54 protein-coding genes (2 of these 54 running past the window's edge) are annotated in these 55,720 nt (G+C 67.7%); 27 read left to right on the top strand and 27 right to left on the bottom strand.

Features of this window, described 5'->3' with window-relative positions; all coding sequences use genetic code 11:
- The 6 genes from AAFN88_RS00775 to AAFN88_RS00750 form a co-directional block, all read left to right on the top strand.
- Positions 1-233 carry the 3' portion of a MaoC family dehydratase gene (locus tag AAFN88_RS00775; RefSeq protein ID WP_347521606.1) on the top strand. 202 nt of this gene lie to the left of the window's left edge, so 233 of the gene's 435 nt are visible here — the last part of the coding sequence; its start codon lies off the left edge, out of view; its stop codon occupies positions 231-233.
- A 31-nt stretch (positions 234-264) separates the two neighbouring features.
- Complete coding sequence (locus tag AAFN88_RS00770) at positions 265-1,392, top strand: zinc-dependent alcohol dehydrogenase family protein (protein WP_347517592.1); 1,128 nt, start codon at positions 265-267, stop codon at positions 1,390-1,392.
- 111 nt (positions 1,393-1,503) lie between these two features.
- Positions 1,504-2,145: a sigma-70 family RNA polymerase sigma factor gene (locus AAFN88_RS00765; RefSeq protein ID WP_347517591.1), complete on the top strand. Its 642-nt coding sequence runs from the start codon at positions 1,504-1,506 to the stop codon at positions 2,143-2,145.
- Entirely contained in the window at positions 2,132-2,914 is a 783-nt protein-coding gene (locus AAFN88_RS00760; RefSeq protein ID WP_347517590.1) for a zf-HC2 domain-containing protein, read from the top strand. Before AAFN88_RS00765 ends, AAFN88_RS00760 begins: the two co-directional genes overlap by 14 nt.
- Positions 2,915-2,977: 63 nt before the next feature.
- Positions 2,978-3,943 carry a metallophosphoesterase gene (locus tag AAFN88_RS00755; RefSeq protein WP_347517589.1) on the top strand — a complete coding sequence of 322 codons (966 nt, stop codon included), beginning with the start codon at positions 2,978-2,980 and terminating at the stop codon, positions 3,941-3,943.
- A 31-nt stretch (positions 3,944-3,974) separates the two neighbouring features.
- Positions 3,975-4,322 (top strand): cupredoxin family copper-binding protein, encoded by a 348-nt coding sequence (locus tag AAFN88_RS00750; RefSeq protein ID WP_347517588.1) that lies wholly within the window; start codon positions 3,975-3,977, stop codon positions 4,320-4,322.
- Between the two features lie 63 nt (positions 4,323-4,385).
- On the opposite strand, the gene AAFN88_RS00745 is transcribed toward AAFN88_RS00750, so the two are convergent.
- Both AAFN88_RS00745 and AAFN88_RS00740 read right to left on the bottom strand, forming a co-directional pair.
- Entirely contained in the window at positions 4,386-7,544 is a 3,159-nt protein-coding gene (locus tag AAFN88_RS00745; protein ID WP_347517587.1) for a multidrug efflux RND transporter permease subunit, read from the bottom strand.
- A 15-nt stretch (positions 7,545-7,559) separates the two neighbouring features.
- Positions 7,560-8,753, bottom strand: coding sequence for an efflux RND transporter periplasmic adaptor subunit (locus AAFN88_RS00740; RefSeq protein ID WP_347517586.1), 1,194 nt, complete (start codon positions 8,751-8,753; stop codon positions 7,560-7,562).
- Between the two features lie 237 nt (positions 8,754-8,990).
- Here AAFN88_RS00740 and AAFN88_RS00735 point away from each other — a divergent pair, with 237 nt between their 5' ends.
- Together AAFN88_RS00735 and AAFN88_RS00730 are read left to right on the top strand one after the other, a co-directional pair.
- A complete protein-coding gene (locus AAFN88_RS00735) occupies positions 8,991-11,462 on the top strand; it encodes a heavy metal translocating P-type ATPase (protein WP_347517585.1) in 2,472 nt (823 codons plus the stop codon).
- A gap of 131 nt (positions 11,463-11,593) precedes the next feature.
- Positions 11,594-12,745, top strand: coding sequence for a putative sulfate/molybdate transporter (locus tag AAFN88_RS00730; protein WP_347517584.1), 1,152 nt, complete (start codon positions 11,594-11,596; stop codon positions 12,743-12,745).
- Here the strand turns inward: AAFN88_RS00730 and AAFN88_RS00725 are convergent.
- From AAFN88_RS00725 to AAFN88_RS00685, 9 genes are all read right to left on the bottom strand, one after another.
- Positions 12,742-13,845 (bottom strand): FAD-binding oxidoreductase, encoded by a 1,104-nt coding sequence (locus tag AAFN88_RS00725; RefSeq protein ID WP_347517583.1) that lies wholly within the window; start codon positions 13,843-13,845, stop codon positions 12,742-12,744. The two genes, AAFN88_RS00730 and AAFN88_RS00725, sit on opposite strands and share 4 nt — an antisense overlap.
- Before the next feature lie 5 nt (positions 13,846-13,850).
- Entirely contained in the window at positions 13,851-14,888 is a 1,038-nt protein-coding gene (locus AAFN88_RS00720) for a histone deacetylase family protein (protein WP_347517582.1), read from the bottom strand.
- Complete coding sequence (locus tag AAFN88_RS00715) at positions 14,885-15,385, bottom strand: GNAT family N-acetyltransferase (protein WP_347517581.1); 501 nt, start codon at positions 15,383-15,385, stop codon at positions 14,885-14,887. The genes AAFN88_RS00720 and AAFN88_RS00715 overlap by 4 nt, the downstream gene beginning before the upstream one ends.
- Entirely contained in the window at positions 15,385-16,317 is a 933-nt protein-coding gene (locus AAFN88_RS00710) for a 3-keto-5-aminohexanoate cleavage protein (protein WP_347517580.1), read from the bottom strand. The genes AAFN88_RS00715 and AAFN88_RS00710 overlap by 1 nt, the downstream gene beginning before the upstream one ends.
- A gap of 8 nt (positions 16,318-16,325) precedes the next feature.
- A complete protein-coding gene (locus AAFN88_RS00705) occupies positions 16,326-17,708 on the bottom strand; it encodes an aspartate aminotransferase family protein (protein ID WP_347517579.1) in 1,383 nt (460 codons plus the stop codon).
- A 45-nt stretch (positions 17,709-17,753) separates the two neighbouring features.
- Positions 17,754-18,848 carry an ABC transporter ATP-binding protein gene (locus AAFN88_RS00700; protein ID WP_347517578.1) on the bottom strand — a complete coding sequence of 365 codons (1,095 nt, stop codon included), beginning with the start codon at positions 18,846-18,848 and terminating at the stop codon, positions 17,754-17,756.
- Between the two features lie 71 nt (positions 18,849-18,919).
- Complete coding sequence (locus AAFN88_RS00695; RefSeq protein ID WP_347517577.1) at positions 18,920-20,074, bottom strand: extracellular solute-binding protein; 1,155 nt, start codon at positions 20,072-20,074, stop codon at positions 18,920-18,922.
- A gap of 82 nt (positions 20,075-20,156) precedes the next feature.
- Positions 20,157-20,951 (bottom strand): ABC transporter permease, encoded by a 795-nt coding sequence (locus tag AAFN88_RS00690; protein ID WP_347517576.1) that lies wholly within the window; start codon positions 20,949-20,951, stop codon positions 20,157-20,159.
- A gap of 8 nt (positions 20,952-20,959) precedes the next feature.
- On the bottom strand, positions 20,960-21,835 hold the full coding sequence (locus AAFN88_RS00685; protein ID WP_347517575.1) for an ABC transporter permease: 876 nt from the start codon (positions 21,833-21,835) through the stop codon (positions 20,960-20,962).
- Positions 21,836-21,977: 142 nt separating this feature from the next.
- Between AAFN88_RS00685 and AAFN88_RS00680 the strand changes: the two genes are divergently transcribed.
- Entirely contained in the window at positions 21,978-22,934 is a 957-nt protein-coding gene (locus tag AAFN88_RS00680) for a LysR family transcriptional regulator (protein ID WP_347517574.1), read from the top strand.
- 41 nt (positions 22,935-22,975) lie between these two features.
- On the opposite strand, the gene AAFN88_RS00675 is transcribed toward AAFN88_RS00680, so the two are convergent.
- Genes AAFN88_RS00675 through AAFN88_RS00665 form a run of 3 tightly spaced genes read right to left on the bottom strand, consistent with a single transcriptional unit; the run spans position 22,976 to position 23,978 of the window.
- The gene (locus AAFN88_RS00675; RefSeq protein WP_347517573.1) at positions 22,976-23,200 is read right to left on the bottom strand and encodes a GDCCVxC domain-containing (seleno)protein; all 225 of its coding nucleotides are present in this window, start codon (positions 23,198-23,200) and stop codon (positions 22,976-22,978) included.
- A 24-nt stretch (positions 23,201-23,224) separates the two neighbouring features.
- Positions 23,225-23,554, bottom strand: a complete 330-nt coding sequence (locus AAFN88_RS00670; RefSeq protein WP_347517572.1) for a heavy-metal-associated domain-containing protein — start codon at positions 23,552-23,554, stop codon at positions 23,225-23,227.
- Positions 23,555-23,579: 25 nt separating this feature from the next.
- Positions 23,580-23,978: a mercuric transporter MerT family protein gene (locus AAFN88_RS00665; RefSeq protein WP_347517571.1), complete on the bottom strand. Its 399-nt coding sequence runs from the start codon at positions 23,976-23,978 to the stop codon at positions 23,580-23,582.
- A gap of 75 nt (positions 23,979-24,053) precedes the next feature.
- Between AAFN88_RS00665 and AAFN88_RS00660 the strand changes: the two genes are divergently transcribed.
- The gene (locus AAFN88_RS00660; protein ID WP_347517570.1) at positions 24,054-24,473 is read left to right on the top strand and encodes a helix-turn-helix domain-containing protein; all 420 of its coding nucleotides are present in this window, start codon (positions 24,054-24,056) and stop codon (positions 24,471-24,473) included.
- Positions 24,474-24,524: 51 nt separating this feature from the next.
- Here AAFN88_RS00660 and AAFN88_RS00655 read toward each other — a convergent pair whose 3' ends face one another.
- Entirely contained in the window at positions 24,525-25,472 is a 948-nt protein-coding gene (locus AAFN88_RS00655; protein WP_347517569.1) for a hypothetical protein, read from the bottom strand.
- Between the two features lie 240 nt (positions 25,473-25,712).
- Here AAFN88_RS00655 and AAFN88_RS00650 point away from each other — a divergent pair, with 240 nt between their 5' ends.
- Positions 25,713-28,934: a transglycosylase domain-containing protein gene (locus AAFN88_RS00650; protein ID WP_347517568.1), complete on the top strand. Its 3,222-nt coding sequence runs from the start codon at positions 25,713-25,715 to the stop codon at positions 28,932-28,934.
- A gap of 48 nt (positions 28,935-28,982) precedes the next feature.
- On the opposite strand, the gene AAFN88_RS00645 is transcribed toward AAFN88_RS00650, so the two are convergent.
- Together AAFN88_RS00645 and AAFN88_RS00640 are read right to left on the bottom strand one after the other, a co-directional pair.
- On the bottom strand, positions 28,983-29,216 hold the full coding sequence (locus tag AAFN88_RS00645; RefSeq protein ID WP_347517567.1) for a hypothetical protein: 234 nt from the start codon (positions 29,214-29,216) through the stop codon (positions 28,983-28,985).
- A gap of 86 nt (positions 29,217-29,302) precedes the next feature.
- Positions 29,303-30,868 carry an ATP-binding protein gene (locus AAFN88_RS00640; protein WP_347517566.1) on the bottom strand — a complete coding sequence of 522 codons (1,566 nt, stop codon included), beginning with the start codon at positions 30,866-30,868 and terminating at the stop codon, positions 29,303-29,305.
- 431 nt (positions 30,869-31,299) lie between these two features.
- Between AAFN88_RS00640 and AAFN88_RS00635 the strand changes: the two genes are divergently transcribed.
- On the top strand, positions 31,300-31,548 hold the full coding sequence (locus AAFN88_RS00635) for a hypothetical protein (protein ID WP_347517565.1): 249 nt from the start codon (positions 31,300-31,302) through the stop codon (positions 31,546-31,548).
- 126 nt (positions 31,549-31,674) lie between these two features.
- Positions 31,675-32,058, top strand: coding sequence for a hypothetical protein (locus tag AAFN88_RS00630; protein WP_347517564.1), 384 nt, complete (start codon positions 31,675-31,677; stop codon positions 32,056-32,058).
- Positions 32,059-32,092: 34 nt separating this feature from the next.
- Here AAFN88_RS00630 and AAFN88_RS00625 read toward each other — a convergent pair whose 3' ends face one another.
- Positions 32,093-32,311: a DUF1289 domain-containing protein gene (locus AAFN88_RS00625; protein WP_347517563.1), complete on the bottom strand. Its 219-nt coding sequence runs from the start codon at positions 32,309-32,311 to the stop codon at positions 32,093-32,095.
- Positions 32,312-32,532: 221 nt separating this feature from the next.
- On the opposite strand from AAFN88_RS00625, the gene AAFN88_RS00620 reads away from it, so the two are divergent.
- Positions 32,533-34,221 (top strand): adenylate/guanylate cyclase domain-containing protein, encoded by a 1,689-nt coding sequence (locus AAFN88_RS00620; RefSeq protein WP_347517562.1) that lies wholly within the window; start codon positions 32,533-32,535, stop codon positions 34,219-34,221.
- 90 nt (positions 34,222-34,311) lie between these two features.
- On the opposite strand, the gene AAFN88_RS00615 is transcribed toward AAFN88_RS00620, so the two are convergent.
- Complete coding sequence (locus AAFN88_RS00615; protein ID WP_347517561.1) at positions 34,312-34,809, bottom strand: tetratricopeptide repeat protein; 498 nt, start codon at positions 34,807-34,809, stop codon at positions 34,312-34,314.
- 283 nt (positions 34,810-35,092) lie between these two features.
- Between AAFN88_RS00615 and AAFN88_RS00610 the strand changes: the two genes are divergently transcribed.
- On the top strand, positions 35,093-35,491 hold the full coding sequence (locus AAFN88_RS00610) for a GFA family protein (RefSeq protein ID WP_347517560.1): 399 nt from the start codon (positions 35,093-35,095) through the stop codon (positions 35,489-35,491).
- A 238-nt stretch (positions 35,492-35,729) separates the two neighbouring features.
- Here AAFN88_RS00610 and AAFN88_RS00605 read toward each other — a convergent pair whose 3' ends face one another.
- Positions 35,730-36,347, bottom strand: a complete 618-nt coding sequence (locus AAFN88_RS00605; protein ID WP_347517559.1) for a regulatory protein RecX — start codon at positions 36,345-36,347, stop codon at positions 35,730-35,732.
- Positions 36,348-36,400: 53 nt separating this feature from the next.
- Between AAFN88_RS00605 and AAFN88_RS00600 the strand changes: the two genes are divergently transcribed.
- The 12 genes from AAFN88_RS00600 to AAFN88_RS00545 all read left to right on the top strand — a co-directional run bounded on the left by AAFN88_RS00600 (position 36,401) and on the right by AAFN88_RS00545 (position 48,136).
- Complete coding sequence (locus tag AAFN88_RS00600; RefSeq protein ID WP_347517558.1) at positions 36,401-37,216, top strand: ABC transporter permease; 816 nt, start codon at positions 36,401-36,403, stop codon at positions 37,214-37,216.
- A complete protein-coding gene (locus AAFN88_RS00595; RefSeq protein WP_347517557.1) occupies positions 37,213-38,064 on the top strand; it encodes an ABC transporter permease in 852 nt (283 codons plus the stop codon). Before AAFN88_RS00600 ends, AAFN88_RS00595 begins: the two co-directional genes overlap by 4 nt.
- Before the next feature lie 52 nt (positions 38,065-38,116).
- Positions 38,117-39,031, top strand: coding sequence for a TraB/GumN family protein (locus AAFN88_RS00590; RefSeq protein ID WP_347517556.1), 915 nt, complete (start codon positions 38,117-38,119; stop codon positions 39,029-39,031).
- Between the two features lie 154 nt (positions 39,032-39,185).
- On the top strand, positions 39,186-40,118 hold the full coding sequence (locus AAFN88_RS00585; protein ID WP_347517555.1) for a TraB/GumN family protein: 933 nt from the start codon (positions 39,186-39,188) through the stop codon (positions 40,116-40,118).
- Positions 40,119-40,242: 124 nt separating this feature from the next.
- Positions 40,243-41,211, top strand: coding sequence for a TraB/GumN family protein (locus tag AAFN88_RS00580; protein WP_347517554.1), 969 nt, complete (start codon positions 40,243-40,245; stop codon positions 41,209-41,211).
- 9 nt (positions 41,212-41,220) lie between these two features.
- The gene (locus AAFN88_RS00575; protein ID WP_347517553.1) at positions 41,221-42,180 is read left to right on the top strand and encodes a TraB/GumN family protein; all 960 of its coding nucleotides are present in this window, start codon (positions 41,221-41,223) and stop codon (positions 42,178-42,180) included.
- Between the two features lies 1 nt (position 42,181).
- A complete protein-coding gene (locus AAFN88_RS00570; protein WP_347517552.1) occupies positions 42,182-43,171 on the top strand; it encodes a TraB/GumN family protein in 990 nt (329 codons plus the stop codon).
- Positions 43,172-43,456: 285 nt separating this feature from the next.
- Complete coding sequence (locus tag AAFN88_RS00565) at positions 43,457-44,635, top strand: aspartate aminotransferase family protein (RefSeq protein WP_347517551.1); 1,179 nt, start codon at positions 43,457-43,459, stop codon at positions 44,633-44,635.
- 1 nt (position 44,636) lies between these two features.
- Entirely contained in the window at positions 44,637-45,560 is a 924-nt protein-coding gene (argF, locus tag AAFN88_RS00560; protein ID WP_347517550.1) for an ornithine carbamoyltransferase, read from the top strand.
- Between the two features lie 16 nt (positions 45,561-45,576).
- Entirely contained in the window at positions 45,577-46,500 is a 924-nt protein-coding gene (locus AAFN88_RS00555; RefSeq protein WP_347517549.1) for an Hsp33 family molecular chaperone HslO, read from the top strand.
- A 179-nt stretch (positions 46,501-46,679) separates the two neighbouring features.
- On the top strand, positions 46,680-47,270 hold the full coding sequence (locus AAFN88_RS00550; RefSeq protein WP_347517548.1) for a hypothetical protein: 591 nt from the start codon (positions 46,680-46,682) through the stop codon (positions 47,268-47,270).
- A gap of 23 nt (positions 47,271-47,293) precedes the next feature.
- Positions 47,294-48,136, top strand: a complete 843-nt coding sequence (locus AAFN88_RS00545) for an aspartate/glutamate racemase family protein (protein ID WP_347517547.1) — start codon at positions 47,294-47,296, stop codon at positions 48,134-48,136.
- A gap of 30 nt (positions 48,137-48,166) precedes the next feature.
- On the opposite strand, the gene AAFN88_RS00540 is transcribed toward AAFN88_RS00545, so the two are convergent.
- The 7 genes from AAFN88_RS00540 to AAFN88_RS00510 form a co-directional block, all read right to left on the bottom strand.
- Positions 48,167-49,084 carry an EF-hand domain-containing protein gene (locus AAFN88_RS00540; protein ID WP_347517546.1) on the bottom strand — a complete coding sequence of 306 codons (918 nt, stop codon included), beginning with the start codon at positions 49,082-49,084 and terminating at the stop codon, positions 48,167-48,169.
- A 212-nt stretch (positions 49,085-49,296) separates the two neighbouring features.
- The gene (argE, locus tag AAFN88_RS00535; protein WP_347517545.1) at positions 49,297-50,466 is read right to left on the bottom strand and encodes an acetylornithine deacetylase; all 1,170 of its coding nucleotides are present in this window, start codon (positions 50,464-50,466) and stop codon (positions 49,297-49,299) included.
- Positions 50,467-50,476: 10 nt separating this feature from the next.
- Entirely contained in the window at positions 50,477-51,922 is a 1,446-nt protein-coding gene (locus tag AAFN88_RS00530; protein WP_347517544.1) for a TrkH family potassium uptake protein, read from the bottom strand.
- Positions 51,923-52,001: 79 nt separating this feature from the next.
- Entirely contained in the window at positions 52,002-52,634 is a 633-nt protein-coding gene (folE, locus tag AAFN88_RS00525; protein ID WP_347517543.1) for a GTP cyclohydrolase I FolE, read from the bottom strand.
- Positions 52,635-52,729: 95 nt separating this feature from the next.
- Positions 52,730-53,122 (bottom strand): Co2+/Mg2+ efflux protein ApaG, encoded by a 393-nt coding sequence (apaG, locus tag AAFN88_RS00520; RefSeq protein WP_347517542.1) that lies wholly within the window; start codon positions 53,120-53,122, stop codon positions 52,730-52,732.
- Between the two features lie 176 nt (positions 53,123-53,298).
- Positions 53,299-54,033 carry an ATP-binding cassette domain-containing protein gene (locus AAFN88_RS00515; RefSeq protein ID WP_347517541.1) on the bottom strand — a complete coding sequence of 245 codons (735 nt, stop codon included), beginning with the start codon at positions 54,031-54,033 and terminating at the stop codon, positions 53,299-53,301.
- Between the two features lie 10 nt (positions 54,034-54,043).
- On the bottom strand, positions 54,044-55,720 hold the 3' portion of the coding sequence (locus tag AAFN88_RS00510) for an ABC transporter permease subunit (protein WP_347517540.1). Its footprint extends 21 nt past the window's final position; 1,677 of the gene's 1,698 nt are visible here — the last part of the coding sequence; its start codon lies off the right edge, out of view; it ends in the stop codon at positions 54,044-54,046.

The raw sequence follows: 55,720 nt of genomic DNA, 5'->3' as shown, positions 1-55,720 counted from the left end.
TCTCGGCGGTGATCGGCACGCGCCTGCCCGGGCCCGGCGCCATCTACATCTCGCAGACCCTGCGCTTTCTGGCGCCGGTGAAGATCGGCGACACGGTGGAGGCCATCGTCGAGGTGACGAAACTGAACGCCGAGCGGCAGCGCGCCGAGCTGCGCTGCGACTGCAGGGTGGGCGAAACCGCGGTCCTGGAAGGCGAGGCCGTGGTCAAGGTGCCGCGGCGCGAAGAGGGCTGAAGGATCAATCCCGAGGAAGAGGAAAGCCAAGGTGAAAGTACGCGCAGCGGTATTGGAGAACACGCAGGCAGCGGCGCCCTACGGCGACAGCAAGCCGTTGGTCGTCCAGGAGGTCGATCTGGAAGGGCCGGGCAAGGGCGAAGTGCTGGTGAAGATCGAGGCCGCCGGCATCTGCCACTCCGACCTCTCGGTCATCAACGGCGACCGGCCGCGCCCGACGCCCATGGTGCTGGGGCATGAGGCCGCCGGCGTGGTGGTGGAGATCGGCGCCGACGTCGACGACCTTGAGGCCGGCGACCATGTGATCTTCGTCTTCGTGCCGAGCTGCGGCCACTGCGGGCCCTGCTGCGAGGGGCGCCCGGCGCTCTGCGAGCCCGGCGCGCTGCACAACACCGCCGGCGAGCTGCTGTCCGGCGAGCGCCCTTTCTCGAAGAACGGCCAGCCGATCAACCACCATGTCGGCGTCTCCGCATTCGCCGAGTACACCACCGTCTCGCGCCGCTCGCTGGTGAAGATCGACCGGGCGATCCCGCTCGACATCGCCGCGGTCTTCGGCTGCGCGGTGCTGACCGGGGCCGGCGCGGTGATCAACACCGCCGCCGTGAAGCCGGGCCAGCGCGCCGCCGTGGTCGGCCTGGGCGGAGTCGGCCTGGCCGCGCTGCTGGCGGCCGTCGCCTCGGGCGCCGAGCAGATCGTCGCCGTCGACATGCAGCAGGACAAGCTCGACTTCGCCCTGAAGCTGGGCGCCACCGACGCCTTCCGCGCCGACGACCCCGAGGTGGTGGCCAAGGTGAAGGAGGCGACCTCCGGCGGCGTCGACGTGGCTGCCGAAATGGCCGGTTCGGCCAAGGCGCTGGAACTGGCCTACGCCATCGCCCGGCGCGGCGGCACGGCGGTGACGGCGGGGCTGCCGCATCCCTCGGCGATGCTCTCCATCCCGGCGATCAGCCTGGTGGCCGAGGAGAAGACCCTGCGCGGCAGCTACATCGGCAGCTCCGTGCCCTCGCGCGACCTGCCCCGCCTGCTGGGCCTCTACGGCCGCGGCCGCCTGCCGGTCGACCGCCTGGTCACTCATCACCTGAAGCTCGAGGAGATCAACGAGGGCATGGACCGCCTGGCCAGCGGCGCGGCGATCCGCCAGATCGTCGAATTCGCCTGACCGGGAAGGGTCCGGCTGGGGCCCCGCGGCTTTTCGAGGACTGCCGGCAGCGGGCCGTTAACGCGGTTGTGAAGACTCTCCGCCGGGAAATCACCTACCTCAAGGGAATAGATGCCGACGCACGGCGGTAAGTACCGTCAGAGGAGGTTTTCCCTGCGCCCTAACGATCCCGCCGGCACGCTCGATGACCAGCATCGCTTCGAAGCCCTGGTGCTGCCGCACCTCGATGCGGCCTATAACCTGGCGCGTTGGCTCGCTCGCGACGAGGGCGATGCCGACGATATCGTGCAGGACGCCTATCTGCGCGCCTTCAGATACATCGGAAACCTCAAGGGCGAGGACGCCAAGCCCTGGTTGCTGGGCATCGTCCGAAACAGCTTTCGCAGTCACGCGGCGCGCCGCCGCCGGGACATGGCCCTGCCGTTGCCGGAGGACCGCTACGCCGACGAAGCGGAGCCGCCGCCGCGAGGAGCGCCGCCGGCGGACCCCGGCGACGACCCGGAACTGAAGCTGATCAAGAGCGAACAGGAGATGAAGCTCGGCCATCTCGTCGGCAGCCTGCCGATCGAATTCCGCGAGGTGATCGTGCTGCGGGAATTCGAAGACCTCTCCTACAAGGCCATCGCCGAGATCGTCGGCGTGCCGCTGGGCACCGTGATGTCGCGTCTGGCCCGCGCCCGCAAGCTGCTGCGCGATCGCTGGCTGGCCCAAGTTGAATCCGCCGAAGGGGAGCTTCTGCATGGTCTGCGATAAGGCGCTTCTCGTGGAAGCCTACATCGACGGCGAGGTCGACGCCGCAGCGGCGGTCGATGTCGAGCGTCATCTCGTATCCTGCGCCGCCTGCGCGGCACGGCTGGACGGCGGCAAGGCGCTGCGCGAAGCCCTGCGCCGGGAGGCCCCCTACTACAGGGCGCCGGCGCACTTGCGGCGCTCGCTGGCCGCCCGCTACGGCTTGGGCGCGGCGCCGCCGAAGCCAGCGCCGTTTCGCGCGGCGCCTTTGCGGCCGCCGGGCTTGCTCGCCGGGGCCCTCGGCGGCGCGGCGTCGATGCTGGCGGTTGCCGCTCTGGCTTTCGTGCTGTTGGTCCCCAGCCGCGGCGACCTGCTGGTCGAGGATGTGGCGGCGGCGCATATGCGTTCCCTCATGCCCGGTCATCTCCTCGACGTCGAATCCACAGATCGCCATACCGTGAAACCCTGGTTCGACGGCCGCGTCGACGTGGCGCCGCCGCTCGGCGATTTCCCCGATGCCGGGTTCGAGTTGGCCGGCGGCCGCCTGGACTACGTCGACGGACGCGCCGTGGCGGCGATCGTCTATCGCCGGGACAAGCACGTCATCAACCTCTTCGCCTGGGCCGACGATGACAGCCGCCTGCCCGCGGCCTCGACGCGCAACGGCTACCATTTCCTGTTCTGGCGCGCCGAAGGCCTGATCTTCTGCGCGGTTTCCGACGTGGCCGCCCGCGATCTCCTCGATCTCAAGGCCCTCACGGCGCAGGCCGCAGCGTCACAACAGCGTGAGTGAGGGAATTTGCCGCGGTGCCGGCGGGTATCACTCCCTGAAGCCACCATTCGAGGGAGACCACCGATGACAACCGGCAAGACAGACAAGGAAACTCTTTCATCCCCCAGCCGTCGCGACGCCATGAAGTGCCTCGCCTGGTCGGGCGGCGGCGTGCTCTGGACCCTGGTCGGCGGCGTGCCCGTCGCCTCTGCGTTGTCCGGGCAGGCGCGCGCCGACACCATGAAGGCCGCCGAAAAAGGCACGCTGAGCTTCGTTCAGGTCAGCGACAGTCACATCGGGTTCACGAAGGCGGCGAACCCCGACAGCGCCGGAACCTTCCAGGCTGCCATAGACCTGGTCAACCAGCAGCAGGCCTCTCCCGCTCTGGTTCTGCACACCGGCGACGTCACTCATCTCTCCAAGCCCGAGGAGTTCGATACCGCCGCCGAGCTGATGAAGGGGCTGCGCGTTCCGGAGGTTCATGTCGTGCCCGGCGAGCACGATGTGCTCGACCGTCCGGCCAGCGCCTTCTTCGAGCGCTACGGCTATCACTCCAGCGGCAAGGGCTGGTACAGCTTCGACCACAGCGGCGTGCATTTCATCGGCCTCATCAACGTGCTGAGCTTCTCGGCCGGCAGCCTCGGCGCGCTCGGAAGCGAGCAGTTGAAATGGCTGGAGGACGATCTCAAAGGGCGCTCGGCCAGCCAACCGATCGTCGTCTTCGCCCATATGCCGCTCTGGACCGTCTATCAGGATTGGGGTTGGGGAACCGGCGATGCCGAGCAGGCGATGACCTACCTGCGCCGCTTCGGCTCGGTGACCGTATTGAACGGCCACATCCACCAGATCGTCCAAAAGGTCGAGGGCAACATCCGTTTCCACACCGCGGCCTCGACGGCCTTCCCGCAGCCGCCGGCGGGGCAGGGCAAGGGACCGGGGCCGATGAAGGTGCCTTCGGAGTCGCTGCGTCGGAACCTCGGCCTGACCAGCGTTTCGCTGTCGGTGTCCGACGGCAATCTCGCTCTGACCGACCACCCGCTTCCCGCCTGACGCCGGGGCGATCAGACAAGGATACCGCACTATGCTCACTCTGAAGCGCAGAGCGCTGCTGCTCTCCGCCTTCGGCGGCACGGTTCTGACCGTCCTCGGGCGGTCGCCGCGCGCGGCCGCTCCCGCCGCGATGACCATCGACATCGAATCGTTCGAATTCCTGCCGCAGCAGGCCACTGTGAAAGCGGGAACCATGGTGACCTGGGTCAATCGCGACGACTCGCCGCACACCGTCTATAGCCTGGACGAGTCCTTCCTGTCCGACGTCATGGACACCGACCAGGAGTTCTCCATGGTCTTCGACAAGCCGGGCGAGTATCCCTACCTCTGCTCGGTCCATCCGCATATGAAGGGCACCGTCATCGTCACCGAGGCGTGACGACGAGAGGCGGAGCGGAGCCAGGCCCGCAGGCTCCGCTCAGTCCTCCGCTCAGTCCTCCGCTCAGTCTCCGGCGCCGCCCGCCGGCGGCGCTGCCGCGTTGCGCTGCGGTTGCTTTCCCCTGCGCAGGTTCATTTCGGAGAGCCGCTGCATGACCACGTAGAAGGCCGGCGTGAAGCAGAGCGACATGATGGTTGCGGCCAACATGCCGCCCACCACCGCCGTGCCGATGGCCTGGCGGCTGGCCGCGCCGGCGCCGGCGGCCACCACCAGCGGCATGAAGCCGGCGATGGAAGAGATCGCGGTCATGAGGATCGGGCGGAAGCGCAGCTTGGCCGCCGAGATTGCGGCCTCGGTGATGGACTTCCCAGCCTCGTGCTCGGCCTTGGCGAACTCGACGATCAGGATGGCGTTCTTGCTGGCCAAGCCGATCAGCAGGACGATGCCGATCTGGGTGTAGACGTTGTTGTCGAACTGCCGGGCCAGCAGGGCGGCGATGGTGCCCAGCAGAGCCAGCGGCACCACCAGGATGACGGCCGCCGGCATGGCCCAGCTTTCGTACTGGGCGGCCAGCACCAGGAAGACCAGGACGATCGCCAGGGCGAAGACCAGGATGGATTCCGAACCCACCCGCTTTTCCTGGAAGGAGATGCCGGTCCACTCGAAGCCCATGGAGTTGGGCAGCTTGGTTGCGGCGAGCTGCTCCATGAGGTCGAGCGCCTGGCCGGAGGAGTAGCCCGGCGCCGCCTCGCCGGTAATCGCAGCACTGGGGTAAAGGTTGTAGCGCAGCACCGTCTGCGGGCCGAGGGTCTGGTCGACCCGCACGAGAGTACCCAGCGGCACCATGTCGCCCTCGGCATTGCGCACCTCCAAGCGTCGGATGTCCTCCGGCTCGACGCGGTAGCGGTGGTCGGCCTGCACCTTCACCTGCCAAGTGCGCCCGAACTTGTTGAAGTCGTTCACATAGGACGAACCGAGATAAGTCTGCAGCGCGCCGAAGACCTGGTCGAGGGAAACCTGCAGCGACTTGGCCTTCACGCGGTCGACCTCGGCGAAGAGCTGCGGCACGTTGGCTCGGAAGGTGGAGTTGAGGTTGCTGAGGCCGCTCTGGGCGTTGCCGTCAACCAGGACCTCCTGGGTCATGCGCTGCAGTTCTTGCAGGCCGACGCCGCCCCGATCTTGAAGCTGCATCTGGAAGCCGCCTGCAACGCCAAGGCCGGGGATGGACGGCGGCGGGAAGGCGAAAATAATGGCCTCCTGGATCTGGCGGAAGGCGCCTTGCAGGCGGCCGAGGATGGCTTGCTGGGAGAGGCTGGGATCCTGGCGCTCCTCCCAGGGCGTCATGGTGATGAAGACGGTGGCGGCATTGGCGGCGTTGGTGCCGTCGATGATCGAGTAACCGCCGATGGTGACCCAGTTCTCGACGCCGGGCATGTCCGCGAGGATGCCGTCGATCTTTTGCAGAACCGCGTCGGTGCGCTCGAGGGAAGCGGCGTTGGGCAACTGTACGGCGGTGATTACGTATCCTTGGTCTTCGACGGGCAGGAAAGCGGTCGGCAGCTTGCCGAACTGCCAGCCGGTCAGGGCGAAGAGCCCGAGGAACAGCAGCATGACCAGGGCCGTGACGCGCACCAGCTTGGCGACCAGCGCCGAATAGCCGTTTTCCCCCGTGGTGAAGACCTTGTCGAAACCGCGGAAGAAGGCGTTCTTCTTTTGCTTGGGGGGGCGCAGCAGCAGGGCCGAAAGGGCCGGGCTCATGGTCAGGGCATTGATCGAGCTGAACACCGTGGCCACGGCGATGGTTACCGCGAACTGGCGGTACATCTCGCCGGTGATGCCGGGCAGGAGGGCGGCGGGCACGAAGACGGCCAGCAGCACCAGAGTGGTGGCGACGACCGGGCCGGAAACCTCCTTCATTGCCTGGATCGCCGCCGCCTGTGCCTTCATGCCGCGCTCGATATGGGCGGTCGCCGCCTCCACCACGACAATGGCGTCGTCGACCACGATGCCGATGGCCAGCACCAGCCCGAAGAGTGTCAGCATGTTGAGGGAGAAGCCCAGAACGCCCATGACCGCGAAGGTGCCGATCAGCGATACCGGAATGGTGACGGCCGGAACCAGCGTCGCGCGCCAGTCCTGCAAAAAGAGGAACAGCACCAGGAAGACCAGCCCCGCCGCCTGGAACAGAGTGATGTAGACTTCCTCGATCGACTTCTGGACGAAGATCGTCGTGTCGTAGGGGATCTGATAGGACATGCCTGTCGGGAAACGGCTGCTGATGTTCTCTATGGCGGCGCGGACCTGGGTGGCGACATCCAGGGCGTTGGCGCCGGGCAGTTGGTAGACCGCGACGGCGGCCGAGGGCGCGCCGTTGAGCGCGGCGTTGACGTCGTAGCTCTTGCCGCCCAGTTCCACCCGGGCGATGTCCTTCAGGTAGATGGTGCCGCCGTCTTCGGCATAGCGGATGACGATGTTCTCGAACTGCTCGATGTCCGCCAGGCGGCCCAGCACGTTGACGGTGTACTGGAAAGACTGGCCGCTGGGCACCGGCGGCTGGCCGATCTGCCCGGCCGCTACCTGCACGTTCTGCTCGCGGATCGCAGAGAGCACGTCGCCGGTCGTCAGGCCGCGTGCCTTCAGGCTCGGCGGGTCGAGCCAGATGCGCATGGAATAGTCGCTGGGCGGAAAGATGAAGACCTCGCCGACACCGGGGATGCGGCTCAAGATGTCGCGGATGTTGAGGGTAGCGTAGTTGCTGAGGAAGATCTCGTCGTGCAACGGGTCTTCGGACGTCAGCGCGATGAAGAGAATGATGTTGCTGGACTTCTTCTTGGTGTTGACGCCCTGGCGGGTGACTTCCTCAGGCAGGTTGGCCTCGGCCAGCGCTACCCGGTTCTGCACCAGGATCTGCGCCAGGTCGAGGTCGCTGCCGACCTCGAAGCTGACCGTCAGGTTGTAGGAGCCGTCGTTGGCGCTGGTCGAGGACATGTAGATCATGTTCTCGACGCCGTTGACCTGCTGCTCGATCGGCGCGGCCACGGTTTCCGCCACGACCTCGGCATTGGCGCCGGGATAGGCGGCGGAGACCTGCACGGTGGGCGGGGTGATCTGCGGGAACTGCTCGATCGGCAAGGTTCCCAGGGTGACCACGCCGGCGATGACGATGACGATCGAAATGACCGAGGAGAAGATCGGGCGCTGGATGAAGAACTTTGAGAACATCTCCGCTGCGCCGCCTCAGTTGGCTGCTGCTTTGCTGGCCTGCTGGGCGGTGCGCTTGAGCGCCGAGGCCGAGAAGGCGGTCATCTCCGCTTCTTCCGGGCTTACCTTGGCGCCGCCGCGGGCGCGCTGGATGCCGTTGACCACCACTTTCTCTCCTGCGGCAAGACCGCTTTCGACCACGCGCAGGCCGTCGATCAACTGCCCGGTGACGATGGAGCGCTTCTCGACCACGTTCTCCGCGCCGACCACATAGACATAGCGGCCCGCCTGGTCCAGGCCGATGGCGCGCTCGGTGACCAAGGGCATGTCCTGGCGCTGTGCCACGGGGACACGCAGTCGTACGAAGAGGCCTGGCAAGAGCACCGGTTCCGGGTCCGCTGGGTTGGCGAATCGCGCCCGCAGCTCCAGGGTGCCGGTATCGGGGTCGAGGGACGATTCGGCGAAGTCCAGGTCTCCGATGAAACTGTAGTCTTCCTTGCCGCCGACCGACATCTCGACCCGGAAGTCGTCGCGCGTTCCCGGTGTGCCGCCGCCGGTTCCGCCGCGCATGCGTTCCATGACCGTCAGAAGGTCGCGCTCGTTGATGTTGAAGTAGACGTACATGGGATCGCTATCGGTGATGGTGGCCAGATGCGTCGCTTCCGACTGTCCCACCAGGTTGCCGGCGTCCACCAGGTTGCGGCCGATGCGTCCTTCGATCGGCGCGCGGATATCCGTGTACTCCAGGTTCAATTCGGCCTGGCGCACGGCGGCTTGCTTGACCGCGACATCGGCGGTGGCGCTGCGGGCGGCGGCCTCGGCCTCGTCCAGCTTGGCCTGGGAGACGTTGCCGCGCTTGATCAATTCTTCGGCGCGGGCCAGCGCCTTGTCGGCCTCGACCTTCTGGGCCCGGGCGCTCTGTAGCTGTGCTTTGGCGATTTCCAGGTCGGCGGCGTATTCGCGCTGATCGATGATGAACAGCGGATCGCCGGCCTGGACGAAGGTGCCGGGCGCGAAGGAGATATTCTCCAGGGCCCCCGGAACGCGGGCGCGTATGTCGACGACGGCCGCGGCCTGGCTGGTGCCGGTGAAATAGAGGTAGTCGGTAATCTCCTGGACCGCCGGAGCGGCGACGGTCACCTTGGGCGGCGGCGGCTCGACATAGGTATTGCCGTCTTCGCAGGCGGTGAGCGCGATCAGTGCGGCAAGAGCCAGAGGGAGCCGTGTCATAGCTTAGCGGGTTCCTCACCGGGTGGTGGTGCGCAGTATGTAGCCTGGAACTGTAGGTTAGCTTAGGTTCGCCGCCGCTGGCTACGTGCGAATTAGTGCGAATGGTTAGGGCGGCTTGTTTGTGTCGCCCGTTCCCGCCCCGTAATCGGCGGGGCTTGACCTTCCAGTCACTGGAAGCCCTACCTACAAGCCAGAGGCCGGCGGAGGTGCCGGCGCGGCAGGAAGAGGCAGCCCATTATGTCCACCCCAGCACAGCAGCAAGACAACCGGACGCCGGCGGAGGTCGTGCGCGATCCCGTCTGCGCCATGACCGTGGATCCCGCGGCGGGCAAGCCGGCCTACGAGCACGAGGGGCACCTCTATCATTTCTGCGCCAGCGGCTGCCGCGACAAGTTCGCCGCCGCGCCCGGGGATTACATCAAGGCCGAGGACCTGGTCTGCGGCATGTCGGTGGACCGGGCGAGCGCGCGCCACGTGGCCAAGCACGCGGGCCAGCGCTTCTATTTCTGTTCCGCGCGCTGCCAGGAGAAGTTCGAGAGCGAGCCGGAGACCTATCTGGCCGGCCGCCCGGCGCCGGAGCCCATGCCGGCGGGCACCCAATACACCTGCCCCATGCACCCGGAGATCGTCCAGGACGGCCCGGGGGACTGTCCGCTCTGCGGTATGGCGCTGGAGCCCATGGGCATCCCCACCGGCGAAGAGGGCCCCAATCCGGAACTGGTCGACTTCACCCGGCGCTTCTGGATCGGCGGCGTCCTCACGCTGCCGGTATTGGTTCTCGCCATGGCGCCGCATTTCGGCCTGCCTCTGCGCGAGGCGCTGGGCGAGGGCATCAGTGCCTGGGCCGAGCTGCTCCTCTCGACGCCGGTGGTGCTCTGGGCCGGCCTGCCCTTCTTCCAGCGCGGCTGGAAGTCGATCGTCAACCGCAGCCTCAACATGTTCACCCTCATCGCCATCGGCGTCGGGGCGGCCTATGTCTTCAGTGTTGTCGCGACCCTGGCCCCGGACATCTTCCCCGCGGGCTTCCGTGACGCCCAGGGACACGTCGGCGTCTACTACGAAGCGGCGGCGGTCATCGTGGTGCTGGTGCTGCTGGGCCAGTTGCTGGAGCTGCGCGCCCGCGAGCGCACCGGCGGCGCCATCCGCGCCTTGCTGGACCTGGCGCCCAAGACCGCCCGCGTGATCCGCGCCGACGGGCAGGAGGAGGAAATTCCGCTGGATCAGGTGAAGTCCGGCGATCATCTGCGCGTGCGCCCCGGCGACAAGGTGCCGGTCGACGGCAAGGTGGTCGAGGGTTACTCCGCCATCGACGAGTCCATGCTGACCGGCGAGCCCGTGCCGGTGGAGAAAGCCGTCGGCGATCAGGTGACCGGCGCCACGCTGAACGGCAGCGGGTCCCTGGTCATCGAAGCCGAGCGCGTCGGTGCCGACACGGTGCTGTCGCAGATCGTCGGGATGGTGGCCGAGGCGCAGCGCAGCCGCGCGCCGATCCAGAAGCTGGCCGACCAGGTGGCCGGCGTCTTCGTGCCGGCGGTGGTGGGCGTCGCCCTGCTTGCCTTCATCGCCTGGTCGATCTGGGGACCCTCGCCGGCCATGGCCTACGGCCTGGTGGCGGCGGTCTCGGTGCTGATCATCGCCTGTCCCTGCGCCCTGGGCCTCGCCACGCCCATGTCGATCATGACCGCCACCGGGCGCGGTGCCCAGGCCGGCGTGCTCATCAAGAATGCCGAGTCCCTGGAGCGTTTCGCCAAGGTGGACACCTTGATTGTCGACAAGACCGGGACCTTGACGCTGGGCAAGCCACGGCTGGCGGCGGTGCTGCCGGAGGCGGGAGTCGGCGAGGACGAACTGCTGCGTCTCGCCGCCTCGCTGGAGCGCGGCAGCGAACACCCCCTGGCCGAGGCCATCGTCGCCGGCGCTTCGGAACGCGGTGTCGCCCTGGCCAAGGCCGAGGACTTCAACGCGATCACCGGCAAGGGCGTGACCGGCCGGGTCGAGGGCCGCGGGGTGGCGCTGGGCAACGCCGCACTGCTCGCCGAGCTGGGACTGGAGAGCAGCCACGCCGCCGAAGAGGCCGGCGCACGCCGCGACCAGGGCGAGACCGTGATGTTCGTCGTGGTCGACGGGAAGGTCGCCGGCCTGGTCAGCGTTGCCGATCCGGTGAAGGAAACCACGCCGGAAGCGTTGAAGGCGTTGCACCAAGAGGGCCTGCGCATCGTCATGGTGACCGGCGATAACGAGCGCACCGCGAAAGCCGTCGCCGGGCGCCTCGGCATCGACGAGATCCGCGCCGACGTGCTGCCGGAGGACAAGGCGCGCATCGTCAAGGAGCTGCAGGCCGAGGGCGCCAAGGTCGCCATGGCCGGCGACGGCGTGAACGACGCCCCGGCCCTCGCACAAGCAGATGTCGGCATCGCCATGGGCACCGGCGCCGACGTCGCCATCGAAAGCGCCGGCTTCACCCTGGTGAAAGGCGATCTCAACGGCATCGTGCGGGCCCGCCGACTCGCCGAGGCGACCATGGGCAACATCAAGCAGAACCTCTTCTTCGCCTTTTTCTACAACGCCGCCGGTGTACCGATCGCAGCCGGGATTCTGTACCCCGTCTTCGGCATTTTGCTGTCGCCCATCATTGCCGCGGCGGCCATGAGCCTCTCCTCGGTCTCCGTGGTGACCAACGCACTGAGGTTGCGCCGGGTCAGACTATAGCGCGCCTTTAGGACCCCGGTCACAGGCTCGGCGGTCCGCAGAAAAGGCCAGTTTTCGCGGCAGCTTCCATGCTACCGTCTCCCACTGAGCTGCCCCGGGACCGGCGGCTCGATAAAGGAGAAACTGGGACCTTGCGCGGCTTCCGCCTCAACGCCCGTGAAGCGGGCGGCGCCTTCGGCGACCTCGGCACCTTCCTGCCGCACGTGATTTCCGTGCTGACGGTGGGCGGGCTGGCCTCCGGCGGCGTGCTCTTCGGTTTCGGCCTCTTCTACCTCTTCACCGGCGTTTTCTACCGCCTGCCGGTTCCGGTACAGCCGATGAAGGCGGTCTCGGCGGTCATCGTGACCTCCGGCCTGCCGCCCGGTGCCGTCGCCGCCACCGGCATGATCCTGGGCGCGGTGCTGCTGGTGCTGGGCCTGAGCGGCGCCATCGAGCGCCTGTCCCGCGCCATCCCGCCCTCGGTCATCGCCGGCCTGCGCTTCGGCCTCGGTGTCAGCTTCGCCCTCATCGGCCTGGACCTGATGCTGGAGGTGCCCTGGCTCGGCTTCGGCATGCTGGCGCTGCTGGGCGCGTTGACGTTCCTGCGCGGCTGTCCGGCGACCCTGATCGGTCTCGCCGTGGCGCTGCTGGCCGGCCAGGCGGCGGGGCTGGCGCCGCCGCTGGGTGAACTGGCCGGCGGGCTGGCGCCGCGCTTCGCCCTGCCGGAGGTAATGCTGCCCGGCTTCGCCGAGATGGGCGAGGCCCTGCACAAGGCGGTGCTGCCGCAGATCGCGCTGACCGTCACCAACGCCGTCATCATCACCGCCGCGCTCGCCCGCGCGCTCTATCCGGAAGACAAGGGCGCGGTCACGGAACGGCGGCTCTGCCTCACTTCCGGCGCCGCCAACCTGTTGCTGGCGCCTTTCGGCGCCCTGCCCATGTGCCATGGCGCCGGCGGGGTGCAGGCACATCACCGCTTCGGCGCGCGCAGCGGCACCGCGCCCCTGCTGATCGGCGCTGTCTTATTCGTGCTGGCGCTGTTCTTCGCCGAAGCCGCCGTCGGCCTCCTGGCCATGATCCCGCTGGCCGCCGTGGGCGCCTTTCTGGTCCTGGCCGGTGCGGAACTGGCGATCTCAAAACGTCTCTTCGACGCCCGGCCGGATTGCTGGCCGGCGATCGGCCTGACCGCGCTGGCGACGCTGGCCGCCGATGCCGCAGTGGGCTTGGCCGTGGGCTGCACGATTGAGTTCGGGCGTTCCCTGGCGCGCGACGTTTTGCGTCGCGGCGGCTCCCGCCAGGATTAGCTTCGGAAGCGAGCCGGACTGAAGAGGGCGGGATCGATCCCGGCCGGCGCCGCCTGATCCAGCAGCAGGCCGGCGGCGAGCCGGGCCGCACCGGGGGCGGTCTGGATGCCGTAGCCGCCTTGTCCGGCGAGCCAGAAGAAGCCCTCCGCCGTGGGGTCGAAGCCGATCACCAGGGTGCGGTCGGGCGCGAAGGTCCTGAGACCCGCCCAGGTCCGCTCGACCCGCGTCACCTCGTAGTCGACGGCCCGGGCGAAGCGGTCCAGGCCCTCGGCCAGGTCCATGTCGTCAGGCCAGGCGTCGTGCGGATCGACCGGCGTTTCGTCGGCCGGCGAAACCATCAGTTTTCCGGCTTCCGGCTTGAAGTAGTAGGTTTCCGCCGCGTTGCCGGCCAGCGGCCAGCCCTCGACCGCGTGGCCCGGCGGGGCCGGCAGGATGGCGGCCGAGCGGCGCAGCGGCTGCAGGCCCAGCGGGCCGACGCCGGCCATGGCGGCGGTCAAGTCGGCCCAGGCCCCGGCGGCGTTCACCACCACCGGCGCCTCGAAGACGCCGGCGCGGGTCTCGGCGCGCCATACGGCGCCATCACGGGCCAGCGCCGTGACCCCGGCGTTGCAGACCAGACTGCCGCCTGATGATTTCAGGTGACGCAGGTAGAGCTGGTGCAGGCGGTCCACATCGATGTCCAGAGCGTCGGCCTCAAAGGCGGCACGCTCGATGGCAGCGCGGCGCAGGATCGGCACCATTGCGCAGGCATCTTCGGGAGAGATCTCCGTGACGCCGTCGTTTTCCGCCAGCAATGCGTCGAGGCGGGCGCTCTCCTCCGCGCCGGCCAGCGTCAGGATGCCGCGCGGCGAGAGCACGCCGGCCCCCTCCGGGTCGAGGGGATGCGCCTCCAGCAGCGGGCGGCTCGCCTGGTTCAACTGCCGCACGGCGGCATTGCCGTAGCTCTGAATGAAGATCGCTGCCGAGCGCCCGGTGCTGTGGTAGCCGGGATGGGGCTCGCTCTCCAGCACCACTACTTTGGCGCCGCGGGTCATCTCCGCTGCCGCCGAGGCACCGGCCATGCCGGCGCCGATGACAATCACGTCTGCCGTCTGCGTCATAAATCTCAGCTTGTTTTGTGATCGGCTTCGAAGGCGCCAAGGAAGGCGGCGAGGTTATCACCCAGGCCGTCGCAGAGATAGCCACCCTCCTGCACGATGACGCTTGGCAGCCCGAGCGCGGCGAGACGCGCGCCGATCCTGCCGAAGCCCGCGGTGCTGACGGCAAGGCCGCCGAAGGGATCGTCTTCGAAGGCGTCGAGGCCGAGAGCCACCACCAAGGCGCCGGGGGCGAAGGCGGCGACCGTTTCGAGGCCGCGGTCGAGAGCCTCCAGAAAGGCCGCATCTTCCGAGCCGCGCGGCAGCGGCAGGTTCAGGTTGTAGCCGGTCCCAACCCCTTCGCCGCGCTCGTGCGCGTGGCCCCAGAAGAAGGGATAGAAGCGGATCGGGTCGGCGTGGACAGAGACGGTCAGCACGTCGTCACGTTTGTAGAAGATGCCCTGCGTGCCGTTGCCGTGGTGCAGGTCGACGTCGACGACGGCGACGCGGGCGTGCTGGCGCCGCAGCACCATGGCGGCGACGGCGGCGTTGTTCACGAAGCAGAAGCCGCCGGCCAGATCGGCGAAGGCGTGGTGACCCGGCGGGCGGCAGAGCGCGTAGGCGGCCGGCGCGCCGTCCAGAACCGCTTCGGCGGCCGAGGCGGCGCAGTTGGCGCTCCAGCGGATCGCCGCCCAGGAGTCGGGGCCGATGGGGCAGGCGGTATCGGCCATGTGGTAGCCGGCCTGGCCCACGGCGGAGAGCGGATAGCTGGCCTCGCGCCGGTCCGGGTGGATGTTGGGGATGACCTCATCGGAAGCGCCGGGGATGCGCGCCCAGCGCTCGTAGATGTTCTCCAGGAAGCGGAGGTACTCCGGCGTGTGGACGGCGGCGATGGGGCCGAGGCCGTGGTCGGCGGGAGCGGCGATATCGTGGCCGCCGGCGCCGGCGGCCGCCAGCAGGCGGTCGACGCGCTCCGGCTTCTCCGGGTTCGGCTGCTGCGCGCCGTTGACCAGGAAGTTGCGCGGGTAGTGGATCTTCTGCCGTTCGGGGGCTGCGAATACCTTCATGCCGCCGTTCCTTTCGCGCTTTCTGCCAGGGCGTCGAGCGCGTCGTTCTCCAGCACGTAGATCTGCTCCGGCGTTGAATGTCTGAGGCCCGTTCGCTGGTAGAAGCGCTGGGCGGAGTGGTTGTCGTCGTCGACGGATAGCCTGAGGTAGGCGGCGCCGCGCGCCTTGGCCAGCGCCGCGGTCTCGGCCAGCAGGCGATGTCCGATGCCCAGAGAGCGGGCGCTTTCCAGCACCACCAGATCCTGCACGTAGATCCCGCGCTTGCCGCGCCAGGTCGAATAACTGCCGAAGAAGAGGCAGAGCCCGGCCGGTTTGCCGTCGACTTCGGCCAGGAGCGCCTCGAAAGCCGGGTCACTGCCGAAGCCGTCGCGTTCGATGTCGCCGGCGCTGGAGACCACCTTCTCCGGCATCCCTCTTGCGCGGGCCAGCTCCACCACCAGGCCGAAGACCGCCTCTGCGTCGGCCTTACCGGCCAAGCGTACCGTGATTTCAGTCATCAGAAGGACACCCGGTCGCCGCCCTTGAGCTTCAATGTCTCGCGCACCTCGTCCGGCTTGGCGGCCTCGTAGCCCAGTTCTTCCAGGATGCGGCGGATCTTCTCCACCTGCTGGGCGTTGCTCTCGGCGAGCCGGCCGCGCCCGATGCTGAGGCTGTCCTCCAGGCCGACGCGCACGTTGCCGCCCAGGATGACGCCCAGGGTGCCCAGCGGCATCTGCTGGCGCCCGGCGGCCAGGACGGAGAAGCGGTAGGCCTCGCCCAGCAGGCGGTCGGCCGTCGCCTTCATGTGCATGAGCTGCTCCGGCGAGGCGTCGGCGCCGCCCAGCACGCCGAGCACGAACTGCAGGAAGACCGGCGGCTTGATCAGGCCCTGGGCCAGGTAGAAGGCGACGGTCTGAATGTGGCCGCTGTCGTAGCACTCGAACTCGAAGCGGGTGCCGCAGCCGTTGCCGAGGCGGTCGAGCACGCCCTCGATGTCGGCGAAGGTGTTCTTGAAGACGGTGTCGCGCGAGGCTTCCAGGAAGCCCGGCTCCCAGTCGTGCTTCCACTCCTTGTAGCGCTGGAGCAGCGGGAAGGTGCCGAAGTTCATGGAGCCCATGTTCAGCGAGCACATCTCCGGCTGGGCCTGCAGCGGCGCCGCCAGGCGCTCGTCCAGGGTCATCTGCGCGCTGCCGCCGGTGGTGATATTCACCACCGCGTCGCAGGCCTGCTTGATGCGCGGCAGGAAGGCCATGAAGTGGTCCGGGTCGGCGGAAGGCCGTCCGTCCTGAGGGTCGCGGGCGTGCAGGTGCAGGATCGCCGCGCCGGCCTCGGCGGCGGCCACCGCGCCGGCGGCGATCTCGTCCGGGGTGACCGGCAGGTGCGGGCTCATGCTCGGCGTGTGGATCGAGCCGGTGACCGCGCAGGTGATGATGACTTTGTTGTTGGCCATGGTCGGGCTCATGCAGTGCTGTCGGAAAGCGGCAGACCGGCCTCGGCGGCGAAGGCGGTGAGGCTTTCTTCGAGAAGCCCCAGGATCTCGGTGACCTGCGCCTCGTCGACGATCATCGGCGGGCAGATCATGAAGTGGTCGCCTTCGATGCCGCCGCGGGTGCGCCGGGAATAGATGATGAGCCCACGCTCGTAGGCCAGCTCGACCAGGCGGCTGTGGGCGTTCAACTCCTTGGGCAGCGGCTGCATGGTCTGGCGGTCGGCCGCCATCTCGAAGGCCAGCAGCAGGCCCAGGCCGCGCACGTCGCCGATGAAGGGAAAGCGCGCCATCAGGCGGCCGAGGCCATCCTTCAGCAGGCCGCCCATGCGCGCGGCGTTGCCCATCAGATCCCGGCTTTCGATCTCTTCCAGCACTGCCAGGCCGGCGGCGCAGGCCAGGGGATTGCCGGCGTAGGTGTAGCCGTGGATGAAGCCGCCGGCGTCGAGGACCGGCTCCACCAGGCGGCGGTCGGCGACCATGGCGCCCAGCGGCGCGTAGCCGGCGGCGAAACCCTTGGACAGGGCGATGATGTCGGGGCGCAGGTTCCAGTGCTCGGAGGCCAGGAAGCGCCCGGTGCGCCCGGCGCCGCTCATCACCTCGTCGAGGATCAGCAGGATACCGTAGTCGTCGCAGATCTCGCGGACGCGGGCATAGTAGCTGTCGGGGGCGACCAGGGCGCCGGTCGAGGCGCCGCCCACCGGCTCCATGATGAAGGCCAGCACACTCTCAGGCCCCTGGCGCTCGATCTCCTCGCGCAGCATCTCGGCATAGCGCAGGCCGCGGCCCTCCCAATCCAGGTTGTCGCGGTCCAGGTAGCAGGTCGGCGCCGGGATCTTCGGCATCTCCTGCATCATCGGCGCGAAGGGCTCGGTCATCGGCATATAGCCGGTGACGGCCAAGGCCCCCAGTGTCGCGCCATGGTAGGAGGGAAAGCGCGAGATCACTTTCCAGCGCTTCCCCTGGCCCGTCGCCACCGCGTGCTGGCGTGCCAGTTTCAGGCAGGACTCCACGGCCTCGGAGCCGCCGGAAACGAAGAAGATGCGGTCCAGGCCCTCGGGCGTGCGCCGGGCGATGCGCCTGGCCAGGGTCTCCGCCGCCTCGTTCTCGAAATGCAGGCGGTAGGCGAAGGTGGCGTCTTCCATCTGGCGGCGCATGGCGGCCAGGACACGTGGGTTGCCGTGGCCGATGTTGGAGACCATGGCGCCGCTGCAGCCGTCGATGTAGCGCCTGCCGTCCTTGTCCCAGAAATAGATGCCTTCGGCGCGCGCCACCACGGGGCGGCGGCTGCGCGTCTGATAAAACAGGTTGGAGGGCTCGCGGGGCTGGGCCGCGGGCGCGGCGGTGGCGGTCATAGGGGCAGTGGTCCCAGAATGGTTCGGTTGTCGTCGCTTCGTCGTTCAGCCTTCGGGCGTCAGCAGCACGATGTCCCGCGGGCGCACCCGGACGCGCACTTCCGCGCCCTCGGCCAGGGGAGAGCTGTCGATCGGGTTGATCACCTGAAGGCTGTGAGAACCGACGGTGACGAAATATCGGGCCGCCTGTCCCTGGTAGTCAACGGTATCGACGCGGCCGCTCAGTTGCGTGTCGCCGGGTTCGCCGCCGGGCTCTGTGGAGAGATGCAGCTTTTCCGCGCGCACCACCAGGCGTACCAGCTCGCCGTCCTGCGGCACGGCGCCGCCGTTCACTTCCGCCTCGACCCGGCCCAGACCGCCGACCTCGATGCTCAGGCTGCTGCCGTTGCGCGCGGCGATGGTGCCGTCCAGCAGGTTGGAGTTGCCGAGGAAGCGGGCGACGAATTCGGAACGCGGTCGCGCGTAGACCTCCTCGGGCGAGCCCTCCTGCTCGATGCGGCCTTTGTTCATGACCACGATCTTGTCGGACATGGCCAGCGCCTCCGACTGGTCGTGGGTCACGAAGATGGTGGTGATGCCGAGCTGGTGCTGGATCTTCTTCAGCTCGACGCGCATGTCCTCGCGCAGGTTGGCGTCGAGCGCCGAGAGCGGCTCGTCGAGCAGCAGCACGTCGGGCTCCACCACGATGGCGCGGGCCAGGGCGATGCGCTGCTGCTGGCCGCCGGAAAGCTGGTTGGGGAAGCGGTCGGCCATCTGCGGCAGCTGGACAAGCTCCAGCGCGCGGGCGACCCGTTCGGCGATCTGCGCCTTGGGCACCTTGCGGTATTTCAGGCCGAAGGCGACGTTGTCGAAAACGGTCTTGTGCGGGAAGAGGGCGTAGTTCTGGAACACGATGCCCAGGTTGCGCTTGTGGATCGGCACCTCGTTGACCCGCGCGCCCTTGATGAGGATGTCGCCTCCGCTGGGCGCGGCCAGCCCGGCGACCATGCGCAGAGTCGTGGTCTTGCCGCAGCCCGAGGGGCCCAGCAGGGTCACGAAGGCGCCCGGCTCGACGTTCAGGTCCATCGGCTCGACCGCCGTGAAATTGCCGTAGCGCTTGATCACCTGGCGCAGCGCGACGACCGGCTCGCGATCGCTCATCAGAGGTTACTCCGGTATTTACACGAAAAGGTGCGGCGGGCCGGGGGAGGAGCCGGCCCGCCGCGACCCGATTAGTAGCCTTTCTGCACGCGGCCGAACTTCTTCGACCACTCCGCCTCGTTACCGTTCCAATAGGCCGGATCGGCGAAGGTGAGATTGGCCAGCTTGCCGGTGGGGTCGAAGGCCGGCAGCGTCGGGATTTTCTCGCCCAGGTCGACCTTGGTGGGGTCGAGCGCGGGCGGATAGTTCTGCCCCTCGGCCACCGCGATGGAGACCGACGGCTCCAGCATGAAGTTCAGCAGTTCCTCGCAGGCCTCCAGCGGGCTGCCCTTCAGCACCATGAGGCATTCCTGCCAGGCGTAGCTGTTGGGCGCGTCGTAGTAGGCGATGGGGTGGCCCTGCTGCTGCAGCGCGGCGATGCGGCCCGACCAGCCCTCGGTGACGTAGATCTCGCCCTCGGCCAGCAGGCTCATTAGTTCGGCGCCCGAACCCCAGTACTTCAGCGCCAGGTCGCGGTGCGCGCGGATGGCGTCCCACACGGCGTCCATGTCCTGGATGTTGTTGGGGTTCTGGTCCGTCGCCAGCGCGCCGTACCAGATGCGGGTGCGCCAGTCGCCCCAGCCGCCGATCTTGCCCTTGTACTTGGGGTCGATGAGGATCTTGGCGCCCTTGTCCTCCATCTCCTGCTTGGAGATCTTCTCGGTGTTGTAGGCCAGGCCCGTGGTGCCGTAGTCGTAGGGCGCGGCGGAGAGCTTGCCGCCGGTGACGTTGCGGAAGGGCGTCATCAGGGCCGACATGACGTACTTCAGGTTCGGGATGTTGGCTTCGTTGAGGACGACGTCGTAGCCCAGGTTCACGTAGCGGGCGTAGTCGAAGACGCCGGAGGCGTGGAAGATGTTGTATTCGCCCTCCTGGCCGGCCTTCACGCGGTTCAGGTATTCGTCGCCGCTGCCGAAGGTGCCGTCGACGACCTTGATGCCGGTCTTCTCGGTATAGGGGTCGAAGGCGTGCTTGCGGAAAGCCTCCGAGACCACGCCGCCCCAGCCGTCGAAGCGCACGCTGTCCGGCGTGGCGGCCAGGGCCTGGCGCATCAGCCCTTTCAGCGGCGCTCCGGTCACGCCGGCGGCCAGGCTGGCGGCGCCCAGCAGCGTGAGGAAGCTGCGGCGGTCGAGGCCGCCGTTGCGATAGCGTTCGAGAAGTCGTTGATAGCGAGTGGTGTTATCCATCTCCCATACCTTTCCCTGTCGTTGCGTTTGCGGGTTTGCGGTTCGTCGTTATCGGTCTGCGTTGTTCGTTATGCGGGTGCCCCTATTTGAGAGCGGCGGCCATGCGCCGGGCAATGGCGGCGCCCAGCAGGGGCACCGCGACGGTGACCACCACCATGACCGCGCCCAGCGCGTTGATCTCCGGGCTGATGGAGTTGCGCAGCATGGCGAAGATCTGGGTGGGGACGGTTTCGACGCCGCCGGGTTTCCAGAACAGGGTGCCGGTGACGTCGTCGAAGGAAATGGTGAAGGCGAAGATGACGCCGGCGAAGACCGCCGGCATGATCAGCGGCAGCGTCACCTCGCGGAAAGTGTGAAAGGCGTTGGCGCCCAGGCTGAGCGCCGCTTCCTCGAACTCGCGGCGCACCGCCACCAGACGCGCCTGCACGATCAGCACCACGAAGGGCAGGGTGAAGATGACGTGGCCGAGCAGCAGCAGGGGGAAGCTCTTCGGCATCTCCAGCCAGCGCAGGAACAGCAGCAGCGCGACGGCCAGCACCACCTCCGGCACCAGGATCGGCGCGATCAGCGCGGTGGTGATCAAACTCTTGCCGCGGAAGTCGTAGCGCACCAGGGCGAGGCTGGCGAGCACGCCCAGCGTCGCGGATATCACGGCGGTCAGGGCGCCCAGCAACATCGAGGTCTTGAAGGCCCGCACGATGGCCTCGTTGTTCCACAGCTCGACGAACCAGCGGAAACTGACGCCCTCCATGGGAAAGCTGCCGAACTGGTTGGCGTTGAAGGCCAGCAGGATGACCACCGCCACCGGCAGGAACATGAAGAGGTAGACCAGCACGGTGAAGGCGCGGATCAGGCTCCAGCTCCCGAGGAGGTTCACGGCCGGCCTCATTTGAAGCTCTTGGCCAGCTGGCCGATGCCGGCATAGCGGGTGTAGACCATCACCACGGCGCCGAGAACGAGGAGCAGGACCAGCGACAGGGCGGAGCCCAGCGGCCAGTTGAGCTGGGTGATGATCGCCTCGAAGACCAGGTTGGCGAACATGGCGTTGCGCGGCCCGCCCAGGATCATCGGCGTGATGTAGGTGCCGGCGCCCAGCACGAAGCACAACAGGCTGCCGGCGGCCAGGCCCGGCATCGACAGCGGCAGCGTCACCTCGCGGAAGGTCTGCCAGCCGGTGGCGCCCAGCGAGCGCGCGGCGTCGGCCAGGTTGGTGTCGATGCCGTCGATGCTGACGTAGATGTTGAGGATCATGAAGGGCAGCAGGAAATGCACCAGCCCCAGGATCACCGTGGCCTCGTTGTAGAGGATCTGCAGCGGCTCCGAGATGAGGCCGCTCCACAGCAGGAAGACGTTCAGCGCGCCGCTCACCCCCAGGATGTTGATCCACGACATGGTGCGGATGATGTAGCTGATCCAGAAGGGCAGCATGAGCAGCAGGATCAGGGCCGCCTTGTGACGCGTCGTCGAGCGCGCGATGAAGTAGGCCGGGATGTAGCCCAACAGGATGCAGAACAGGGTCGAAAGCCCGGCGATGCGCAGGGTCTGGATCAGGATGTCGCGGTAGAACTCGTCGGTCAGCACCTCGATCCAGTTGTCGAGGTAGAAGCCGGTCTGTTCGCCGCCGGCGGCGGTGCGCAGCCAGAAGGAATAGACCAGGATGAAGCAGACCGGTATGGCCAGCAGCAGGGTCACCGCGCTCAGGGCCGGCGACATGAGCAGCCAGGGGCGTGCCCCCGGCGCGTCCGCGTCCGCTGCTGCCATTGAAACTCGATCCTCGCTGTTCCACCCGGCTTATTGCCTGCCGGTATGAGAGGGCAGTCTTTGCCTTCGGGCTTCATTGTGCAAATAGATAAGTGCTATGCTGGTCATAGATCATATCTATGACCAGCCTGAGGAGGCCGGAATGCTTCAGGAAAGCGGCGAACGCCTGGCCCGGGAACTCGACTGGAACCTGCTGCGCACCTTCATGGTGGTGGTGCAGGAAGGCAGCGTCACCGGCGCCGCCAAGCGCCTCTACCTGCGCCAGCCCACGGTCAGCCACGCCCTGAAGCGCCTGGAGACGCGCCTCGGCAAGCGCCTCATCGAGCGCGGCCCGGCGATGTTCCGCGTCACCCCGGCCGGCGAGGTGCTTTATCGGGAATGCGTCGAGATCTACGGCAACGTCGCCCGGGTGGCGGTGCTGACCCGCGACGTGAAGGACGAGATCACCGGTCACGTGCGCATCGCCATGGCCAGCCACGTGATCTCGCCGATCTTCGACGAGGTGCTGGCCGCTTTCCATGCCCAGAACCCCAAGGCGACCTACGAGATCGAGGTCGATACCTCCTCAGAAGTGACCCGCGCAGTGCTGGAAAAATCGGCCAGCTTCGGGCTCTGTCTGGTGCACAAGCGCTCGCCGCGCCTCGATTATCAGATGATCTACCGTGAGTACTTCGGCTTCTTCTGCGGCCCGCCGCACCCGCTGTTCGGGCGCGAGGGCCTCAGCCTGGCCGACCTGAAGGGCCACGCCTCGGTCTCCTTCAAGACCGATCAGCTCGCCGATGCCCTGCGTCCGGTGGCCCTGCTGCGCGCCCAGCACGACCTCGACGACTGGGTGGTCGGCCACTCTTCCCACCTGGAGGAGGTGCGGCGCATGATCATCGCCGGCCTCGGCATCGGGCCGCTGCCGATCCACGTGGTGGCCCGCGACCTGCGCGACGGCCTCCTCTGGCGGCTGCCGCCCTACGAAGACCCGCCGGCGGTGGATATCTACCTGGTATGGAACCCCCAGACCCACCTGAACCGCGCCGAAGCCGGGCTCCTGGAGGCGCTGCGCGCGGCCATCGACGCCAAGCCGCTCAGCGCCCGCACCTACGAGTAACCCCCGGAGTCATCCGGCGCGCGCGGGAAAGCTTGCCGGTTTCAGCCGCAGCAGCCGCCGCCGGTCTGGACCGGCGGGCAGGGAACCGTTCCATAAGAGCAGAACACGCAGCAGTCTCCCGGCTGCGGCCGCAAGAGGGAGCCGCAGGCCCTGCACTCATAGAACCATTGGCAGGCGTCCGTCGGCATCAGCTCGGTGGCGGCGTGAGCGCAGCTTGGGCAGGTGATGGTGGAGTGAAGGACGACGTCGGTGGCTGGCGTTTCCATGATCGGGCTTCCAGTGTCCTCCGGTCAGCTTTCCGGGCGGGCCGGATAACCGGCATCCCCCGAAGCGGCGGCAATAGACGCGGACGTGGTGATGGCCGGATCGAAGGTGACGAAGGCCGTCTTGGCCTCGAAGTCGATCTCGACCGAACTGACGCCCTCCACGCCCTCCATCGCCTTGCGGACGGTGACGGGGCAGAGCGCGCAGAACATGTTGTCGACAGTGAAGGTGATGCTTTGGAGACTTGCCTGGCCGCCGGCGGACTGGGCCGCTGCCGGCGGGAGGGGGGAGCCCATGTGAAGCCCGATCGTCGCGAGCAGGAGAAAGCCGGCGAGGCGAGAGAGGGAAGACTTCATCAGCGGTTTGCTCCAAAGAATGAGGTCAGTAGAACAGCGGCGCCCACCAGTTGACGGTCAGCGCCGACGCTACCAGCAGGGTTGCGATCCAGAGCGCCGATTTGACGATCACGGAGGACCGGGGCCGGACGCAGCGGGTTCCTGCGGCGCAGTCCGGGGCGGTCCGGAAATAGACCTGCCGGAACCCCAGGCCGACGAAGACCAGCGCCACAATCGCGAAATAGGGCTTGAAGGGCTGCAAAGCGGTCAGGTTTCCGATCCAGGCGCCGGAAACGCCGAGGAACAGCAGGGCGAGGGGAAGGATGCAGCAGGCGGAGGCGAGGGCCGCCCCGACGACGCCGCCCGCGGCGAACCATCCCGGCCGATGGTCGGGTGCGGTATCGGGGGTTTCCGGCAAGGCCGCTGCGGCTTGCTTCTCGCTCATATCATTCGGCTCTCGAATTCAGGCTGAATTGATCCTAAAGTCTGTAGTAACTACAGACTCAAGGAGTTTCGGGCGATGATGGCATTCAGTCCGGATAAAGGCCTCTTGCGGGCCGAACTGGCCCGCCGGACCGGCTGCAACCTGGAGACCATCCGTTACTACGAGAAGATCGGCATGATGCCCGATCCGCCGCGGAGCGGCGCCGGGTACCGCGTCTACGATGCGGGTCATGTGTCCCGCCTGCGCTTCATCCTGCGAGCACGTGAACTCGGCTTTTCGATCGAAGAGACGCGGGGGCTGCTGGGGCTGATGGATCGCGGCGCGCAGACCTGCGCCGAAGTAAAGCAACGCACGGAGCGTCACCTGGCCGACGTGCGGGCCAAGATTGCCGACCTCAGGCGCATCGAGCGGATCCTGGCCGAGACCGCATCGCAGTGTTCGGGCGACGAGGTACCGGAATGCCCGGTATTGGATTCACTGGGGTCTCAGGTCTGAGAGCCCAGGCCGTCTCGCCGCTTGAGGCGCAGACCGCCGCTTCGTGCTAACTCAGTCGACGAGGCCGGCCTTGCGGCAGGCCAGGCCGGAAAGGGCGAGATCGCCCAGGGCGTGGCCGCGAAAGACGAAAGCGGTGCGCTCAGCGTCGGTCCTGCGGCCATCGATCTTGCCGAGAACCAGTCCGGCCAGGTCTCCCGATACCGTCTCGGGCGGCGCCAGCTTGTTCGGCAGCGCGGCTTCCTGCGCCATGTCGTCGATGACCAAGCGGTCGAGGGCCGCGAAGCTCTCCTTCTTCCAAGGCGCGGCGAGATCGGTCACCGCGGCGAAGGCGCCGGGCTTCAGCCGCCCGGCGTCCAGGAAGGGCTCCAGCTCTGGCGAATAGGTCACGGAAGTGACGAGCAGGTCGGCCGGCCCGGCGGCCTCCTCGGGGGAGGCGCAGACCGCCGCCGGCAAGCCCAGGGCCGCGGCCGCTTCGCTCAGCAGGTCGATGTTTGCTCTGCCGCGGGCGAAGATTCTGACCTCCTTCAGCGGGAACATGTCGGCGAAGGCGGCGAGATGGCTGCGCGCCTGTACGCCCGCGCCGATGAAGGCGGCGACGGCGGAGTCCTTCCTCGCCAGGTGCTTGGCGGCGGTGGCGCTCAAGCCGGCGGTGCGTACGGCGGTGATCCAGTTGCCGTCCAGGATGGCGGCGGGCAAGCCGGTTTCGCTGTTCAGCAGGGTGACCAGCCCGTTGATCTGCGGCAGGCCGCGGTCGGTGTTGCGAGGGTTGAGCACCACCGTTTTCACCGCCAACAGCGCCGGATTGTCGGCGGCCGCCAGGGCGGCCATCATGTAGCGGCCGTCGCCGGGCTGGATCACCGCCTTGGGTGCGCTCCAGACGCTCGCGCGGGCGCTGCCGGCGATCATGGTTTCGATGCTTTCGATGACTTCGCCGGTGGTGATGCCCAGGCCGGCGAGCGCTTCCTCGGACAGGTAGGGAATGTTCTCGATATCAGGCATGAGCCGAAGCTAGCACGAAAGCGGCCGCAGTTGCCCAGCGGCGCTCCTGCGAAGCCCGCAGCCTGCCTGGGAAAATCGCGTTAACTATTTATAAAGGTTGAGAAAAATTTACGCTCGCTGCATCATGTGATTTGGGGACCGGGCAGCCGGAGTTGGTAGAGGAGACGTTCGAGGGGGATGTGTTCCACCGGGCGCGCTCTTCCGATAGGGAAGGCCAGCCCCTAGCGAGGATGCCAGGCGGTGTCGGACGATACGCTGAAGGCAACCGAGCCGGCGGTGCCGCGGGAAACTCCCGCCAAGCCGCGCCGGCGGCCACCTTTCGGACGCGGCTGGCGGCGCATCGCCGCCCTTGGGTCGACTCTCTGCCTGCTGACCGCGCTGGGCAGCCTGGCCGTCATCGAGGCCAAGACCTCCGCCTTGCAGTCCACGTTCTTTTCCCGCCTGGCCGGCGAGATGACCTTCCGCGTCGGCGCAGGGCCGAGCGACGCCATCGCTTTTCCCCAGGACGGGCCCTATGACCGGCGGCTCGGCTATGTCGGTCTGCCGGAGTTCATCGAGAGCCTGCGCGGCGAGGGCTACCGTGTCGAAACCCAGGCCCGGGTTTCCGAGCGCTTCGGCTGGTATTTCCAGCAGAGCGGCATCGCGCCCTACCGCGCCAAGTCGCGCTCCGGCCTCGCGCTGCTCGACCGCGACGGCGAAGCGGTCTTCGTCTCGCGCACGCCCGAGCGCGCCTTCGAGACCTTCGAGGCGGTGCCGCCGCTGCTCGTCAAGACGCTGCTCTTCATCGAGAACCGCGAGCTCCTGACGCCGCGCTTCCCGCGTGCCAATCCGGCGGTGGAGTGGGACCGCCTGGCCGTCGCCTTCGCCGACCTGGTGGTGAAGAAGACGGTGACCGGCGGCCAGAGCCCGGGCGGCAGCACCCTGGCCACGCAGATGGAGAAATTCCGCCACTCGCCGGAAGGCCGCACCGACAGCGTGGTGGAGAAGCTGCGCCAGATGATCTCCGCCAGCCTGCGCGGCTACCTCGGCGGGCGCGACACCACCGCGGCGCGCCGCCGGATCGTCGTCGACTACCTGAACTCCACGCCGCTGGCCGCGCGGCCGGGCTACGGCGAGGTGATCGGTCTCGCCGACGGTCTCTGGGCCTGGTTCGGCACCGACTTCGAGACGCTGCGCGACAGCCTCGCCGCCCCCGCCGCCGGCGGCGCGGCACTGCAGCGCCAGGCGGTCGTCTACCGCCAGGCGCTCAGCCTGCTCATCGCCCAGCGCCGGCCCTCCGAGTACCTGCTGACCGGCCACGCGGCCCTGGACAACCTGGTCGACAGCCACCTGCGGCTGCTGGCCCAGGCCGGGGTTATCGACGCGTCCCTGCGCGATGCGGCCCTGGCCCGGCGCAACGGCTTCATGACGACCCTGCCGGCCTCTGCCTCTCCGGCCTCGGCGCTGTCCTGGAAGGCCGCCTCGACGCTGCGCGCCCGTCTGCTCGGCCAGCTCGGCCTGGCCTCCTTCTACGACCTCGACCGCCTGGACCTGACGGTGGAGACGACCCTGGACAGGAAGGTGCAGGAGGCCGTTACCGCCGCCCTCAAGAGCCTCTCCGAGCCCGCTGCCTTGAAGGAAAGGGGGCTGGACGCGCCGCGCCTGCTGGACCGCGGCGACCCGGCCAAGGTGATCTACAGCCTGCTGCTCTACGAACGCGGCGACGACCGCAACCAGTTGCGCCTGCAGGCCGACAACTACGATGGGCCCTTCGACGTCAACGAGGGCACCAAGCTGGATCTCGGCTCTACGGCCAAGCTGCGCACCCTGGTCAGCTATCTCGAGATTGTCGCCGAGCTGTATGAGAAGCTGCACGGCCAGCCGGTCGAGGCATTGCGTGCCCGGGCCGCCCAGGGCGACGCCCTCTCGCGCTGGGCCGCCGCGGTACTGGCCGGGCGTCCCGATCTGGATCTGCGCGGCCTGCTGGCCGCGGCCATGCAGCGGCGCTATTCGGCCAGCCCGCAGGAAGGCTTTTTCACCGGCGGCGGGCTGCATCACTTCGTCAACTTCGACAAACGCAGCGACGGCCGCGTCATGACTGTGGCCGAAGCCCTGCACAACTCGGTGAACCTCGTCTTCATCCGGCTGATGCGCGACGTGGTGCGCTACCACGTCGCGCAGATCGTCGCCGAGCAGGGCGATCCGCGCGATCCGGCCTCGCCCCTGCGCGACGGCTACCTCAGCCGCTTCGCCGACCGCGAGGGCAAGGAGTTCATGCTCGGCTTCTACGACGCCTACCGCGGCCTCGACCGTGACGAGATCCTGGAGCGCCTGTCGCGCCGGGCGCGGCAGTCGGCGGCCGCGCAATCGGTGATCTTCCGCTCCCTGCGGCCCGAGGCCGGGCCGGCGGCGCTGGGCGATTTCCTCAAGGAGCGGCGGCACGGCCGCGCGCTGAGCGACGGCGCCCTGCGCGATCTTTACGACAGCTACGCGCGCGAGAGCTTTTCGCTCAACGACCGCGGCTACATCGCGAAGGTCCATCCGCTGGAGCTCTGGCTGGCCGCCTACCTCAGCCGCACGCCGGGCAGCACCTTCGCCGAAGCCGTGACCGCCGGCGCCCAGGCCCGCCAGGACGCCTATAGCTGGCTGTTCCGCGCCAAGATGCGGCGCGCCCAGGACCAGCGCATCCGCATCCTGCTGGAGGAGGAGGCCTTCCAGCGCCTGGCCGTCACCTGGCAGCGTCTCGGTTATCCTTTCGACTGGCTGGTGCCGTCCTACGCCACGGCCATCGGCAGCTCGGGCGACCGCCCGGCCGCCCTGGCCGAGCTGATGGGCATCATCCTGAACGACGGCCTGCGCCTGCCGAGCGGCCGCTTCGAGCGCCTGCGCTTCGCCGAGGGCACGCCCTTCGAGACCGTGATGCGCCTGCAGGTGCCGCCGGGCGAGCGGGTGCTGCGCGCCGCGGTGGCCGCCACCCTGCGTCAGGCGTTGGTCGAGACCGTCGAAGAAGGCACCGGCCGCCGGGTCAGCGGCGCCTTCGCCGATGCCGCTGGCAACCGCCTGGTCGCCGGCGGCAAGACCGGCACCGGGGATCACCGCTACGAGCGTTTCGGGCGCAACGGCGAGCTGATCTCCTCGCGGGTGGTGAACCGCACGGCGACCTTCGTGTTCTTCCTGGGGGACCGTTTCTTCGGCGTCATCTCGGCCCACGTGGCCGGACCGGAGGCCGCCGGCTACGGCTTCACCTCGGCGCTGCCCACGCAGTTGCTGAAGTCCCTGGGTCCGCAGCTCCAGCCGCTGTTGGAGCGCGCGCCGGCGCCGCCGGCCCCGCGGCTGGTCGACGATGGGGAGGAGACGGTGCCGCCGCGCCCGGGCGCGCCCTGCTACCGCACGCGGGAGAACCGCTGGAACTGCACTCTGACGGAGGTGCCGCAGTCGGCCTCGGCAGCGGGCGCGCGCGGCAAAGCCCTCGCGGCCCAGTAACCGCGGCCCAGTAACCGCGGCCCAGTAAACGCGGCACTGCAAGGCACGTCAGTAGCGGCTGGGGTCCTGCTCGTCGGGCAGGCGTTTCAGGAAATCACGGTAGACGGCGTCCTTGGAACGCTCGTGCAGCGCCGCCAGGGCGGCCACCGGATTTTCGTCGTAGTCGATCCGGAGATTGAGGGCGGCGCCGCTGCCGCCGTCGACCAGCAGCGCCGCCGCAAGGCGTGGGTCGCCGGTGCAGCCGGCCAGCCTGCCCAGCTTGTCCTCGGTGATGGGCGCCAATGCCGCCGCCGGGCCGCTGCGGTTCTAGAGCAGATCGGGGTCGGCTGGAATCGCCAAAGGCGATCCACCGGCCCCGTAAATCCGATCTAGTGGCGCCTGCTGTGCTGCGGCGGGCTGGAGGCGCGGGCGAGCAGCGGGCTTTCCAGCACCCGTTCCGCCGGCAGAATCGCGCTCACGCGGGTGCCGAAGCCCCGGCGGCTGGCGATGGTCAGGCGGCCGCCGTGCAGTTCCACCAGGTTGCGCGTAATCGGCAGGCCCAGGCCGGTGCCGCGGTCGCGCGAGCGCACATAGGGGCTGCGGATCTGGCTGAACAGCCCCATGGCCTCGGGGATCTGGTCCTCGTCCATCCCGCAGCCTGTATCGGAGACGGTGATCTTGTAGTCGCCGCTTTCCGTCACCTCGGCGCTGAGTGTGACCTGCCCGCCATCCGGCGTGAACTTGATGGCGTTGGACAGCAGGTTGAGAACGATCTGGTCGAGCTTCACCGGATCGGCGCGCAGCAGCCGTGCCGAATGCCCGATGTCGCAGGCGAGCCGCAGTCCGTGCGCCTGGGCCGTGGGTTCCTCGGCGCGGAGGGCTGCCTTCAGCAGGCTGTGGATGTCGACGGTCTGCTCGTCCAGTTCCTCGCGGCCGGCCTCGATCTTGGAGAGGTCGAGCAGGTTGTTGATCAGGGACAGCAGGTGGCGGCCCGAGTTGCGGATGGTCGCCAGGTAGTCTTCGTAGCGCGGGTTCTCGATCCTGCCGAAGGCGCCTTGCTGCATCATCTCGGTAAAGCCGATGATGGAGTTGAGTGGCGTGCGCAACTCATGACTCATCTTGGCCAGGAACCTCGATTTCGTCTCGCTGGCCAGCTCCGCCTGCTGCTTGGCCATCAGCAGCGCCCGCTCGGTGCGTTTGCGCAAGGAGATATCGCGCAAGGTCGCCAGCACGGCCGGCTGCCCGTTCCAGATGGTCCGGGTAATGCGCAGGTCGACCACCGTGTCGCTGGCGCGGCTGCGGCCGATGACGATCTCCATCGTATTGCCTCTGTCGATCGGGATGCCCGGATGGCGGCCCAGCAGGCTGACCGGATCGCAGTTGAACAGGCGCGCGGCGGCGGGATTGGCGAAGGCGACATGGCCATCCTGGTCGAGCACCAGCATGGCGTCGCAACTGTCCTGCACCAGGGCCTCGAAGCGGCTTCCCTTTCCCTGGGCCTCGCGCAGGCGCTTTTGAATCTGACAGCTCCGGGCGAAGCGCTCGACGCGGAACTTCAGACGGTGGCGGAAGACGGGGTCCGCGAGGTCGGACTTCAGGATGTAGTCGTAAGCCCCCTGGCGCACGGCATTCATGGCGGCGGGCAGATGGTCGTTGTCGGCCAGCATGATCAGGGGCGCGGCCGGCGCGCTGCCGGAGATCAACTTGAGCATGTCGACCGGGCGGCAACCGCTGAAGCCGGCTTCCATCAGCACCGCGGCGATGCCGTCCCCGCGCAGGGCCGTGGCGGCGTCAAGCAGATTGCCCGCCCAGACGATCTCTTCCTTGGTCACGGCGGCGGCGCCCCGGCGCGCGGCAGCGGCGCCCCCGTGCGGCGGCCCGGCCAGGGCGGCCTGCAAACGGACGGCCTCTTCGTTGCCGTCCGACATCAGGAGGTAGAGCGTCGGTCTGTCCATTTACCGGATCCTAACCAAGCTTAACTTCTGGGTTACGCCCAATTGATTAATGCCTGGTAAAAGATCTAGACCGGGTGACTATTGTGTGTTGTCGCCCTTGCCGGGGTCCGGTCGTCCGCTGAGCCGCTGCTGAAGGGTGCTGTGCGCCAGGACGGTCGAAATTTTCCCTGTAATATCAGTTCGCTTTGGTGCTGGCCGCGAGGGGATCCCCGATGACCGTCACTGCCGGATCCTTCGCCGAATCTCAGAATGGGCCTTAGTTCCTAATTTTCTTGGAGCTTTCTAGTCCCAATTTTCACACGAGATGCCACAGGTGGAATCGTTGATCGGCGCCGGGGCGCTGCGATACTCGAACGAAGCGTTCCCCTGCTCTTGGAAGAAGGCAGGCTCGGAAACGGGACAAGAGGGCGGAAAGGCTGCAAGGAATGGAGATGCCGCAACGCAGTGCATCGCAGTGGATCACGCCAAGCGGTCTGCGTGTCGGCCAGCGCTTCCAGGAGATGCGCAAGGCGGCTCGGCAGTGGGAGGTGGAGTGTTTTTTCACCGACTCCCGGGCCGTGCGTCATGTCTGCCTGCGCGACATCCTCGACCCTTCCCGCCGGGTCACGCTTGCCTGTTCTTCCCTGATGGACCGCGGCAGGTTCCGCCCCTTGGACGTGAGGCTGCGCCGGACGTTCTAGTGCCGCCGGCGATCACCGCTGCGCAAGGGCGCAGCGCCAGGGTGAGGCCCTGCGCGCGAATTGAATTTGTCCCGTCTTCGCACAATCGTTAACGAATGCTTCAGGGCACTGGGGCATTCTTGAGGCATGTTTTCTTCATTGTTCAGGCGTTTTTCATCCCCTTGTTCCGATCGCCGCCTCGAACCGCGCGGCACCGAGGTCGATGGCCATGTTTTCATCGACGGCGAAGCTTATCCCCTGAAAGACTGGTCGCGCCGCGGCTTTTCGGCCGGCGCCTACGGTGCCGAGCACTACCCCGGCGACAAGATCGCGCTAACCGTCGAGCTGAACGTCGAGGGCGCGGCCCTGGCCTTCGACTGCCGGGCGGTGGTCGTCTGGGTCGACCGCGAGCGCCGGGAACTGGCTGGAGTCTTCACCGACCTGGATCTGCGGGTTCAGGAAAAGATCATGCGCGCGCTCTTCGCGCAGCGCGCCGATGCCCAGAATCTCGGCGCTCCGCTGCACGCCTGAGCCTCCCTTTGACAGCGTAAAGCCGCCGGCGGCGCTATTTGCGCAGCGGCAGTTCGGCCAGGATGGCGCGCTTCTGCTCGGCCGTGAGGATCGGCCAGTTGCGGATCTCGTCGACATGGCGCAAGCAGCCGATGCAGCGGTCCGTCCGGGGGTCCACCTGGCACACCGAGATGCAGGGCGAGGGCACCGAAGTGTCGAAGACGCGCTGCGGGCGCGGTCGCCGCCGGGGCCTGGAATCGTCGCTGTCGGTCACGGGGCGCGGCCCCTCCTTACGCAAAAGTGATCCGCCGGCTCCCGCCGGCTTTTGCCTCCAACAGGCGCAAGTCCGGGGGAAAGGCGCGCCCCCGGCCAACCGCAGGGCCAATAGCAGGCTCAGAGGCCCGTTTTCAAGCCCGCAGCACCCGCTTATGATCTGGGACCTACTCCGGTTGCCCCGCCGCTCGCAGCCGACGCAATGACAGTAGAGGAACCAGCATGGTCCGGCGCCTGCGGCTGATCAGCGGCCTTACCCTTTTCTTCTATGTCCTGACGCACCTCTTGAACATGGCGCTGGGGGCCGTGTCCTTTCCTGTGCTGGAGGCAGGGCGGGAGGTCTTCGTCGCCTTCTGGCGCGGCCTGCTGCCCACTGTGCTGCTCTACACGGCGCTGCTGGTCCACCTCAGCCTGGCCTACTACGCGATCTTCAAGCGCGACCGCCTGGTCATGCCGCCGCTCGACGCCCTGCGCTACCTCTTCGGCGTGCTGATCATTCCCCTGGCCGCATTGCACATTCTCGGCACCCGGCTGGTGCACGAGATCTACGGCGTCGACGACAGCTATCTCTACATCGTCGCGGTGCAATGGGGCTTCAATCCGCGCGACGCCCTGCAGCAGACCTTGCTGGTGCTGGTGGTCTGGACCCACGGCTGCATCGGCCTGCACCTCTGGCTGCGCCTCAAGGGCTGGTACCCGCGTTTCGCCCCCTATGGCCTCGCCTCGGCGGTCCTGCTGCCGGCGCTGGCGCTGGCCGGCTATCTGGCGGCCGGCCGCGAGGTGCTGCGCCGCGCCGCCGAGAATCCGGACTACATCGCCCAGCTTCTGGTGCTGAGCAATGCTCCCTCGGCGGCAGAACGCGCCGACGTGCTGGCGCTGCGCGACGCTGTGGTGATCGGCTTCTTCGTCTTGCTGGCCCTCACTCTGGCCGCCCGCGGACTGTGGCGCCTGTGGCAGCATCGCCAAGGCATGGTCCGGCTCAGCTATCCCGGCGGGCGCAGCGTCAGCGTGCGCAAGGGCGTCACCATCCTGGAGGCGAGCCGCAGCGCGCGGGTGCCTCACGCCTCGGTCTGCGGCGGGCGCGGGCGCTGTTCCACCTGCCGGGTGCGCGTCGGCCGCGGCGGCGCCAGCCTGCCGGCGCCGGGGCCGGAGGAACGCCGGGTGCTGGCCCGCGTCGGCGCCGCGCCCAACGTGCGTCTGGCCTGCCAGACCGGGGTCTTCGCGGACTGCGAGATCACGCCGCTGTTGCCGGCCACCGGCGGCCCGGCCCTGGCCCAGCCGCGCGCCGGCTACCTGCAGGGCGACGAGCGCGATATCGCCATTCTCTTCGCCGACCTGCGCGGTTTTACCGCGCTGTCGGAAGACCGCCTGCCCTACGACGTGGTCTTCGTGCTCAACCGCTATTTCACCGCCATGGGCACGGCGGTGGAGGAAGCCGGCGGACGCATCGATAAGTTCATCGGCGACGGCGTCATGGCGCTGTTCGGGATCGAGCAGGGCGTAGAAGCGGGCAGCCGCAATGCCCTGGAGGCGGCGCGGCGCATGGCCGAACATCTGGAGGAACTGAACCGTAGTCTGGCCGCCGACCTGCCGGAGCCTCTGCGCATCGGCATCGGCCTGCACAGCGGCGCGGTGATCGTCGGCGAGATGGGCTATGGTCCGGCAACCTCGCTCACCGCCATCGGGGACGCGGTGAACACGGCCAGCAGGCTGGAAGCGCTGACCAAGGACTACGAGGCCCAGCTCATCGTCTCGGCGCCGCTGGCCGCCCATGCCGGCATCGATCTGGCGGACTTCCCGCACCAGCAGATCGACGTGCGCGGCCGCAGTCAGCCGCTGGACATCCATGTCTTGAAGAGCGCCCTCGACCTGCCGGCGGCCGCGCCGGCGACGCCCCGCGCGGCGGAGTAGACAGGCCGCCGCAAGGCCGAAGCGATGCCCCTCTCCCACCAAGGAAAAGGGGCGAGGGGAAAGGGGCGAGGGGCGAGGGGAGGCGCGGCGTTAGCTGCCGGCCTTGGCCTTGTATTCGGCGATGGCGTTCTTCAGCTCGGTGTATTCCTCGCAGCCGAAAAAGCAGGCGCCGTCCAGCACGTCGAGGCGTTCTTCCGCCTTTTCCAGGTCGCCGAGAATCAGGTAGAGCTCGCCCAGATACTCGTTGGCGCCGCGGTGGCGCGGCTCGAGGGCCAGGGCCTTCTGATAGTGGGCCAGGGCCGCGTCGTTGTTGCCGAGCTGCCTGTTGCTGTAGCCGAGGTAGTTGAAGGCATCGGCGTTCTTGTCATCCTTGGCGACCACTTCTTCTAAGAGCGGGATGGCCTCCGAGTACTTGCCGTTCTCGACGAGTTGCTTGGCGGCGGCGTAGGTCGGGTCCGCCGGCTTGTCGGCGCTGCCGCTGTCGCCGCCCATGGCATAGGCGCCGCCGCCGGCCAGGATACCGGGCAGGGCACCCGTAAGCGCCAGGGTGAGGGCGAAGGGGGTGATCAGTTTCAGAATCCGGTTCATCGCTTCCTCTTCCGTTCAGAACGATCGGGTCGCATCAAGCGGTTGCAACGGCGTCCGCGCCACTATGCGTCCTAAGGGCACGCCGCATGAAATGAAATAGAGGTGATGGGTCTCTTCTCGCGGTAAGGGCCGCATCGCCGCTTTGAGGAAACCGCCACAGGAGCGCCCGCTTGGGACCAATGCCGAGACAGCCGGGTTTGAGTTCGTTTTCGCATTGCCCATTGCAAAATGTTCCCGTATTGTTCTCATTCACGGGTTCAATCTACGCCAAGGAAAACGCGGTATGATTCGCGGAAGCTGCTGCTGTGGGGCGGTCAAGTTCGAACTGCTCGCTGAACCATTCATGATGGGGACGTGTCACTGCACGAGATGCCGCAAAGTCGGTACAAGCTCCATCGTGTTCGTTGAGAAAAAGGACCTGAAGTGGATTCAAGGCCGCGAGAACGTGCAGCTTTTCGAACCCGTTCCTCCCTACAAGTACGGCCGTTGTTTCTGCAGAACCTGCGGCACGTCGCTCGGAGAGATCCTTTCGCAGGAAGATAGATTTCCCATTGCGGCAAATGCGCTCGACGACGGGCTCAACCTGAAAAATCAGTTCCACGAGTTTGTCTCCGAAAAACCGTCGTGGTACGAAATCTGCGACGACGCGGAGCAGTTTGAAGGGCATCCCGTCGCTTCGTGACGTCTTGGCCAAGCTTCAAGGCCTCGATGACAGCGTCGTTCCCGATCTTCCCAGCTCATGCGCAGTCCGGCGACGATGGTTGTCGTTTTCCCGGCGATTCGAAGGCGCCGCGATTCTAAGGATGCGGGCCCTTCCGGGGAGGCGGCTTTCTGATACCTACGCAGCCTCGGGGCCGGCGGATGCAGCCGGCGGAGGGAAATCCGCGTGGAGCCCGCGTGGAACCCGCGTGGGACCCGCGTCAGCCGGCGTCCAACTCCGCCTCCAGGGCGGCCGGATCCTCGCTGTCGACCACCCGCCGGGCGGTTTCGTAGTCGAAGCCCTGGCGGCCCAGGGCGGCCAGGTCGCGGTCGCGCCGCTCGGCCCGCTCGCCGGGGCGCTTTTCCACGCGGAAGGGGCCCAGGCGGCGGCGCTTGGCGTAGCGCAGGGCGGCGCGCAGCTCGCGGCCCTCACCGGCGCAGTCTTCGGACTCCAGGGCCGCCTCGATCAATGCCGCAGGCAGGCTCTTGCCGCGCAGCTTGGCGCGGATCATGGCCGCGGAGGTGCCGCGCGCCAGCAGGCCGCGCACCCGTTCGCGGGCGTAGCGGGCGTCGTCCAGCAGGCCCAGCCCGGTCAGCCGCGCGATCAGCCGCTCCACCGCCGCGGCGCCTTCTTCCGGGTCGGTGCCGTGCACCCTGGCGGAGAGCAGGATCTTCCGCCGCAGCAGGCGGCGCAGGTGGCCGCTGGAGCTGTCGTAGCGCTCCAGGTAGTAGAGCGCCGAACGCTCCAGGCCCTCGGGCGTGGCCTTCAGCGGCTGGCGGCGCTTTCCCGCCGATTTCCGGGCTTTGCGCTCTCCCGCATCGGCGCCGTCGCGGCTCATGCGCGCGGCTTCGCGCCTTGCGTCCGGCGGCGGCGGGGATTATGTGAAGCGCTATGGAACATCAGACCCTCTCGCTCGGCGGCACCCGCGTCAGGCAAATGGGGCGCGTCAACTGGCGCGGCCTCTGGACCCTCTACATGAAGGAAGTGCGCCGCTTCCTCAACGTCTTTACGCAGACCCTGCTGGCGCCGATGGTGACGACGCTCTTGTTTCTGGCGATCTTCACCCTGGCGCTGGGCGGCGGCGGACGCGTCGTCGGCGGCGTGCCCTTCGCGGCCTTCCTGGCGCCCGGCCTCATCATGATGGCCATGGTGCAGAACGCCTTCGCCAACACCTCCTCCTCGCTGGTCATCGCCAAGGTGCAGGGCAACATCGTCGACGTCCTGATGCCGCCCCTCTCGCCGGCCGAGCTGACCCTGGGCATGGCCGCCGGCGGCGTCACCCGCGGCCTGATGGTCGGCCTGGCCGTCGGCCTGGGCATGTGGCTCTTCGTCCCCGTTTCGATCCACAATGTGCTCTTCATCCTCTTTCACAGCATCATGGCCTCGCTGATGCTGTCGCTGCTCGGGATGATCGGCGGCATCTGGTCGGAGAAATTCGATCACATCGCCGCGGTGACCAATTTCGTCATCACGCCCTTTTCCTTCCTTTCCGGCACATTCTATTCCATCGAGCGGCTGCCCGAGGCCTGGCAGGTCGTTGCCCACTTCAATCCCTTCTTCTACATGATCGACGGCTTCCGCTACGGCTTCATCGGCCACGCCGACGGCAACCTGACGCTGGGGATCGCGGTCATGGTCGGGGTCAACCTCTTCCTCTGGGTGGTGACCTACAGGATGTTCGCCACCGGCTACCGGCTGAAGCCATGACGGAGGCCGGGGGCAGCCCCAGGGCGGGAGGCGCCGCGGCGGGGCTGGCCTTCCGCGCCTGGCGCCCCCTGGCCTTCCGGCGCTTCAACTGGCGCGGCCTCTGGACGGTCTACTACGGCTACGGCCTCGCCCGCTTCCTGCGCTTCGGGCTGGAGACCCTGGCCGGCCCGCTGGTTTCCAGCATGCTGTTCCTGCTGGTCTTCGTGGTCGGCCAGCGCGGCCTCGGCGAGATGCTGCCGGGGGTCGGCCTGAAGGAGTTCATCGCGCCGGGCGTGGCGCTTTACGCCGTGGCCTACACCGCCTTTCAGAATTCCGCGGCCATGATCGTGTTGGACAAGATGGAGGGCACCATCGCCGACGTGCAGATGGCGCCCTTGAGCGCGCTGGAGGTCATGTCCGGCTTCGTGCTCTCGGCGGCCACCTGCGGGCTGATCTCCGGCGGGCTGGTGGCGCTGGGGACCGCGGTCTTCGCGGATTATTCATACTTCGATGCAATTTTTGTTCTCGGATTTGCCGTCTTGGCGGCGCTGCTCTTCGCGCTCATGGGCACCATTGCGGGACTCTGGGCCGAGCGCTGGGACCACTACGGCGCGGTGGAGGGTTTCCTCATCGTGCCGCTGGGTCTCCTTTCGGGAACCTTCTTCTCGGTGGAGCGGCTGCCGGAGGCGTTTCGGGACTGGATCTACTTCAACCCCGTATTCTACGCCGTCGACGGCTTCCGGGCCGGTTTCATCGGCCAGGCGGAAACCTCGCTGGCGCTGGGCGCCGGCCTGCTCGCCGCGCTGAACCTGGGTTTGGCGCTGGTGGCGTGGCGGCTCTTCGCGGCGGGCTACAAGATCCGGCCCTGACGGCGTAGCGCCCCAGGGCCGGCGGACAGCGCAGATTGGGACCTGTCACGCGATGCTGAGATCACTGCAGGGCAAGATTTTCGCGGCGCCGCTGGCGGTGCTGGCCGCCGCCGTATTGTGGCTCACGCCGGCCGCCGCCGAGAACATTCCCTTCAGCGAGGGCCTGCTGTGGCAGTTGGAAAAGGACGGTGCCCCGGCGAGCTACCTGCTCGGCACTATGCACTCGACCGATCCGCGCCTGCGCGAGTTGCCCAGACAGATCGACGAGGCCCTGGAGCAGTCGCGCGTCGCCGTCTTCGAGATCGTCGCCGGTCAGGACGGCGCGGCGGAGATGGGCCAAGCCATGCAACTGGCGCCGGGGCGGAACCTGCAGGACATCGTCGGGGCCGAGCTTTTCGAACGCGCGGCGGCGGCGGTGGCCGACTTCGGCGTCACGCCCGAGGGCCTGCAGCGCATGAAGCCCTGGGCGCTCGGCCTCTTCCTGGCGCGCCCGCGCATCGAGGTGATCCGCCAGGCCCAGGGCGAGCCGGCCTTCGATTTCTGGCTGCAAGACGAGGCCCGGCGCCGCGGCAAGGCCCTGCAGGGCCTGGAGAGCTATGCCGAGCAGATCGAGATCTTCGACAGTTTGGGCGAGGCCGAGCAGGTCGCCATGGTCGCCGACCTGCTGGACGACCACGAGCACATCGTGGCCCAGTTCAACACCATGTTCCGCGCCTATCTGAAGGGCGACACGGCCACCCTCATGGCGGTGGCCAATGACTATTCCGGTGTCGATGACGTCGAGGCCACCCGGCGTCTGGCCGAGCGCATGATCGACGACCGCAACCGCACCATGGCCGAGCGCATGGTCCCGCTGCTGGAGCAGGGCCGGGCCTTCGTGGCCGTGGGCGCGCTGCACCTGCCGGGCGAGGCGGGCATCCTCAGCCTGCTGCAGCGGCGCGGCTACCGGGTGACCCGGCTCTATTGACGCCGCCTGCAGATGCTTTGAGACAAATCCCCGCTTTGCCGGATTTTTAAGGTTTTCCGCCCAGGCTCTTTCGCAACCGGAGATTGATCTTGCCTAAGATACCCCTGCGAGACGGGGCCGGTCGCACTGTCGAAGCTGCCAGGCGAGGCCGCCCATGACTGCATCCCGAGGTATGACCGCGCTGCTGCGCCGCTGCAGCCTCCCCTTTGCCGCCCTGCTGCTGGCGGCCTGGGCCGGGCTGGCCGCGGCCTCGGACCCCCACCCGATCAAGCACGGCGAGGGCCGCATGTGGCGTGTCGAGCGCGGTACTGCGCCGCCCAGCCACATCATCGGCACCATGCATGTCAGCGACCGGCGGGTGCGCAATCTGCCGCAGCCGATTCAGGAGGTCTTCCAGCGCTCCGAGCAGGCCGCCTTCGAGCTGCGCTTCACGCCCGAGGAACGCGAGGCCGTGCTCGCCGGCACCGGCCAGACGCGTGCTTGCCGCTGCGACCTGGCCGGCCAACTCGACAAGAAGACCTATGCCCGCGTCGTGGCGCGGGCCGCCAAGTACGGCCTGCCGGCGAAGGTGGTGGGGCAGTTGCACCCCTTCATGCTGATCTACATCTTCTCCATGCCGCCGGAGGAGTACCGGCGCCAGCTCGACGGCGACCTCGCGCTCGACTTCTACCTCATCCAGTGGGCCTATGACCTGGGCATGCGGGTCGAGGGGCTGGAGACCCTGGAGGAGCATATGGGGGTCTTCGATCTGATTCCCGAGCGCGACTTCGCCGAGGTCATGCGCGAGCAACTCGACCGCCTGGATGCCGAGCCGGGCCAGTACGAACAGTTGCTACAGGACTACTTGGTCGGCGATATGCGCCGGACCTACCGCGAGTTCCAGGAAGAGGCAGAGCGCGACGCCAGTGCGCGCCGGTTCAAGGAAGCCTTCCTGGACCAGCGCAACCGGGCCATGGTCGAGCGCATGATCCCGCTGCTGGAACGTGGCCGCGCCTTCGTCGCGGTCGGCGCCCTGCACATGCCCGGCGAGGAGGGCATCCTCAGCCTGCTGGAGCGGCGCGGCTACCGCGTCACCCGGGTCCATTAGCCTCTCCGCCGGCGCCCCGCCCGGCGAAGTTTTTTTCTTCCGGTTGAATTGTCAAGCTTCACAACACGCGCCCAGGATGCAATTCTGGCGGCCTGGGAGAGCTGATGTGAAGGGGTGGGGGCCCATGGGTAGGCAGGTTCCGGGGGAGTTTCTTGCGCTTTTGCGGCGCCGCGGCGCCGTGGCGGCGGCTACCCTGGCGCTGCTGGTGCTGGCCTCCTGCACCCCGCGTCAGCCCTATCCCCTCCCGGAACGCCCGGACATCCCTCATGGCCAGGGTCGTCTCTGGAAGGTGGAGCGCGAGGGCCTGGCCCCGAGCTACGTCTTCGGGACCATGCATGTCGACGACAAGCGGGTCATGGATCTCCCCCCGGCGGTCGAGACCGCCTTCGCCGCGGCCGATACGGCGGCCTTCGAACTGATCGACGATACCGTTGTGGCCGTGGAGACGCTCTATGACGAACGCATGGAGCTGACCGGCGACGAGACGCTGGAGGAGCTCATCGGCTCGCGCAGCTTCGGGATCCTGCGCTGGCACATGAAGCAGCGCATGCTCGTCCCCAAGAACAACATCAAGCCCTGGGTGTTCTGGGAGTATATGGGCGGTGAGGCCTTCGGTTTCGTCGACTACGGCCGCCTGGAGCCCAGTGGCCACGGCATGGTCTTGGACGACTGGCTCGAGGATCGGGCGGCGAAATCCGGCAAGAAGGTGGTCGGCCTGGAGACGATCGAAGAGCAGATAGACATCTACGACAAGATCCCTCTGGATCAGCAGGCGGATCTTTTGAAGCTGGCCCTCGATCGGTACTCCGATCACGCGCCCTGGGTGCCTAAGGTCGAGCTCTACCTGAACGGCGACCTCGCCATGTTCGAGGCGTTGTGGCGCGAGTACCTGAGCTGGCTGCCGCCCGACACGGCCGAGACGATCGACCTCCGCCTGATCGACGACCGCAACCGCATCATGGTGGAGCGCATGGCGCCCCTGATGGCGGAGGCGAGCACCTTCGTTGCCGTGGGGGCCGCCCATCTGGCCGGCGAAGAAGGCGTCCTCTTCCTGCTGGAGCAAGAGGGATACAGGGTCACACGATTGCACTGAGGATCAGATATGAAGAACGTTTTTCGCCAACTGCGATGCTGCCTGCCGCGGCCCTTGGCGATGCCGCCGCTCCTGCTCTTGCTTGCAACCTGTGCGACGCCCGAGCCGCTGCCGCTGCCCGAACCGCTGGATATGCCCTACGATCAGGGGCGCATCTGGAAGATCGAAGGCGAAGACATCAAGCCGAGCTACGTCTTCGGGACCTTTCATATCGCCGACTCCAAGGTGCTCGATATCCCTCTTGCCGCAGAGCGGGCCTTCGTCGACTCGCCGATTGCCGCTTTCGAATACGACTACGATCCGGCCAAGAAAGAGGAAAACCGTATCGACCGTGAGCGCTACAGGCTCTCCGAAGGGACCACTCTCAGGAGCCTGGTCGGCGCCCGGGTTTACGGTGACCTGACCAATATCATCAAGGGGCTGGGCTACTGGAAACCGAATAACGAGCTCAAGCCCTGGGTGATGTGGGACATCTTCGGGGGCGCGCGGGGCACCTTCTACCGCAACGACGACGACTCCAAGTCGGGCGAGGTGGTCCTCGACGGCTGGCTGCAAAAACGGGCGCGTGACGAAGGCAAGACGGTGGTCGGCCTGGAGAGCGTCGAGGAAGGCTTCGTCAAATACGACACCATTCCGATGGACCAGCAGGTCGCCATGCTGACCGCCCTCGTCGACCACTACCATCAGGAGCGGCAGGGAGCCCCGATCGTGCAGGCCTACGTCGACGGCAACCTGGGACTGCTGATGGCGCTCAGTGAGGAGCGCATGAGCCGCTATCCGCCGGAAGTCGCCGAGATGCTGGATTTCCGCATCCTGACCAACCGCAATCACATCTTCGTCGAACGCGCCTTGCCCCACATGCGCGAGGACTCGACCTTCGTCGCGGTGGGGGCCGGCCACCTGCCCGGCGAGGAAGGCGTGCTGCGGCTCTTCGAGGAGCGCGGCTACAAGGTAACCAAGCTGCATTGACGTGAGGGGGCTGTCCGACAGCTTGGGCCTTTGGCGGCGCGAGACCGCGCGCCGTCTCGCCGCACCGGTCGCGGCGGTACTGCTGCTCGTCGTCGGCGGCTGCGGGCCGACGCTGCCGACCGTTTGGCCCAGCGATCAGTTGCAGCCCTTGCCGGAACCGGCAGACGTCTCCTTCGGCGAAGGCCGCATCTGGCAGATCGATTTGCCGGGCCAGGAGCCGAGCTATCTCTTCGGCACCATCCACGTAACCAATCCGGAGGTGTTCGACCTGCCGGAGGCGGCCGAGACGGCTTTCGATAAGGCGCGGTTTGCAGCTTTCGAGACGGGCTTGGAGGAAGATATCAGCGAAGAAGAAAAGACCCCCTACTTCGAGCTGGCGGAGGACGCCACCCTGCAGGGCGTCCTCGGCGAGGAGAGCTACCGCCGCATGAAGGCGCTGTTCTTATTCCGCTATTACCGTATCAAGCGCCTCGACCGCCTGCAGCCCTGGGTCGTCTGGTTCATGATCGGCGGCCGGGAAATTTCAGCCGGTCTCCGCCGCGAAAAGGGCAAGCCGATCCTCGACGACTGGCTACAGAGCCGGGCGCTCGAAGAGGGGAAGGAGGTCATTCCCCTGGAGACCACACGAGAGCACTTGAATGTTTTCGCCGGCATCCCGCTGGAGGATCAGGTTTCCATGCTGAACTCGGCCGTCGACAACTTCGACAAGCCGCGAACCAAGGTGGAGCGGCTTGAGCTCTATCTGAAGGGCGATCTGGCGCAACGTTATGCGCTGTGGGAGCGCCAACTGGAGCAGATGGACCCCGAAGTTGCCCGGCGTTTCCACGACCGGATCATGGATGGGCGCAACCGAACCATGGTTGAAAGCCTGCTGCCGGTCTTCGAGAAGGGCTCGACCTTCGTGGCGGTGGGCGCCCTGCACATGCCCGGTGAGCGGGGGATGCTCAGCTTGCTGGAGCAGCGCGGCTACACAGTCACCAGGCTGGAGTGACCGGCGCGCCGCCGTTGCCAGCCCCTAAATCCCCGCAGGACCGCCGGAATCCGGGCGCTCCGGTTGACAGCGAGCCCCATTCTGCCAATAGTGTCGCCCCTTCAGCCCCGGCTGCGTGCCGTGTAAGCTGGACCTGGCCGGCCCCGGCAAGCCCGGCGCCGGCCTGAAAGTGACCCGTCCCCGCCCCAGAACATGAGGCATTTCGGCCCTTTCGGGCCCGTGGGGGCCTGTCGGGCCTTTGTCAGGCCCGGGAGGCCTGCCGAATAAAGTATAGGAGTTCGGTCCGTGAGCGACGCCTTGATGCATACCTATGCGCGCGCCGACCTCGCTTTCGAGCGCGGCGAAGGCCCCTATCTCTATACGGCGGACGGGCGACGATTCCTGGACTTCGCGGCGGGCATCGCGGTCAACGCCCTGGGGCACAGTCACCCGCACCTGGTGAAGGTCCTGCAGGACCAGGCCGGCAAGCTGTGGCACGTCTCCAATCTCTACGAGATTCCGGAGGGCCGGCGCCTGGCCGAGCGGCTGGTGGCGAACTCCTTCGCCGACAAGGTGTTCTTCTGCAACTCCGGCGCCGAGGCCATCGAGGGCGCGTTGAAGCTGGCGCGCCGCTATCACTACGCCGCCGGCCAGCCGGAGCGCATGCGGGTGATCTCCTGCTCCGGCGCCTTTCACGGCCGCACCCTGACGACGCTGTCGGCGGCGGGCAATCCGAAATACCTGGAAGGCACCGGGCCGACGGCCGAGGGCTTCGACAATGTGCCCTTCGGCAACATGAACGAGCTTCGCAACGCGATCCGTCCGGAGACCGGCGCCATCCTGGTGGAGCCGATCCAGGGCGAGGGCGGCATCCGCGCCGCCGACCTGGACTACCTGCGCGCCCTGCGCAACGTCTGCGACGAGTACGGCCTGCTGCTGGTGCTGGACGAGATCCAGTGCGGCATGGGCCGCACCGGCAAGCTCTTCGCCTACGAATGGGCGGGCATCCAGCCCGACGTCATGGCGCTCGCCAAGGGGCTGGGCGGCGGCTTCCCCATCGGCGCCATCCTGGCGAGCGAGAAGGCCTGCGGCGGCATGCAGCCGGGCATCCACGGCACCACCTTCGGCGGCAACCCCCTGGCCATGGCCGTGGGCAACGCGGTGCTGGACGTGATGCTGGAGCCCGGCTTCCTGCCTCACGTGCAGCGCACGGCGGATCTGCTGCGCGGCAGGCTGGAAGACTTGGCCGCGCGGTTCCCGGATGTGCTGGCGGAGGTCCGCGGCGCCGGCCTGATGCTGGGCCTCAAGTGCGTGGTGCCGAACACCGAGCTGGTGGCCAAGCTGCGCGAGGAAGGCCTGCTGAGCGTGGGCGCGGCCGAAAATGTCGTGCGTCTGCTGCCGCCGCTGATCATCGAAGAGCGTCAGGTGGACGAGGCCGTACAGGCCATCGAACGCGCCTGCGGCAGTTGGGCGAAGGCGGCGTGACATGACGGAGCTGAAGCCGCCACGGCCCAAGCACTTTCTCGACCTTGACCGGCTGGATACCGCCGAACTGCGCGGCATGCTCGACAATGCCCACCGCATGAAGCGCGGCGAAAGCGGCACCGGTGACAAGCCGCTGGCGGGCAAGACCCTGGCCATGATTTTCGAGAAGCCCTCGACCCGCACCCGCGTTTCCTTCGAGGTTGCGGCGACGCAGCTCGGCGGTCATGCCGTGGTGCTGGAGCCCAGCGGTACCCAGCTCGGCCGCGGCGAGACCGTGGCCGATACGGCGCGCGTGCTGTCGCGCTACGTCGACGCCATCATGATCCGCACCACCAAGGAATCGATCCTGCTGGAGCTGGCGGAGCACGCCACGGTGCCGGTGATCAATGGCCTGACCGACGTCACCCACCCCTGTCAGCTCATGGCCGACGTCATGACCTTCGAGGAGCATCTGGGCCCTATCGAGGGGAGGGTGGTGACCTGGTCCGGCGACGGCAACAACATGGCAACCTCCTGGATCCATGCGGCCGTGCGGTTCAATTTCGAACTGCGCCTGGCCTGCCCGGAGATGCTGCGCCCGCCCCAGGCGGTGCTCGACTGGGCGGCGGCCGAGGGTGGCAGGATCGTCGTCTCCAGCGATGTCGACGCCATGGTGAAGGATACCGACGCGGTGGTGACCGACACTTGGGTCTCCATGGGCGACGACGACGGCGAGAGCCGTCACAACATGCTGCGCGCCTATCAGGTCGACGACCGGCTCATGGCGTTGGCCAAGCCGGAGGCGATCTTCATGCATTGCCTGCCGGCCCATCGCGGCGACGAGGTCACGGCCTCGGTCATCGACGGCCCGCAGTCGGTGGTGTGGGACGAAGCGGAAAACCGCCTGCATGCCCAGAAGGGCATTCTCACGTGGTGCCTCTCCTGAACGGTAAAGGTGGCTGATGCCTGAAGGCGCAACCGGCCAGGGCGGTCTCAAGGCCGACCTGGTCCAACCCTTTCTTCTCGAGTCCTCCGGGATCCGCGGCCGTCTGCTGCGCCTGGAGAACGTCTGCGACCGGATTCTCGCGCGCCACGACTATCCCGAGCCCGTCGCCCGGCTGCTGGCCGAGATGCTGGCGCTCTGCGGCGGCCTGGCCAGCCTCATCAAGTACGACGGCGTCTTCACTCTGCAGGCCAGCGGCGACGGCCCGCTGCGCATGCTGGTGGTCGATGTGACGTCGGAAGGCGAGATGCGCGGCTACGCGGGGTTCGATCAGGCGCGTATCGAACAGTTGATTGCCGGGCTGGACGCTCCGCCGACGGTGCCGCAGCTCTTCGGCAAGGGCCACCTCGCTTTCACGGTGGATCACCAGGGCAGCCACAGCGACCGCTACCAGGGCATCGTCGCGCTGACCGGCGACACCCTGGCCGACTGCCTGCAGCATTACTTCATGCAGTCCGAGCAGTTGCAGAGCGGCATCGTGCTGGCGGCGGGGCGGCGCGGTCCGCACTGGCTCTCGGCGGCGCTGGTGCTGCAGCGCCTGCCGGAAGAGGCGATTCACGCCATCGAGGACGAGGACGATTGGCGCCGCGCCATGGTGCTGCAGGCCAGCGTCCGGGAGGACGAGCTTCTTGATGACTCCCTGGGTTTCAGCGACTTGCTGTTCCGCCTGTTTCACGAGGAAGGCGTGCGCGTCTTCGAGCCGCGCGCGCTGACCGACGGCTGCCGCTGTTCGCGGCAGAAGCTTGAGAACGTCCTGAAGTCCATGCCGCGCGGCGAAATCGAGGATCTGAAGACCGACGGCGCGGTGGAGGTCACCTGTCAGTTCTGCACCCAGGTCTACCGCTTCGACGACGACGACCTGGCACGCATCTACGGCGACTAGACCTCCGGCAGCCTGACCTGGCGGGCCTCGCCCGGCGGGCTGCAGGCGGGGCGGCGGATCACGCAGATGACCTTCGGCCGCCTTGATCCTGCCCGATTCCCAACTTATTCATACTTTCCGCCTATTACGGCATGCGGCATTTCGCCGATTCCCGGACCCCGCTCGACAGGAGGCCTGCCATGCGTGTTCTCTTCCGACTTGCTCTTGTCTTTCCGCTGCTCGGCGTCTTGGCGGCCGGCTGCGCCATGGACGACCCGGGCAACAGGTTCGCCGGCCTCACTTACGAGCACCTGCCAGACATCAATCTGGATGTCGGCGAGATCCAGGTCGAGCAGGCCTACAAGGCGACCGCCGAGGCGCCGAATGTCGGCCACCGCTTTCCGGTGCCGCCGAAGGACGCCGCCGTGCGCTGGGGCCAGGACCGTCTGGTCGCCAAGGGCGACCGTCTGACCTTCCGCTACATCGTACGCCAGGCCTCGGCCATCGAGACGGAGCTGCCGAAAACGCAGGGCGTCACCGGCCTGCTGACCACGGATCAGTCGGAGCGCTACGACGTCAACATCGTCGTCGACATGCAGATCCTCGATGGGCACCAAGTGCAGGGAACGGCCAGCGCCGAGGCCCGCCGCTCGGTCACGGTGCCCGAGGACATCACCCTCAACGAGCGCGAAAAGGTCTGGTACAAGCTGACCGAGGACACCATGAACGACCTCAACGACCAGCTCGAACAGACCATCAAGACCGCTTTCTTTCCCTATATCGTGCTGTAAGGAGCTCCCCCAGCGGGAACGACATGATCGGGGTCTTCGATTCCGGCCACGGCGGCCTGACGGTGCTGCACGCGCTGACCGAGCGCCTGCCGCGCGAAGCCTTCATTTATCTGGGCGACCATGGTAACGCGCCCTACGGTCGGCGCTCCGAGTCGGAGATCTACGATCTCACCCTGGCCGCGGTGGAGCGCCTCTTCGCCGAGGGCTGCCTGCTGGTACTGCTGGCCTGTAACACCGCCTCGGCCATCGCATTGCGGAGGCTGCAGCAGAACTGGCTCCCCGAGGTGGCGCCGGAACGCCGGGTGCTCGGCGTCTTCGTGCCCATGGTGGAAGTGCTCGCCGGCGTTTCCTGGCGCGACGGCACCAGCGTGCCGGGCAAGGTCTCGCCAGACGGCATGGTGGCGGTTTTCGCCACCCAGCGCACCATCCACTCCGGCGCCTATCCCTTCGAGGTGGGCTTGCGCGCGCCGCGGATGCGCGTGGTCAGCCAGGCCTGCCCTCAACTGGTCGCTGCCATCGAGGCGGGCGAGCCCGAAGCGGTGCTGCGCGAACTGGTGTCGGGTTACGTGGCCGAGATGCTGCGGCAGACCGAGGGCCGCGTGCCGGAGGCGGCGGTGCTGGGCTGCACCCACTATCCCCTGGTGGCGCAGCTTTTCGCCGAGGCTCTGCCGGGCGGGGTGCAACTGCTCGACCAGCCGACCATCGTCGCCGACAGCCTGGCCGAATACCTCTCGCGCCACGACCGCTTCGCCGCGGCGCCGGGAGACTCCGGCCGCCGCCGTTTTCTGACCACCGGCGATCCCGAAAGAGTTTCCGCCTTCGCCAGCCGCTTCTTCGGCGCGCCGACGTCCTTCGAGGCGGCCTAGCGCGCCCCTAGCGCGCCGCCGTCCGGGCCCTTACTTCGCCGCGCTATCGATGAAGGCCTGGTAGTCTTCCAGGGTTATGGCGCCCTTGGAGTCCCGGTCCAGGATACGGAACGCCTCGACGAACTCGAGCGATGCGATCTTTCCATCGCCGTCCTTGTCGAAAAGGCTGAAGCGCTCGGGCGGCAACAGGGTTTCGTCGGGGGTGACGACGCCGTCGTCGTTGGTGTCGATCGCGCCGAGCAGCCTGATGCTGTTCAGCCTGAACTCGAATTCGTCGATCTCGCCGTCGCCGTTCTTGTCGAGCAGCTTGAACATCCGCTCGATCCGGCTCTTCTGGTCCATCGTCTGCGGTTCGGAGGTCCGCGGCTGAGCCGCGAGTCCGGCCGTCGCGCCGGTAGAGGACATGGGGGTGGAGGACGTGGCGGTGGAGGACGTGGCGGTGGAAGGCGCGGCGGCGGGACCGGAGCCCGCCGCGCCGGGTGCGTCCTTGCGCAACCGCTCGGCGGTTTGCATCAGCTCGGCCGATTCGGCGCGCAGCCGCTCCACCTCATGCCCGGCCAGCTCGGCGTCCTGCGTGGCGGTCTCGAGGGATGTCCTCTTCTCGATCAGCTGGCGCTCCACCTTGCGGAGTTCGAGCTTCCTGGATTCGATCTCGCCGGCCACCTCCGCGAGTTCGGACCTCTTGTCGCCGACCTGTTTCTCCAGGACGAGGATATCGGCTTGCGCGGCCCCCAGCTTCTTCTCGGCCGCCGCAAGACTGCCGGCCGCAGCGGCCTGCTTCGCGAGGTCGCTTCGTGCGGCCTCCACTGCGCTTGCGGCCTCGGCGCGCGCAGCCTCGGCGTCGGCCAGCCGGTCGGCCAACTCGCCGGAGTCCGCGAAGAACACATAGGCCGCCGCCCAGCCGGCGACGGCCGCGATTGCCAGGATACCCAGGATGATCTTCTGCATCGCCTGCTTCCCTGCCCAAACCCGCCGTTGTCGAAGACGCATCGGTACCGCCGCGGCGGCCGCAGGTGCCGTGCCGCGGAAGGCGCGGGCTTCAGCCTACGACAATATGGCCCGGGAGTCGCAAGAGAAGATGGCGGCTACTCCATAGGATGCGGGATCGGGCCGCCGCCCGGTCGCGCGGCTTCAGCCGGCAACGGCCCAGTCGCGCAGTTTCAGCCAGCGACGGCCCAGTCGCGAAGTTTTAGTATGAATTCCTCGCAGGCGGCCACCTGGTCCACGGCAATGAACTCGTTGGGCTTGTGGGCCTGGTCGATGGAGCCGGGCCCGAAAACCACGGCGTCCATGCCTGCCGCCTGGAACAGCCCGCCCTCGGTGCCGAAGGAGACCACGCCGGGCGCCGCGTTGCTGCCGGAAAGGCGGCGTACCAGGGTTTCGACGGGATTGTTCTCGACCGGCATCAGCGGCAGCACGGTGGAGAGATGCCGAGTCTCGATGCCGGCCTCCGGCGCGAACTCGCGGAGCGCCGGCAGGACTTCGTCGCGGGCATAGGCCTCGAAGCCCTCGATGATGGCCGCGGTGTCCTCGCTGGGAATCGGCCGGAACTCCCAGCCGAAGCTGCAGTCCTGGGCCACGATGTTGAGCGCCTTGCCGCCTTCGATCAGGCCCAGGTTGAAGGTGGTGTAAGGCGGATCGAAGGGGCTGTCGGCCGGCGCCTCCGCGCGCTTCTGCGCGGCCAGGTCGGCCAGGTAGGCGATCAGCCGGCCGGCGGCGAAGATGGCGTTGCCGCCGCGATGGGGCTGACTGGAATGCGCCGCCAGGCCCTCCAGGTGAGTTTCGAAGACGTAGCAGCCTTTGTGGCCGTTGACGATCTTCATCTCCGTCGGCTCGCCGACGATCACCATCTCCGGGCGCGGCAGGTTGGCGACGATGTCGTCGATCATGCCGCCGACGCCGGTGCAGCCCACCTCCTCGTCGTAGGAAAGGGCGAGGTGCAGCGGATGGCGCAGCGGCTGGGCCTGGAATTCCGGAACCAGGGCCATGGCCACGGCGATGAAGGATTTCATGTCGGCGGTGCCGCGCCCGTAGAGCCGGCCGTCGCGCTCCACCAGCGTGAAGGGATCGCTGTCCCAGGACTGGCCGTCGACCGGCACCACGTCGCTGTGCCCGGACAGCACCACGCCGCCCGGCGCCTCGGGCCCGAGGCTGGCGAAGAGGTTCGCCTTGGTGCCTTCGGGATTGGCGATGCGCCGGCAGCGCGCGCCGTGGCCTTCCAGATAGCTTTGGGCGAAGTCGATGAATTCCAGGTTCGACTTGGCGGAGGTGGTGTCGAAGCCGATCAGGCGTTCGATCATCTCGCGGCTGTGGGGGCGGATTGCGGTCATGGTTTCTTGCTCAGCCGCGCCAGAAGGAAGGCGCCAGCAGGATCAGGACGGTGAAGAGTTCGAGGCGTCCGAGCAGCATGCCCAGGCAGAGCAGCAGCTTTGAGCTGTCGGGCAGGGTGGCGTAGGTGCCGGCCGGGCCGATGACCTCGCCCAGGCCGGGCCCCACGTTGGCGATGGCCGAGGCGGCGCCGGAGACGGCGGTGACGAAATCCAGTCCGGTGAGGCCCAGGCCGACGGCCAGCAAGGCGAAGCAGGCGGCGAAGAGGAAGAAGAAACTCATCACCGAGGTGGCCACCGGATCGGGGATGGGTTTCTTGTTGTAGTAGGGAAAGAAGACGCCGTTGGGTTGCATCAGGCGATGGATCTGGGCATGCGCGGTGGCGTAGAGCACCTGCAGGCGGAAGATCTTGATGCCGCAGGTGGTGGAACCGGCGCAGCCGCCGACGAACATCAACACGAACATGACGGAGACCACGAAGCTGCCCCAGCGCCCGTAGTCGGCGGTGGCGAAACCGCTGCCGGTCATCACCGAGATGACGTTGAAGGTGCTGTAGCGCAGCGCTTCCAACGGTTCCATGAGGTCGCCACGGTACAGCCAGCCCGCGGTGAAGAGGATGGCGACGGCGAGGATGGTCAGGAACCAGCGCACCTGGGTGTCGGCGAAGACCGGCCGCAGGTCGCCGCGGATCACGCGCAGGTAGAGCACGAAGGGGATCGAGCCCAGCACCATGATGGCGCTCATCGCCCAGTCGATGGCGGCGTTGTCGAAGTGGCCGACCGAGGCGTCGTAGGTGGAGAAGCCGCCGGTGGCGATGGAGGTCATGGCGTGGGCCACGGCGTCGAAGCCCGACATGCCCAGCGACCACAGCAGCATGGCTGCGACGGCGGTCAGGAAGACGTAGATGATGGCGATCCCGCCGGCGATCTGCGCGGCGCGCGGCAGCACCTTGTCGGTATCGAAGGCCTCGACGCGGAACATCTGCATGCCGCCGACCTGCAGCATCGGCAGGATGGCCACGGCCATGACGATGATGCCGATTCCGCCCAACCACTGCAGGATGGCGCGCCACAGCAGGATGCCCGGCGGCGCGAAGTCCAGGCCGACGATGACCGTGGCGCCGGTGGTGGTGACGCCCGACATGGACTCGAAGAAGGCGTCGGCCGGGTCCAGCTCCAGCTCCGAGAACTGGAAGGGCAGGGCGCCGAAGGCGGCGATGACGAACCAGGCCAGGTTGGTCATGACGAAGGCCTGGCGCACCGAGAAGCTGCCCAGGCTGGCGCGCGTGGTCAGCATCATGGAAACGCCGACGAAGAGCGTGACGAAGGCGGCGACGGAAAAGACCTGCCAGTCGGGATGGCCGACCGAGATGTCGACGATGGCCGGGATGATCATGGCCACGGCCAGCACCGAGAGCAGGATGCCGATGACGAAGATGACAGGGCGCAGCTCGATCATTGCCCGGCCCCTCTGCGATCCGCCTCAACCAGGCCCGCCCGCTGCACAATCCCCCGACTCATGATCCCCCAAATCCGGGCTAGCTGCCGTCGTAATGCAGACCCGCGGGCGATCCGACCAGTGCGAGAAACTCCCGCCGCGTGGATGGATTGGTACGGAACATCCCGAGCATGCGGCTGGTCACCATGGAGGTGCCAGGCTTGTGAATCCCGCGCGTCGTCATGCACTGGTGCGACGCCTCGATGACCACGGCGACGCCCTTGGGCTGCAACACCTCATCGATCGTGTTGGCGATTTGAGCCGTCATCTTTTCCTGGATCTGCAGGCGCTTGGCATAGGCTTCCACGATCCGCGCCAGCTTGGAAATGCCGACGACGCGGTTGTTGGGCATGTAGGCGACGTGGGCCTTGCCGATGATCGGCGCCATGTGGTGCTCGCAGTGGGATTCGAAACGAATGTCGCGCAGCAGCACCATCTCGTCATAGCCCTCGACCTCCTCGAAGGTGCGCTTCAGCAGCTCCAGGGGATCGACGCTGTAGCCCTCGAAGAACTCGTCGTAGGCCTTGACCACGCGGTCCGGCGTGCCGCTCAGGCCTTCGCGCGTGGGATCGTCTCCGGCCCAGCGGATCAGGGTTTCCACGGCCCGCAGCGCTTCCTCGCGCGTCGGCCGCTCAGCCTGTGGCAGGTCTTGAATTTTCTGTTTGGTGGTCACGCCGCGACGGTCCCCTTCCTGGCCCTCTTCCTGGTGGTCCGCAAAACAGGCCGCCGGTCTCCGCTCTGCATCGGAACCGGCTGCCCGAAAGTCGGCTAGTTGAGTTGCACGGGCTGATGCGGGCTGTCCAGCGAAAATGCCGGGATTTCAACGTCGAAGCGCCGGCCGTCGGTGCTTTCCATCTCGTAGCTGCCGACCATGATGCCCGAGGGCGTGGTCAGCGGCGTGCCGCTGGTGTACTCGAAGGTCTCGCCCGGCTCCAACGTTGGCTGCTCGCCGACCACGCCGGCCCCATGGACTTCCTGCACCCGTCCCATGGAATCGGTGATGCGCCAGTGCCGGTTCAACAACTGGACCGTTTCCGAACCGGTATTCTCGATGCGCACCTGGTAGGCCCAGACATAGTGGCTCTCCGTGGGGGAGGACTGGTCCTCCAGATAGATCGGTTTGACCGTCACGCTGATTGACTGGGTCGTCGCGCTGTACATGGTCTCTTGATCCTCATTTTCAGCCGGCGGCAAGGCCGCCGGTACGCAGTGCCGGAAATCAGTCTACGCCCTGCAGGGCAGACAGGAAAGGCCCAGGGGAGAGCCCTCGCGGAGCCTGGATTTTAGGGAATTGCCGTGCCGGCCGCGGCCCGAAGGCTCGCGGAAAGGCGGGGTATCTAGGGAAGGTTGCCGGGGCGCCGCCCGCGCCCGCCGGCGTGGCCGCCGAGGATGCGCCCTTCGGCGTCGATCCGCAGGCGGGGCCCGCCGGCGTCTTCGGCGTCCTGAGGGTCGTGCGTGACCAGAAGCGTTGGCAGTCCTTGGGCGCGGGCATGGTCGAAGACGAAACTGCGGAAGCGGGCGCGCAGCGCAACGTCCAGCTTGGCGAAGGGTTCGTCGAGCAGCAGGGCGCGCGGCTCCGAGAGCAGGGTGCGCAGCAGGGCGACGCGGGCGCGCTGGCCGCCGGAAAGCGTTGCCGGGTCGCGGTCGTAGAAGGCGAGCATGTCGGCTTCCGCCAAGGCCGCTTCGATGCGCGCGCGCCGGGCGCGGCGTCCGCGCAGGCCGGACGGCAGGCCGAAGGCCAGGTTGCCGGCGACCGAGAGGTGCGGAAACAGCAGGTCGTCCTGGAACAGGATGCCGATGTGGCGGGCTTCCGGCGGCGCCGCGGTTACCTCGGCGCCGTTCAGCAGCACCCGCCCGCCGCCGCTCAACCCCGGCGCCAGCGTGCCGCAGATATAGGCCAGCAGGCTCGACTTGCCGCAACCGCTGGGACCCATGACCGTGACAACCTCGCCCGGCGCGACCGTGAGGCTGACGGGCCCGATGATGTGCTTGTCGCCCTGCGCGGTTTTGTGGGTGATCTCCACCTGGCTCAAGGTCAGGGAATGCTCCTGGGTCAGGCTGATGACGCTCATGCCGCCCTCCTCACGCTGGAGCCTTCGCCAGCCTGCGCGTTAGCGCCAGGGGGCGCGGCAAGGCCAGGGCCGCGGCGAAGGCCAGCAGCGGCAGCAGCGCCTGCAGGAAGGCGTAGACGCCCATGACCCGGCGGTCGCCGCCGGCGGCCAGTCCCACCGCCTCGGTGGTCAGGGTGGCGAAGCGGCCGGCGCCGGCGAAGAGGGTCGGCAGGTACTGCGCCACGCTGACGGCGAAGCCCACGGCCAGGGCGAAGAGCACGGGCCGGAGCAGCATCGGCAGCTTGACCTGCCAGAACACCCGGTTGGGCCTGGCGCCCAGGCAGAGCGCGGTGCGGGCGTAGCGTTCGTCCAGGGCCCGGTAAGGGTCGGCCAGGGTGAGGAAGACATAGGGCAGCACGAAGAGCAGATGGCTCCACACCAGGGCGATCCAGGTGGCGTCGATGCCGGCCTGGATGGCCAGCACCTGTGTTCCGAAGAGAAAGGCGACCTGCGGGACAAGCAGCGGCGCGTAGAGCAGCCAGAGCGCGCGGTTGGAAAGGGTGAGGCCGCGGCGCTGCTCGTTCTCCAGGCAGCCGAGCGCCAGCAGCAGGGCGATGCCGGCGGCGGCGAGGCCCGTCACCAAGGTGGTGCCGGTGATGGCCGCCACCTCGGGCGCGTGCCGTGTCCAGGTGTCCAGCGAGAAGCTGGCGGGCAGGGCATCGGGATAGCGCCAGCGCCCGGTGACCGACCACAGGGCGACGGCGGCCAGGCCGGCCGCGGCCAGGGCGGCCAGGCCCAGCACCAGGCCGGCGCTGAGGGGACGCGCGGCCCGGCCGTCGCCGCCGCGCTGTCCGCCGGCGATCCAGGCGCGCCCGGCCAGCGCCACCGCCGCCTCGCCCAGGCGCCAAAGGACGATGGCCGCGATGACGAGGAGCAGTTGCAGGGTGGCGCCGGCCGCCGCGACGAAGCGCAGGGAGAGGTCCGGGTCGTTGAACCAGCGCAGCACCTGTACCGCCAGGGGCGGCGGCGTCAGCGGCGCCAGGATGAGCGCCATGTCGACGACGGAGAGCGAGAAGGCGAGCACCGCGTAGACCGGCAGGCGGATCTGGCGGTAGACCGCCGGCAGCACCGCCTTCAGCCAGGCCACCACCGGGCCGTAGCCGAGGGAGCGGGCAACCGCCAGGCGCTCCTCGGCGCGCACCTGCTCCAGGGCGGCCAGTGTCATGAGCAGCAGGAAAGGCACTTCCTTCATCACCAGCGCCAGGGTCAACGCCAAGGCGTTGGGATCCTGCACCGTGGCGACGTCGGGCGGCAGCTCCCAGCCGGTGGCCCAGGGCGAGACCAGGCGCACCAGCCAGCCGCTGGGCGCGATGAGGAAGGCCAATCCCAGCGCCACCGCGGCGTGAGGCACGGCGATGAGCGGCGCCAGGAGGCCACGGAGCATCAGGATCAGCCGCCCGCCGTGGCAGGCCGCCAGGAAGAAAACGGTCAGGAGGAAGGCGAGGAGGGTCGCAAGCAGGCCGGAGACCAGCGTCAGGCGCAGCGACTCGGCGAGGCCCGGCTGGGCGAAGAGCGCGCGCCAGGGGGCCAGGGTGAAGCTCTCGCCGCCCAGGGCGGGAAAGAAACCGAAGGCCGGCAGCCAGGTGCCGATCAGTCCGGCGCCGACCGGCGCCAGGAAGGCGGCGAGGGTGATCGCTGGAAAGCTGCT

The organism is Pelagibius sp. CAU 1746 (assembly GCF_039839785.1).
GTDB lineage: Bacteria > Pseudomonadota > Alphaproteobacteria > Kiloniellales > Kiloniellaceae > Pelagibius.
This window is presented reverse-complemented; position numbering and strand designations above follow the sequence as displayed.

Excerpts from the sequence above, each read along its gene's own strand:
- AAFN88_RS00765 (WP_347517591.1), top strand. The coding sequence starts at position 1,504 with ATGCCGACGCACGGCGGTAAGTACCGTCAGAGGAGGTTTTCCCTGCGC.
- AAFN88_RS00760 (WP_347517590.1), top strand. The coding sequence starts at position 2,132 with ATGGTCTGCGATAAGGCGCTTCTCGTGGAAGCCTACATCGACGGCGAG.
- AAFN88_RS00755 (WP_347517589.1), top strand. The coding sequence starts at position 2,978 with ATGACAACCGGCAAGACAGACAAGGAAACTCTTTCATCCCCCAGCCGT.
- AAFN88_RS00750 (WP_347517588.1), top strand. The coding sequence starts at position 3,975 with ATGCTCACTCTGAAGCGCAGAGCGCTGCTGCTCTCCGCCTTCGGCGGC.
- AAFN88_RS00745 (WP_347517587.1), bottom strand. The coding sequence starts at position 7,544 with ATGTTCTCAAAGTTCTTCATCCAGCGCCCGATCTTCTCCTCGGTCATT.
- AAFN88_RS00740 (WP_347517586.1), bottom strand. The coding sequence starts at position 8,753 with ATGACACGGCTCCCTCTGGCTCTTGCCGCACTGATCGCGCTCACCGCC.
- AAFN88_RS00735 (WP_347517585.1), top strand. The coding sequence starts at position 8,991 with ATGTCCACCCCAGCACAGCAGCAAGACAACCGGACGCCGGCGGAGGTC.
- AAFN88_RS00725 (WP_347517583.1), bottom strand. The coding sequence starts at position 13,845 with ATGACGCAGACGGCAGACGTGATTGTCATCGGCGCCGGCATGGCCGGT.
- AAFN88_RS00720 (WP_347517582.1), bottom strand. The coding sequence starts at position 14,888 with ATGAAGGTATTCGCAGCCCCCGAACGGCAGAAGATCCACTACCCGCGC.
- AAFN88_RS00715 (WP_347517581.1), bottom strand. The coding sequence starts at position 15,385 with ATGACTGAAATCACGGTACGCTTGGCCGGTAAGGCCGACGCAGAGGCG.
- AAFN88_RS00710 (WP_347517580.1), bottom strand. The coding sequence starts at position 16,317 with ATGGCCAACAACAAAGTCATCATCACCTGCGCGGTCACCGGCTCGATC.
- AAFN88_RS00705 (WP_347517579.1), bottom strand. The coding sequence starts at position 17,708 with ATGACCGCCACCGCCGCGCCCGCGGCCCAGCCCCGCGAGCCCTCCAAC.
- AAFN88_RS00700 (WP_347517578.1), bottom strand. The coding sequence starts at position 18,848 with ATGAGCGATCGCGAGCCGGTCGTCGCGCTGCGCCAGGTGATCAAGCGC.
- AAFN88_RS00695 (WP_347517577.1), bottom strand. The coding sequence starts at position 20,074 with ATGGATAACACCACTCGCTATCAACGACTTCTCGAACGCTATCGCAAC.
- AAFN88_RS00685 (WP_347517575.1), bottom strand. The coding sequence starts at position 21,835 with ATGGCAGCAGCGGACGCGGACGCGCCGGGGGCACGCCCCTGGCTGCTC.
- AAFN88_RS00680 (WP_347517574.1), top strand. The coding sequence starts at position 21,978 with ATGCTTCAGGAAAGCGGCGAACGCCTGGCCCGGGAACTCGACTGGAAC.
- AAFN88_RS00675 (WP_347517573.1), bottom strand. The coding sequence starts at position 23,200 with ATGGAAACGCCAGCCACCGACGTCGTCCTTCACTCCACCATCACCTGC.
- AAFN88_RS00670 (WP_347517572.1), bottom strand. The coding sequence starts at position 23,554 with ATGAAGTCTTCCCTCTCTCGCCTCGCCGGCTTTCTCCTGCTCGCGACG.
- AAFN88_RS00665 (WP_347517571.1), bottom strand. The coding sequence starts at position 23,978 with ATGAGCGAGAAGCAAGCCGCAGCGGCCTTGCCGGAAACCCCCGATACC.
- AAFN88_RS00660 (WP_347517570.1), top strand. The coding sequence starts at position 24,054 with ATGATGGCATTCAGTCCGGATAAAGGCCTCTTGCGGGCCGAACTGGCC.
- AAFN88_RS00655 (WP_347517569.1), bottom strand. The coding sequence starts at position 25,472 with ATGCCTGATATCGAGAACATTCCCTACCTGTCCGAGGAAGCGCTCGCC.
- AAFN88_RS00640 (WP_347517566.1), bottom strand. The coding sequence starts at position 30,868 with ATGGACAGACCGACGCTCTACCTCCTGATGTCGGACGGCAACGAAGAG.
- AAFN88_RS00635 (WP_347517565.1), top strand. The coding sequence starts at position 31,300 with ATGCCGCAACGCAGTGCATCGCAGTGGATCACGCCAAGCGGTCTGCGT.
- AAFN88_RS00630 (WP_347517564.1), top strand. The coding sequence starts at position 31,675 with ATGTTTTCTTCATTGTTCAGGCGTTTTTCATCCCCTTGTTCCGATCGC.
- AAFN88_RS00620 (WP_347517562.1), top strand. The coding sequence starts at position 32,533 with ATGGTCCGGCGCCTGCGGCTGATCAGCGGCCTTACCCTTTTCTTCTAT.
- AAFN88_RS00615 (WP_347517561.1), bottom strand. The coding sequence starts at position 34,809 with ATGAACCGGATTCTGAAACTGATCACCCCCTTCGCCCTCACCCTGGCG.
- AAFN88_RS00610 (WP_347517560.1), top strand. The coding sequence starts at position 35,093 with ATGATTCGCGGAAGCTGCTGCTGTGGGGCGGTCAAGTTCGAACTGCTC.
- AAFN88_RS00605 (WP_347517559.1), bottom strand. The coding sequence starts at position 36,347 with ATGAGCCGCGACGGCGCCGATGCGGGAGAGCGCAAAGCCCGGAAATCG.
- AAFN88_RS00600 (WP_347517558.1), top strand. The coding sequence starts at position 36,401 with ATGGAACATCAGACCCTCTCGCTCGGCGGCACCCGCGTCAGGCAAATG.
- AAFN88_RS00595 (WP_347517557.1), top strand. The coding sequence starts at position 37,213 with ATGACGGAGGCCGGGGGCAGCCCCAGGGCGGGAGGCGCCGCGGCGGGG.
- AAFN88_RS00590 (WP_347517556.1), top strand. The coding sequence starts at position 38,117 with ATGCTGAGATCACTGCAGGGCAAGATTTTCGCGGCGCCGCTGGCGGTG.
- AAFN88_RS00585 (WP_347517555.1), top strand. The coding sequence starts at position 39,186 with ATGACTGCATCCCGAGGTATGACCGCGCTGCTGCGCCGCTGCAGCCTC.
- AAFN88_RS00580 (WP_347517554.1), top strand. The coding sequence starts at position 40,243 with ATGGGTAGGCAGGTTCCGGGGGAGTTTCTTGCGCTTTTGCGGCGCCGC.
- AAFN88_RS00575 (WP_347517553.1), top strand. The coding sequence starts at position 41,221 with ATGAAGAACGTTTTTCGCCAACTGCGATGCTGCCTGCCGCGGCCCTTG.
- argF (WP_347517550.1), top strand. The coding sequence starts at position 44,637 with ATGACGGAGCTGAAGCCGCCACGGCCCAAGCACTTTCTCGACCTTGAC.
- AAFN88_RS00555 (WP_347517549.1), top strand. The coding sequence starts at position 45,577 with ATGCCTGAAGGCGCAACCGGCCAGGGCGGTCTCAAGGCCGACCTGGTC.
- AAFN88_RS00550 (WP_347517548.1), top strand. The coding sequence starts at position 46,680 with ATGCGTGTTCTCTTCCGACTTGCTCTTGTCTTTCCGCTGCTCGGCGTC.
- AAFN88_RS00545 (WP_347517547.1), top strand. The coding sequence starts at position 47,294 with ATGATCGGGGTCTTCGATTCCGGCCACGGCGGCCTGACGGTGCTGCAC.
- AAFN88_RS00540 (WP_347517546.1), bottom strand. The coding sequence starts at position 49,084 with ATGCAGAAGATCATCCTGGGTATCCTGGCAATCGCGGCCGTCGCCGGC.
- argE (WP_347517545.1), bottom strand. The coding sequence starts at position 50,466 with ATGACCGCAATCCGCCCCCACAGCCGCGAGATGATCGAACGCCTGATC.
- AAFN88_RS00530 (WP_347517544.1), bottom strand. The coding sequence starts at position 51,922 with ATGATCGAGCTGCGCCCTGTCATCTTCGTCATCGGCATCCTGCTCTCG.
- apaG (WP_347517542.1), bottom strand. The coding sequence starts at position 53,122 with ATGTACAGCGCGACGACCCAGTCAATCAGCGTGACGGTCAAACCGATC.
- AAFN88_RS00515 (WP_347517541.1), bottom strand. The coding sequence starts at position 54,033 with ATGAGCGTCATCAGCCTGACCCAGGAGCATTCCCTGACCTTGAGCCAG.